The following is a 57,671-nucleotide window of genomic DNA, read 5'->3' on the forward strand; positions in this document are numbered from 1 at the left end:
ACAGTGAATCGACTTCCACAAATACCAGTAGAGGCTCAACTCAGCTCAATTTCCGGCTCCAGCGCATCTTTGCTAATTTTCGAATGCAGCTCATGAGCGCTAATTGGATTTTCTCCCACTAATTCAAGTAACAATCAAGATATTTCAGTATTAAGTGGAAAAAAGTAAACTAATCGAGCATATTTCGTCCTTTGGTGGGGAGAAACGCTGTTTTAATGATACTTTTTCCACCTATTTTCCCCCTGGAGACGGTGCTGGAGGAATTAGTGTACTTTTTTCCAACTATTTCTGCCGGCCGAGCCGCTTGCCCAGCGCCCTGCTCGTGCCACTCCCCATTATGCACCCCCTTTCGCCCCGATCCGCTACCCACGGTACTCCCCGCACCACTTACGCCCCGATCCGCTACCCACGGTACTCCCCGCACCACTTACGCCCCGATCCACTACCCACGGTACTCCCCGCACCACTTTCGCCCCGATCTGCTACCCAAGGTACTCCCCGCACCACTTACCACCACTCCCATTCCGCTGCGGCGATGAAACAGCTTTTCTATAGACATACACGGGAATACTAGATATGATTAAGAATATTAAAATTTTATAAGCTATTGAAAAAGGTGCGGGTTCTATTCGTGAAAACAATAGAATCAGCTTAAAAGGGAAGGCCGGTGCAAATCCGGCGCGGTCCCGCCACTGTAAATGCGGAGCGGCTCTTAGAGCGGCCACTGTCCGGGGAGAAGGATGGGAAGGCCAAGAGCAGCGATGAGGCATAAGCCAGGAGACCTGCCTTTTTCTTAACCGTTTCTATTCTTCGTGGGGTGAGAATGGGGAACATTGCAGATGGACTGCGTACGGAGCTTTGAGCACTGCAGCCTTAATTTGTATTCTTCCCGGGCCGCCCTTTACGAGGGCGGTCTTTTATGTTGCAGCAGTTGTTCTACTGCTGCGCGGTGCAATCCATTTTATAGAAAAGAGGTTGAAGATGAAGACAATTTTATCTGCCAAGTCCTTTACGCTTGGTCTGGTCTTATTGCTGGTGCTTTCGATTACAGGGAATGCTGTTGTTCCAGCGGGAGAGGCTTTTGCCGCAGCAGAGTCCTCCGCAACTACAGGAGTTAACAGTGTTACGGAAGCCGTATATGCGGCAGATGCTTCTGCAAATAAGGAATCCTTAGCCGTAGCCAATGCGGCGGCGGCATCCGGTGGAGAGGTTACGGTCTCGCAAGCTACATATACGGCTGCCGAGTATATTCTGGGCGGCGGTGTGGCATCCGAATGGCAGGCTATCGGTCTGGCCCAGGCGGGTTACCGTGTGCCGGAGAGCTATGCTCAGGCGCTCGCGCAGAAGGTGCAGACGGCGGGGGGCAGTTTCCCGAACGTTACGGACTATGCGCGGATAGTGCTCGCGGTGCGGGCGATTGGCGGTGACCCCACGAACTTTGCGGGCAGCGGCTCGGCAGCGGGCTATAATCTGCTGGAGCGCATCTATAATAGCGACAAAATCAGCGGCCAGACACTGAATGCTCCGGTATACGCGCTGCTTGCGCTGGATTCGGGCAGCTATACGCCTCCAGCCGATGCCAAATGGAATCAGGCAAAACTGCTGAGTGAAATTCTGTCCAAACAGAACAGCGACGGCGGCTTTGCGCTGTTGCCGGGAGCGAGCGACCCGGATATGACAGCGATTGTGCTGACGGCGCTGGCTGCGCATAAAAATGATCCCGCTGCAGGAGCAGCAGGGCAAAAAGCAGTAGCCTGGCTGTCTGCCAAGCAGGGCAGCAACGGCGGCTACGGAGATAGCAGCGAAAGTGTGGCCCAGGCCATTATCGGCCTGTCTTCTTACGGAGTGGACCCTGCCGGTGCAGAGTTCACCAAGAATGGAACGGAGCTTGTAGGCCGACTGCTAAGCTTCCGTCTCGCAAGCGGAGCTTTCGCCCATACGCAGGGCGGCAACGCTAATGTGCTGGCTACCGAGCAGGCTTTTCAGGCGCTGGTGGCTTATAACCTGTTCAGCGGCGGGGCAAACGGCAAGCTGTATGACTTTTCCAAACCGGTAGCGCAGAATCCGCTAGTCTATGTGCCGCTGGTGATCGAAGGACCGGAACAAACACTGGGCGAAGGCAAAGCCTATGCCAGCAATGCTCTCGACGCGCTTGAGAAGGTAGCTTTGGCGAAGGGGCTTAAGCTTACAAATCCTTCCGGCAGTTATGTTACAGGCATCGGCGGTATCTCAGCCGGAACCTACGGCGGCTATGACGGCTGGATGTACGCGGTATCCCGCGGCGGCGAATGGGTGAATCCTGATGTCGGAATGAAAGACTTCAAGCTGAAGGATTCAGACCGGCTGCTGGTCTACTATGCGGGAAGCGATACGCAGCTGGTAGATAAGGTTACCCTTTCCAAGGCGCAGCCAAGAGAAGGGGAAGCTTTTTCCGTCAATGTCACCAAAAAAACATGGGTATGGGACAATGCCACATCCACCCCCAGTCCGGTAACGGCAAATGCCGCCGGTGTGCAAGTGACGATTGGGAGTAAGACGGTAACTACGGACAAGGATGGCAAGGCTGTTTTTGCAGAGGGTCTTCCTGAGGGAGATTACACACTGAGCGTGACCGGCTACATTCCGGGGAATGCTCCGAGTGTCGCCAAATATTCGCAAGACTTAAAGGTTACCGCACGAAATGTAACAGCCACTCTGTCGGTTGAAGGACCGCAAGGTCCGGTTATTGACGGCACGCTGAAGGCGTATACTGCGCTGGAGGCACTGAAGAGTCTTACTGCGTCCGGCAATATTCCGCTGAAAATTACAGAGTCCTCTTTTGGCAGCTATGTTTCAGGGATTAATGGAATAGAGAGTGGAACGTATAAAGGTTATTGGAGCTTTGCAGTGCAGCGCGGCGGCGAATGGATCTACCCGTCTGTCGGGATGGGCGATTTTGTTCTGGAAGCCTCTGACCGGGTGCTGGTCTATTATGCCGGCGGGGATACCCAGGTGGTCAATACGGTGCAGGTTGCTCCAGCGCAGCCAAAGCCGGGAGAAGCTTTTACCGTTACAGTTACACAAAAGAAATGGGTATGGAATGATACCACATTGAGCAATGATCCGGTGACTTCCCCGGCAGCAGGGGTGCAGGTAACGATTGGCGGTACAACTGTAACTACGGATGGTCAAGGTACAGCTATCTTTAAGGATGGTCTGTCCGCCAAAATATACACGCTAGCGGTGACCGGCTACGTTGCGGACAGCACGCCGAAGATTGCCCGTCATACGCAATCCCTCAAAGTAGCCCAGGCCAATGTGACAGCTTATCTGTCCATTGAAGGTCCGCAGGGACCGGTCGCAAGTGGCACGCTGGAAGCTTACAATGCGTTTGACGCACTGCAGCAGCTAGCTACATCCGGTAATATTCCGCTGAAGATTACGGAATCTTCCTTCGGCATCTTTGTATGGGGCATTGACGGAATTGAGAATGGAACCTACGGCAAGCAAGCTTACTGGGGATTTGCAGTCTCGCGCGGCGGGGAGTGGATCTATCCCGAGGTAGGGCTGAATGATTTTGTATTACAGCAGTCCGACAAGGTGCTGGTCTACTATACCGGTGACAACACTCATGTTGTAAATTCACTCACGGTTTCTCCGGCACAGCCGAAGTCTGGTGAGAAGTTCACCGTTACGGTTGCGCAGAAGCAGTGGGTATGGAATAATACCACCTTTACCTCTGACCCGGTGGTTACACCGGCAGCAGGCGTGCAAGTAACGATTGGCGGTACAACCGCAACTACAGATAAGCAGGGTACTGCTACCTTTGAAAAAGGTCTGCCTGCGGGTGCATACACGCTCGCTGTAACCGGATATGTTGCGGACAGCACGCCGAGCATTGCCCGCTATACGCAGCCGCTTACAGTGACCGATCCGGTAGTGGTGCCTCAGCCGGCAGCGGCAACGATTTCGGTTATTGGCGACAGCGCCAAGGGAACGATTCTGCCCAGCACTCAAGTGGTTCTGAATGCTGGCGAGACGGCATACAGCCTGCTGGTCCGCCAATTGGGAAGCAGAGTGGCAAGCACAACCTCCGGAGGAAGTCCCTATGTCACTTCAATCGACGGCCTGAAGGAGTTCGACCGTGGGCCGAACAGTGGATGGAAGTACTCCGTAAATGGTACAGAGCCAGGCTACAGTGCCGGCGACTACAAATTAAGCAATGGCGATGCTCTGGTCTGGTTCTACACGACAGATTACACTGTTGACCCAGCTGCAGGCGGCCTTCCGGGAAGTATCGGAACCGTAGATATTACGGCAGACAATAATCTTCCGCTGAATCAGGTGGGACAGACTACAGCAGTTACGAATCAGAGCGCTCCAATGACGGCAGCTGAAGCAGCCGCTTTGGGTCAGAAATTAACCGCGAACACGGCGTCCTTCGAGCAGGAGGTAACTCCGGGTTCGGCAGCAGCCTTGAAGGACGGCGGCCGTGAAGTACAACTGCTCGTTCCGGCCGGGGCGGTATCCGGTACGGTGAAGATCAGCATGAAGGAGACAAACTCCAGCCGCAAGGAGCTGGTGTCTGGACTGTATACGTTCGGCCCGGATGGCACGAAATTTGTGAAGCCGGTTGATTTGTCCATTACTGTGCCAGTAGCCGTATACAACCCTGCTAATCTGGCTTTGGCTTGGCTGAATCCGGCTACAGGATACTGGATTCCGGTTCCATCCGTACTGGATGTCAAGACAGGAGTCATTACCGGCAAGGTCAGTCATTTCACGGATTATGCCGTGGTTGACCGCAGCAAATGGGAACCGCAGCAGGAGAAGCTGGGGACTGATATTGCAGCTACCGCCAAGGGAGTTGCAGCGACCGCAGAGCTTAGCGATTGGCAGGCGGTGGGCCTGGCCCGTTCGGGTCATACAGTGCCTGCTGCTTACCTTGCGGGAGTGAAGGCGCAGCTTGCTGACAGCAACGGACAGTTCCGCAAGGTTACAGACTATGAGCGCCTGGTGCTGGGCCTTGCGGCTGCGGGTGCAGATCCGCAGAAGTTCGGCGGCTATAATCTGATTGAGAAAATCTACAACAACAGCAATATGTTGAACCAGGGCAGCAACGGGCTAATTTTTGCGCTGATTGCGCTGGACAGCGGAAACTACAGTGTGCCGTCTGGTGCGCAGTGGACCAAAGAGCGGCTGATTGAGTCCCTTTTGGCTATGCAAAGCAAGGAAGGCGGCTTCCCGCTGACGGCAGGCGGAGCCACTGATCCGGATATTACTGCAATGGCGGTTACTGCGCTTTCGTCACACACGAATCAGACTGCGGCTGCAGCCGCAATGAACAAAGCGATCACCTGGCTGTCGCAGCAGCAGCAGGAAGACGGCGGCTACAAGCAGGCTGGTGTTGAGAACAGTGAGAGCACGGCGCAGGTTATCATTGCACTGGCCGCAGCGGGCATCGGTCCGAATGATTCCCGGTTTGTAAAAGCCAAAGGCGGACTGCTCAGCCATCTGGCTTCCTTCCGTCAGGCGGACGGCGGATATGCCCACACAGCGGGTCAACCCGCGAACAGTGTGGCTACGGAGCAGGCTTTGCTTGCACTGACCGCCTATGAGCGTTATTTAACGGGAGAAGCCAAGCTGTTCAGTATTTCACCGTCTGGTGTATCTGTTGGTGCAGTCTTTACCGATGAAAGCCAGATTTCAGCCTGGGCGTTGGACGCGGTGCGCAAGGCCTACGACAAGAAGCTGATGGAAGGCGTCAGCGTGAACAGCCTGATTTTTGCGCCGAAGCAGAAGATTACCCGTGCGGAATTTGCGGCCCTGCTGCTGAGACTTACCGGTAATGAACCGGCTGCGGCGGGAACAGCTTCGGTATTCAGCGACGTGAAGCCCGGCGCATGGTATTATGGAGTGGTGGCCAAAGCGAAGACGCTTGGTATTGTCGATGGGGTTACGGAGACAACATTTAATCCTAGCGGGATCATCTCCCGTCAGGATATGGCGGTTATGATATCAAGAGCGTTCAAGCTGGAGAGTGCAGCTTCAGGAGCAGCGGCTAAGGCCGGGAAATTCTCCGATGAAAGCCGGATCAGCAGCTATGCTGTATCTGCCGTCCGTTCCGTAACGGAGCTGGGTTATATGACCGGATTCGGCGGAGCCTTTGATCCCGCAGCGGCTGTGACCCGGGAAATGGCTGCGGTTGTAGCCGTAAGATTGCCTTAATTTGCAAGCCCGGCGCATAATATATTGTCAAAAGAAACGGAACGGGGGAGCAGTCTGACTGCCCTCGTTCCTTTCCCTTTTTTACCCGGAGGTGTCCAAATTCATGTCGAAGTCCATCCAGCAATGGCTAATCTATCCGCTGCTGCTTCTGGCCGCCGCGCTGCTGCTATTCGGCTGCGGCTCCGGCGGGGAGCAGAGCCCCGCCGCGGGATCGGCTGCGGTGCAGAGCCCGCAGCCCATAAGCACAGCGTCCCCGGTAACCGGGGACGCCGCAGGCAGCCCCGTGCCTTCCGCCACAGCGGACGGCACGGTGGCTTCACCGTCCGGCGCAGAATCCGCCGGGACGCCTGTTCGGGCGGCTGCTTCTGCGCCGCCCGCTTCCGCCGTAACGGAGCAGGCTCCCGTTACGGGCGGCACTGCCGCGCCGGAGGCATCTGGCGCGGCAAAACCCGGCGCGGCCTCCGCAAGCGCGGCGCCCGCCAAAGCTGCTGCGGCTAAGCCCGCAGCGCCTGCCAAGCCCGCCGCGTCCGCGAAGCCGTCCGCCGGCGCAAAGCCGAAGGCAACGTCCAAGGCCGCTGCCCCGGCAAGCCCTACAGCGGCTCCGAAGCCTTCGGCCGCTCCAACAGCAGCTCCGGCGAAGCCAGCCGAAGCTGTCAACACCGTCACGCTCTCCATTGTCGGAGACAGCGAGCATGGGACGATTTTGCCGGCAGCCGCCGTTGAAATCCGTAAAGGGGAGAGTGTGCTCGACCTGCTGAAGCGCATCACCCGCAGCCAAAAAATCCAAATGGAATACCAGGGAGCCAAAAGCTTCGCCTATGTAGAAGGCATTGATAATCTGTATGAATTTGATCACGGCCCGGAGAGCGGCTGGATATACAAGGTCAACGGAAAAGTTCCGGGCAAAGGCGCGGGCAGCTATACGCTGAACCCCGGTGATACTGTCGAGTGGCTGTACACGCTTGATCTCGGCAAGGATGTGGGGGCTGACGTGCAATGAACAGCGGCTTCCGCTCCATGCATCCTTTGGTAGCGCTGGTGTATTACGCAGGACTGCTGCTGTTCGCCGTTCTGGTGTTTCATCCGCTTTTCCTGGCAACGGAGATTGCCGGGCTGGCGGTCCTACTGCTATTGCAGGGACAGGGGCGTCAACTGCTGCGCGGCTTGCCTTTTTATCTGCTGATGGCCGGCTCTGTGACTGTGCTGAATCCGTTATTTTCACACCGGGGCGCGCATATCCTGTTTTATTTTATGGATCAGCCGGTTACACTGGAGGCCGTTTTGTACGGGCTGATGATGTCGGCTGTGCTGCTGACCCTTTTTGTTCTGTTTATCTCCTACAACTACACGGTGACGGCAGATAAATTCATGTACCTGTTCGCAGCGGCTGCGCCACGGACGACACTGCTGACGTTGATGGCGCTGCGTTTTGTACCCTTGTTTCAGCGGCGTCTGCGGCAGATCACCCTGATTCAGCGGACACGGGGAGTAGACATTCACACGGGCGGTCTGCGCAAAAGAATGAAAGACGGCATGACCCTGCTCAAAGTGCTGCTGACCTGGTCGCTGGAGGAGGCACTGCAAACGGCTGATTCCATGAAAGCGCGCGGCTATGGCGTTCGGAAACGCACTGTATATGGAGCTTACAGGCTGGACCTGCTGGATAAAGCCGTATTGCTGCTGCTGGCGGTCAGCGGACTAATTCCGCTGCTGTTCTGGACGCAGGGCTACGGAATGCTGGAAATTTATCCGCGCATGAAGCCGATGTTTTTTGGCTGGGGCGATGCCGCAATGTATGCAAGCTTCTGCTTGTTCGTGCTGACGCCGCTGGCGCTGGAAGGAAAGGAGAAATGGTTATGGAGATCCTCGCGGCGGAACGTTTATCCTTCAGCTATCCCGAGGAAGACAGAGACTCGCTTCATGAGCTCTCATTTACGGTAAAAGAGGGCGAGTTCGTCGTGCTCTGCGGCCCTTCCGGCTGCGGTAAAACGACGCTATTGCGCCATTTGAAGCGCGAGCTAACGCCAGTGGGCAAGGTTAGCGGGACTATCGCGTACAAGGGCCAGCCGTTGGCGGAACTGCCTGCCGACCTTGCTGCCGGAGAGATTGGAATGGTGTTCCAGAACCCTGACGCGCAGATCGTAATGGATACCGTGTGGCATGAGCTGGCTTTTTCGATGGAAAATATGGGCTTTCCGCCCGCCGTCATGCGCAGCAGACTTGCCGAGATCTGCGGCCTGTTCGGGATGGAGCCGCTGCTGTATCAGCCGGTGCATGAGCTTTCCGGCGGGCAAAAGCAGCTGCTGAACCTGGCCTCCGTCCTCCTGCTTCAGCCGAAGCTGCTGCTGCTGGACGAGCCGACCTCGCAGCTTGATCCGGTCGCCGCGCGGGAGTTCATCCAGACGCTGCACCGCCTGAATGAGGAAATGTCCGTGACGGTGATCATTAGCGAGCACCGTCTGGAGGAGGTGCTGCCGCTGGCAGACCGGGTGCTGCTGCTGGAAGATGGCGGGCTGCGCTTCCAGGGGCCGCCCAGGGATTTGGTGCGTGAAGCTGGCAAGGAGCCGCAGTCTGCGCACCAGGCGTATTTGCCAACCGCCTCGCGCCTGTACCTTGCGCTTGCGCCGGAAGCAGTGTCTGCAGCGCGGGAGTCCACTCCGCTGACCGTGCGGGAAGGGAAGCGCTGGCTGCATTCCCAGGCCGGGAAGACTGCGGTAAGCGCCGCTGGCTTCGTAGCCCAAGCCGACTCCGGCAGTGCTGCTGAGAGCGCCTCCGGTATACACGGCTTAGCGAGCACCGCCACTGCTGAGGACGGCTCCGGTATCCATGACTTAGCGGGTTCCGCCGCTGCTTCCGCTGTAACCTCACCGCAATCCCCTTTACCTGGCTCCACCCGAAAGCCGCAGCCTCCCGTTTCTTTGAACGCTGCGTCAGCAGCTTCACAGCCCGCCAGAGATTTTCACAGCTCCACTCCAGCCCCCTCATCCGAGCCGCTGCTGAGCTGCCGGGAGGTTACCTTCCGCTACGAGAAGGACGGAGCGGAAGTTTTGAAGAAGCTGTCGCTGTCGCTGTACCGGGGAGAGCTGCTGGCGGTTATGGGCGGGAACGGCGCAGGGAAATCAACCCTACTGCATGTTCTGAACGGGCTGCTTAAGCCCCAGCGCGGCAAAGTAACGCTGGCTAAAGGCATTACAACCGGATTCCTGGCCCAGAACCCGCTGCTCTATTTCAGCTACGACACGGCCCAGGAGGAGCTGCAGCACATGGCGGAGTATGCCGGATTGTCCAAGGAGGACGTCGGGCAGGAAATTGCCAAGCTGGTGGAGAGCTTTCAGCTGCAGGACATACTAGAGAGCCATCCGCAGGATATCAGCGGCGGACAGCAGCAGAAGCTGGCGCTTGCGATGGTAATGCTGCTGTCCCCAGGTATCCTGCTGCTGGATGAGCCGACCAAGGGCCTCGACCCCGGAGCCAAAGAAAGGCTGGCCGCCCTGCTCAAGCATTTGCGCGGGCAAGGGGTCAGCATCATTCTTGTAACCCATGATATCGAGTTTGCGGCGAGATATGCCACCCGCTGTGCTATGCTGTTTGACGGCGGCATTACGTCGGAGGGGACTCCGGCCGAATTTTTCAGCAGCAACTATTTCTATACGACAGTGGTCAACCGGATGGTACGGGACCTGCTGCCGCAAGCCTTGACGATAGAGGATGTGATGAGCACGTGGCCCGCTTTCGCTTCCCGCTCCTGATTGCTTTAGGTTTGTTTGTGGCTGGCCTGGCGCTCACGGCAGCGCTGAAAGACCGCCATTATATGCTGCTTAGCCTGGTGCTGCTGATCGTGACGCTGCTGCCGCTATTCATCCGTCTGGAGCGGCGTCCGCTTGAATCGCGGGAGCTGGTGCTGCTGGCGGTGCTGTCCGCTCTCGCGGCAGTCAGCCGGATTCCTTTTGCCGCATTACCCAGCGTGAAGCCTGTTTCAGCCATTGTGATTCTTTCGGCTTATGTCTTCGGGGCGGAGGCAGGCTTCATTATCGGAGCGGTAGCCGCCCTTGTGTCGAATATCTACTTCGGACAGGGGCCCTGGACGCCCTGGCAAATGTTCGCCTGGGGCATGGTGGGTCTGACTGCCGGCTGGCTGCGGAATACCTGGTGGATGAAAAAAAGAGGCGGAATGCTTGTGTTCGGCTTCGTTTGGGGCTTTCTGTTCGGCTGGATCATGAATATCTGGTATCTGATCAGCCTGCCTGATGCGTTCAGTTGGGGACTTGTGGCTGCTGCCTATGCTTCGAGCTTTTATCTGGATCTGGCGCATGCGCTGTCCAATGTCTTTTTCCTGGCAATTCTGGCCGGAGGCTGGACCAAAGTCCTGATGCGGTTCCGCAAAAAATACGGGCTGCTGCAGGAGTGAAATCAGTGCTTTACAGTATTCCTATCCTTTCGCTTCTACTTTTTTAGTCAATAAGTCACAAAAAATACTATTATCTTTGATTTTTCGACATTATTTTCACTCTACATATCATACTTTCGACCTTTTTCTCCGATGAATATAGGTACAGCAGGATATGAAAGAGGCGGGAACAGGGAATGAGAAATCTCAAGGTTAGATATAAAATGATATTGCTGGTGACGATTTTTGTGTGCATGCTGTTTGCTATCGGAGCGGCTGGCATTATCACTACCAGGCAAATGGCTGACAGATCCAAGGAAACCTATGACCAGAATCTGCAGCCGATTTATCTCGTTACGGAAATACGCGGGAACAACCGGGCGATTGAGTCTTTCCTCCTGGAGGATCTGATTACTAAGGATGAAGCCAAGAGCAAAGAGCTTACAGCGGCCATCAAGGACAATATCGAGAAAAACAATGATCTTCTGGCCCGGCTAAAGGCTATTCCATTCAGCGATAAAGCGATTGCGAACAAGATCAATGAATACTTGTCTTTGCTGCCGGACTATCGGTCGCAGCGTGACAGCATCATCCAGCTTGCGGATAAAAATCTCACCAGCGAAGGCTATCAGATTTTCTCAGCAAGCGGCTTCAGTGAAGCGCGGAATACGATGGTGAATCTGCTTGAGGATGCAGCCGCTTTGCTGGTTAAGGATGCCGAGAAGCATCACGAGGTTACGCTGGACAGCGTCAAAAGCTCCACCACCACAAGTGTTCTGCTCATTATTGCCGCCTGGCTGCTTTCGGTAGGGATTGGCTTCTACATCGCACGATTAATTGCAAAGCCGCTGAGGGATTTGCAGAAGCTTATGAAACGCGCAGAAGCAGGAGACCTTACTGCGATGGCATCCTATGAATCCAAAGACGAAATCGGTCAAATCAACAACTCCTTCAATACCATGCTGGGCAGCCTGAAGAGCATGATGCAGGGAGTATCGGAAAGCTCCGAGATGCTGTCGGCTTCCTCACAGGAAATGAGCGCCAGTGCAGAACAGACTGCACGCGCTTCGCAGATGATTGCCGACACCTCCGGCGAAATCACCGCCTCATTCGGTGTGCAGGCGGAGACCATTGACCGTACAGCCCAATCTGTGCAGGGGATGGCGGAGGATATTGCCGCTGTCGAGCGCAGCAGTAATGAAATGTCCGGGCTGATGGACCAGGCTGCGGCTTCAACAGATAACGGCGCTGGCGCTGTCGAGGTTATTCTTACCCAGATGCAGGAAATCAACTCCAGCGTGTTGTCCAGCCGGGAAATCGTAAGCAAGCTGGGCAGCTTATCGGGTGAGATCAATACAATTATTACAACGATTAACGAGATTGCTACCCAGACGAATCTTTTGTCGCTGAATGCTTCTATTGAAGCGGCCAGAGCCGGGGAGCACGGGCAGGGCTTTGCGGTTGTCGCTGAAGAAATCCGCAAGCTGGCGGAAGCGACGGGGAGAAGCTCGCTGCAGGTTACAGACATCATCACACATATTCAGCGGGAAACCGGAAGCGCGGTGCAGTCTATGGAGCTTGGGTCGGAGCTAGTTGCACACGGTGTGACCCAGAGTGAGGTTGTCGCCCGGGCTTTTTCGGAGATACAGGCCTCAATCCAAAACGCCGCGCGGCAGACGGAAGAGATCAGATTGGCTGTCCGCAATGTCTCGCTGGAGGCATTAAGTGTATCGCAGGCGATGGAGCAGGCAAGCGAAGTCTCGCGCAAGGGTGCGGAGGATGTGCAGAACACAAGCGCAGCCAGCGAGGAGCAATTGACCGCAATGGGAGAAATGTCACTGTCGGCACAGTACCTGGCGACCCTTGCCGAGAGCTTGCAGAAGGAGCTTGCCCGGTTCAAGCTCTAGCGCAGCAAGGAGAATAGCAGATTTATCTCAGTGGGAGATAGGGAAGTGCTCCATAAAATGGATGGTGTAATAATTCCTGGTTTTTTGCGCTGGAATGTTAGAGGGGAAACCTACCTACCTCTATCTTCCCGTATCCCTGCAACTCCTCCCGGCAGATTAGGTGGAAAAAAGTCACTTAATATGCCGCGAATTTTTGAATCTTGGCTGTTAGTGGGAATTTGTCCACTTAATTTTGCTAGATCTGCTGTTTTTGGGCTCTCGGCTCCAAATTAGTGGGACTAATTCCACTTAACACGTACACCGAGGCCGGGAGAGACTAATTAGTGGTACAAATTCCACTTCATTCGCAACTACATCACTGGTTATCTGCACAGGAGCAGAGTTAGCTGCAAAAAAACGCAAGATCAACCCAAAATCAACAACAAACAAGCCCCCGAAGCTCACTAAAGCTCCGGGGGCTTGTTTGTTGTAACTCTAGTCTTGCAGCTAAGCGCTTAGCTTGCGCTGGCGGAGGGCTCATTAATTCTGCAGCCAAGCTTTAGCTTGAGGTCAGCATACCGCCGCTAAGGCAGAGGCTTTGCCTTACAACCAACTGTCGCCGCTGACATTACCAGCATAAAATACAGCCATTCCCTCAGCTTGCCGAGTTCAGCATACCGCTGCTAAGGCAGTAGCTTTGCCTTACAACCAACTGCCGCCGCCGCTGACATTACCAGCATAAATTACAGCCAAGCCCTCAGCTTGCCGGGGTCAGCATACCGCCGCCGCTGAGGTAGATGGTTTTACCGTTCAACCAACTGTTAGCGCTGGCGGTGGCGTCATAATAGATGGTGTGGCCGTTGTCTGTGATGTTGCTGAATGTAGTGTTGCTGTCAGTGAAGGTGCTTAAGTAGGAGTCGCCGGTGACATTCCATGAGCTGCTGTCATCCAGGCTAAGCGATGCCGCCTTGGCTGTATTGGCATTATCTATAGCTCCGCTAAATGTGCTGCCATTGCTCAGGACAAGTGCAACGGAGCTGATAGCGTCAGCGGTCACATCTCCTCTCAGCACCTGGCCGTCGGCGTTCAGAGTTACGCTTGCGCCATTTGCCCCTGTCTTGCCCCACTTATCGGCGGAAGCTTGAAGCAGGATGCCAGAGGAGGCAGTTAATCCCGCTTCCTTCAGATTAATGACGGCATTCGTATTGGTGGAGTAGAACAGCGGACCGGCATAAGCGGTAAGCGCTCCGCCGTTCATCGTGAAGGTGCTGGTGCCGACCTCGGCGTCACCGGAGAAGCTCTGATAGAGCATCACACCGCTTTTAGCGGCGCCGGACAGGTAGGTGTCGTTCAAGGTGATGGAGTTTTTGCCTTCAATCACGGCAGCTTCAGAGCCGCTTGCGGTAAGGGTAGCTCCACTGACGAAAATACTTCCTGTCGAGTAGATTCCCGGCGAGTCGGTACCGGAGGTATTCATTGTGCCCCCGCTGACATTTACAGTTCCGTTGCCACGATCTGTAGCAATGCTGGCCGAATGTGTGCCTGCGGTTGTGATATTAACATTGGTCGCGTTCACAGTTCCTGTGTAGGTGGCATCCAGGCCGCGCGAGGAATTGGCGGTGGTGTTGATCGTAACGCCGGATACATTAATGGTTGAGCCTGCGCCAGTGGCAAAAACAGCGTTGGCGCCGTCCGCATCAGTCGTAACCGTCGAATCATTCAGCGTCACCGTACTGCCTGCTGTCGCTGCCAAAGCCGCGTTAAGGCCATAGAAGTTGCTGTTGTCCTCGGAGGAGGTATCGCCGGTTTTGCTGAGCGTTACGCCGGTAAGCGTAAGTGCGCCGCCATTCGTAACTTTTACTGCTGAAGCATCGGCTGCAATTGCAGTAAAAGTCTCCAGCGTTTTGCTGGCTGTGCCGCCGTTAAGCGAGTAGGTGGCGCTGCCGAGTGTGCTGGCATCCACGGTGCTATCCGTACCGCCGCCAGTGCCCTCTGGAGGGGTTCCGGTGGGCGGTGTGCCTTCAGGCGGTGTACCTGTTTTTCCATCATCCGCACTCGCTGTCCCTGCTGTCCCCGCTGCACCAGATGTGCTGTCCGCTGATGTCAGGCTGACGGTCTTTGTAGTTTTGTCGTAGCTTGCCGTCAGACCGACCGCTTCCGAGATGGCTCTTGCCGGGAGATAGACAGTGCCATTATAGATAAAGGGCTTTACCGTTGCTCCGGTGGCGTCCTTAAGCGCGGCTTCCTGTCCGTTCAGCTTCACAATAATGTTGTCATAGGTGACGGCGATTTGTTTTTGAATCGAGTCGGCATAAGCCGAGACGGACATTGCTACCGAAGCGGTTACGGCAACGCCGGCTACAAATCCCTTCATTCCATTTCTTTTGCCCATTGTCATCCTCATCCTTTGCCATTAGATTGATCCTGCATATGTAGAGCATGTTGCCCTGTGCTGCTGCATGTCTACATTGTAGGACCGCTAACTGAAAGCCATATGAGATTGCGCTGAATGTTTGTTGAAGGTGCGCTGAATGTTTGTTGAAAATCCTGGGCACGCAAAAAGCGGCCCGCCCCGGCAGAAAACCCGGAGAGGACCGCTTATCATGCAAATCCGAAGTATACAGTTGATCCGTTCCTTAAGCGTACCAGCCCCATACGAAGATGTACAAGGTACCGTAAATGGTAACCAGTCCGACAAACAGCGCGTAGGCGATATTGATGTACAGCTCTTTTTTGGTATCCGCCGATTCCCCGATATGCATGAACACGAACAATTGCAGGGAAGCTTGAATAATCGCTGTGACCAGCAATACAACCATATTGGCGCCCTTGGACAGATCACCATAGATCACGATTAACGCTGCGGCAGAAAGGACCAGAGAGGCCAGATAACCCATCACATGGCGAATTGGAAACAGTTGCTTCATCATGTCACATCAGTCCTTTCAGGTAGACGAAGCTGAAGATAAAGATCCAGACAACGTCCAGGAAGTGCCAGAACAGTGAGAAGATAAATGTTTTGTTGGCGGTAGCCGGGTTGATGCCTTGACGCCACAATTGAATCATAATGGCCGTTCCCCACAGGAAGCCGAAGCTGACGTGGGCACCGTGCGTTCCCAGCAGGACGAAGAGGCTGGAGAGGAAGCCGCTGGTCTGCAGCGTCGCTCCTTCATGCACATAGGTGAAGAACTCCGTAATTTCAATCCCGATAAAGCCAAGACCCATCAGCAGCGTGATGGCCATGAAGACCATCATCGCTTTCTTGTAGCCAAGACGCATAGCATGAACGGCAAGACCGATCGTGAACGAGCTGGTCAGCAGCAGGAAGGTTTCGATCAGCACCGGGCCGATTTCGAACAGCTCGCTTCCGCTAGGGCCGCTGGCAAAACGGTTCACCATTACAAAGTATACGGTGAACAAGGTGGCGAACAACGGAATTTCAGCTCCGAGAAACACCCAAAACCCGAAAATTTTGTTGCTGTTCTCTTCTGTAGAGTATTCCAGCGGCTTGGACGCATCTATTTTCATACAGTCTCACCCCGCATCAATTTCTTTTCTGTAGCAATAACCTCTTCAGCCGAAATATAGTAGCCGTGATCACGGTCAAAGGACATGGCTGCGAGCATAATCAGAACACCGGCTCCGGCGACAATGGCCGGAATCCACATGCTGAAGACCAGGAAGAAGCCGAGGAAAAAGAAGATAACACCCAGTATAAACGGCTTGCCGGTATTGCTTGGCATGTGAATTTTGGTGATTTTATCCTCGAACAGCGGCATTTTTTTGTTCTGCTTGGCTTCCCAGAAGGCATCCATAGTCTGAACCTTTGGCACAACCGCGAAGTTATAGACCGGCATTGGACTATGTGTAGCCCATTCCAATGTACGTCCATCCCAAGGATCGCTTGTAGTATCTCTAGGCATGTAGCGTGTGCTCCAGTAGATGTTGTAGACCAGAAGCACGAAGCCGATGGCCAGACCTATCGCGCCCACGAAGCTCAGCATATTGAGCGGACCAAAGCCTGTTTCCTTGGAATAGGTGTACATCCGCCGGGTCATCCCCATCAGACCGAGGAAGAACAGCGGGAAGAAGGTGACGTTAAAGGAAATCACGATCCACCAGAAGGAATGCTTACCCAGCCGCTCGTTCAGGCGGAAGCCGAATACTTTCGGGAACCAGTAGTGGAACCCGGCAATAACGGCGAAGACAGCACCCGGAATTAGCACGTAGTGGAAATGCGCGACCAGGAACATCGTGTTGTGGTACTGGTAGTCGGCACTGGCCATTGCCAGCATGACGCCGGTAACCCCGCCGATGGTGAAGATCGGGATAAAGGCCAGCGTGTAAAGCATCGGTGTAGTGAAGGTGATTCGCCCTTTGCGCAGGGTGAACAGCCAGTTGAATATTTTAACCCCTGTCGGTACGGCAATAGCCATCGTGGTAATCGAGAAGAAGCTGTTGACCATCGCGCCTTGACCCATCGTGTAGAAATGGTGAGCCCATACCAGGAAGGACAAGAGCGAGATAATCACCATACTGAATACCATTGATTTATAACCGTACAGGTTCTTTTTGGAGAAGGTGGCGATAATTTCGCTGTAAATACCGAAGGCCGGCAAAATAACGATATAGACCTCCGGATGGCCCCATACCCAGAACAGGTTGGCCCAGAGCATATCCATCCCGCCGTTGGCCATCGTGAAGAACTGCGAGCCGAACAGGCGGTCGAACATCATCAGCGCCAGCGCCACGGTCAGCACCGGGAAGGCGAAGACGATAATGATGTTAGTAATCAGCACGGACCAGGTGAACATCGGCATTTTCATGAGCTTCATGCCTGGTGCACGCATTTTCAGGATTGTTACGATAAAGTTGACCCCTGTGATCAGCGTTCCGAGACCGGCAATCTGCAGGGACAGAGAGTAGTAGTTGTTGCCGACCGTCGGACTGAACTCCAGACCCGCCAGCGGGAAGTAAGCTGACCATCCGGCATCCGGCGATCCGCCGATGACGAAGGAAATGTTCAGCAGCATGGCTCCGAAGAAGAAGAGCCAGAAGCTGACGGCGTTGAGGCGGGGGAAAGCCACGTCTCTGGCGCCGATCTGCAGCGGCACGATAACGTTCATCAGACCGATGATAAACGGCATAGCCATGAAGAGAATCATGATCAGGCCGTGGGTAGTGAATACCTCATTGTAGTGCTGTGCGTTGAGGAATTTCATTTCCGGCGCTGCCGTCTGCAGACGCATCATGATCGCGTCCACACCACCGCGGAACAGCATGAGCAGCGCGGCCAGGATATACATGACGCCGATCTTCTTATGGTCGACCGTGGTCAGCCATTCGCGCCAGAGGTAGCCCCATTTTTTAAAATAGGTTAGCCCGACGATAATCCCTATGGTAGCGAGTGCGATACTGGCCATGGCTCCATAGATTAAGGGTTCGCCTGGAACCTTAAATTTTTCTAAATCCATTAGGGTGGCTCCTTTCAGGTTGTTTCATCGAGCGGTTTACTACAAGCTGCTATTTGTGAGTATGTTCATCCACAGGTGAGCTAGGCACGGGCTGCTCCAGTTCCGGGTCCGTTTTGGTGTTGAACTCGGTTTCTTCAGTCGTTGCCGGTGAAGGATGAACGTCCTTGTTGTCCTGGTGCTCCATACTTCCGTTGTCCATATCCATCTCTTTTCCGTCACCGCTCATATGCTGGCCGTGATCTCCCGGAGGAGGACTGAACTCCAGATGGGTGGTGGAATAGGTTTTGCGTCCGATAAAGTCGGCGGCAAGCAGGCCCTTGAATTCCTTCTCCGTCAGCTTGGGAGCGGTTTCTTTAACCTCTTTAACCCATTTGTCGTAATCCTTGCTGCTCATAACGAGAGTTTCAAATTCCATTTGGGCAAAGCCCTTGCCGTTAAAGTTGGCATTTCTGCCGAGATATGAGCCTTCCGTATCAGCGGAAAGGTGGAGCGTTGTGAGCATGTCGCTCATGGCGTACTTTTGCCCGGCGAGCTGTGGAATCCACAGACTGGTGATGGGGCCAAAAGAGTACATCCGGAACTCTACCGCCCGGTGAACGGGGATATTAAGGTAGTTTACGGTTTCAATGCCTTCCTCCGGGTAGCTGAAATGCCATTTCCAGTTGGAAGAGGCCGCGTAGATGACCAGAGGCTTCTGATCTTTGTATTCTGTAGCGACATTTTCAACGGCATTGGTTGTCTTGACCGTCACGACGGACAGGAAGGCCACGATAATAATCGGGATGATAATCCAGATCGCTTCGAGTACCTTGTTGCCCTCCTCGTGCTCCGGAATGTAGCCTTCGTTGCTTTTTTTAGCCCGGTACTTCACCAGCACGAAGATATATAAGATGTAGACAACTGCCAGAACACCGAGCATCACTATAATAGAAAGGATGATGGTGTCAGATAAAGTTCGTGCAGAAGGCCCCTTAGGATTCAGAACGGTGAGTGAACTGCATCCCGGCAGGAGGAGGATGAGGCTGAGAAACAAAGCGTATAACGGTCCCTTTTTTGTCATATAGAACTCCTTCCTTCAATAGTTCTTATCATTCGCCGAACATTGCGGGCAAACATTAACCTGTATCTATAGTAAGAACTACTTACCCATAATGCAAAATACATATTCTGGATAAAAAGCTATAATCGTCCTCAAAAATGTCCATTTAGTTAAATATATGTGATCAAATTGTTACAACTATCTTTACGTATGATAAAGATCACTGTAACGGTGCGTCTTAAGGTTATTTTAAGGAAGTTCAAATTTTGTTCACAATTTCACAAATGTTACTATTTTCGTCACAATTGATTTAAGTGAAAACAGCGCTATTTTAGCGTTTTTTGCTTGATATGACAGCATTCAACGATTTTCGATTTCTTTCTGAAAAAGAATGCGATATGTCATTTGTCACAACAAAAGTGTTACAGTTTTTTCTGCTTCCGGTTACAATCTCTCAAATTACGTTATATATATCTATGATAAAGTAATAGATATATATACATAGATTGGAGACTGCATCTGGTGACTATTAAAAAAGCAATGCTGTTATTCTTTTCATTATTCCTGTGTCTTGGTGTCGTGCAGACGACGGCAAGCGCTGCTAGCGCGAACGCTGAGCTGAAGCTTGGAGTGAACGATAAACTGAGCGGCATTACAGCCGTTTCCGTAAAAGGCAGCTATTATGTCCCGCTCCGCGCTTTGGCGGAGGAATTGAAGTGGACGATTACCGGCCTTCCTGACGGAATTCAGGTTGATGGCGGAGGACGTAAGCTGCTGCTGCTCAAGGGTGATGGAGGTGCTCAGCTTCAAGACGGAAATGTTGCGCCGATGAACACGTTCGTGAAGAATGGAGCCTTGATGGTCCAACTGAAGATCAGCGCCTACCTTGGGTATATAATATCCTTTCAGCCGGATAAATATTTACTGAGAGTCCGGGATGCTTCGGCCGCGCTGGATGATGCGGGGTTCCTGAGCCAATATAAGAGTGAGTTGACCCCGCCGTCTGTTCCAGATAAACCTGCGCAGACACCTGCCGGCAAGCCGGGCAAGACCCTGTATATGACCTTCGACGACGGGCCTTCCGCCACGACCTCGGAGCTGCTGGATATTCTGAATAAGTATGAGGTAAAAGCTACATTCTTCATGCTCGGGCCGAATATGAACCGCTACCCTGCTGAGGTGAAGCGGATTATGAAAGAGGGGAACGGACTGGGGCTGCACGGCATGACGCACCGCAAGGACAAATTTTATGCTTCACCATCCGCCGCACTGGCGGAAATGAATGGAGATAACGCGGTGCTGCAAAAGATTGCCGGCACAGGCACAACGCTGATCCGTCCGCCTTATGGCAGCAAGCCTTATTTTACCAAAAGCTTCAGAGACAAGGTACTGGTTCAGGGCTACCATCTGTGGGACTGGAATGTGGACTCGGATGACTGGAAGTACAAGGAGAACAGTGCCAAAATCTATAACACGGTGATGAACCAGGTGCACGGGCTGCAAAAATCCAAAACCAACCCGGTTGTTCTGATGCATGATCAGAAAGCCACCCTCAAAGTTCTTCCACGCCTGCTTGAGTCGTTGAAGAAAGAGGGCTACACCTTCGAAATCATTACGAAGGATCTTCAGCCGCAGAACTTTTGGAAGGACCACCGCTGACGCTTGATCACCACCGGGCATCCTGTGGGGAATATGATTTGTATAAAAAAAGAGTAAGCTCCGAGGCTTTTGGCCTTGGAGCTTGCTCTTTTTTTGCTTGGTTGCGTGTCTGGCCCACGCAAGCTGCCTATGGGCGCGTTGCCGAGAGGGCCTGGTGCGAATAACGGCAGAACTGCCGTTAATTCGACGTCCTGGCGCGGGTTTAGCTCAAATAACGGCAAAAATGCCGTTGTTAGGTGCATCGTGGGCGTCCCCGGCCCGAATAACGGCAGAAATGCCGTTAATTCCGCGTCCTGGCGTGGGTTTAGCCTAAACAACGGCAGAAATACTGTTGTTAGGAGAATTATGGGCAGGACTGTTGGGAACAACGGCAAAACTGCCGTTGTTTCCGCGCCTCGACGCGGGATCGGCTCAAATAACGGTAAAAATGCCGTTGTTAGGTGCACCGTGGGCGTCCCCGGCCCCAACAACGGCAAAACTGCCGTTGTTTCCGCGCCTCGACGCGGGATCGGCTCAAATAACGGTAAAAATGCCGTTGTTAGGCGTATCGTAGGCGTCCCCGGTCCGAACAACGGCAGAAATGCCGTTAATTGAGCCCGGCGCAGCGTCCCCGGCCCCAACAACGGCAAAACTGCCGTTAATTCCGCGCCCCGGCGCAGCCCAAACGCGGCCTCGCCACGCTGGACTACGCCCTCCGGCCAGATCGGCCGCTTTTTACTATTCGCACTATTACTTGTACAGATAATTGATAACCATATCGACCAGCTCCGACTTCAGCCGCTCGGTGGAGATTCTCTGCGGGGAGAAGGAGATGACGTCAACGATGGCGCTCATCGCTTCGAATACGATAATGGAGGCAGCCTCCAGATCTTCGGTTTTAAGCTCATCCTGTCCCATCTGCAGATATTGCAGAGTTCTGCGCCGGCCCACTTCATACTGTGCATCCATCAGTTGTTTGATCTCTTCATCGCTATGATACATGACGGTCAGTTCTTTATGGTAGCCAATAAAGGCTTTATGGGAGATCAGCAGGGTGTCTACAAGATGTTCTATCAGTTCAGCCCGGTCGATGGTATTGAAGTTGATCTCTGACATCGAAGCGTCGATCCGTGCCATAAGCTGTTCGCCATAGACATGAAGAACATCAATGAATACGGCTCTTTTATCGGCAAAATAGGAATAGAAGCTGCCGGTCGATACCCCGGCTGCCGCCGCAATTTGTTTGGTATTGGTCTGATGGAAGCCTTTGTCCGAGAACAGCTTCATGGCCGCCTGGACGATGGCTTCTTTGGTTTTGATGCTGCGGTCCTGCCTTGGTGTTCTGATCTTGTCTCCAATGTCACTCATGTCCGAAGCTCCCCCTTGTATTACCGATTGTAGAGGAGCGGCTTGGGGCTGTCAACAAAACATGAACTAAAGTTCAATTATTTTCATTGACAAATATGAACTTTGGTTCATATAATCTGAACATGAACTGTAGTTCGCATTTTGAGGAGTGAGAGAGATGAGTATAAGAACGCGCAGAGCTTTATCTTTTACGGCAATTGTATTGGGATTTTTCATGGCGCTGCTGGATACGACGATTATTAATATTGCCCTGCCGGAGATGACGCGCCATTTCGGCGGAAGTGTATCGCAAATTTCATGGGTGATGAACGGGTATAACCTGGCTTTTGCCGTTTTTATTCTGACAGCTTCACGGCTGGCGGATCAGTTTGGCCGCAAGAAAGTATTTATAATCGGTGTTGCTTTGTTTACCTTAACTTCGCTGCTGGCCGGCTTTGCTACCTCACTTGGGATGCTGATCCTGCTGCGGGTTATCCAGGGCCTTGCGGGAGCGATCATTGTTCCGGTTACAATCCCGCTGACTACGACCACCTTTCCGAAAGAAATGCATGGCCTGATCATCGGCATATGGGGAGCTGTGTCGGGTGTGGCGGCAGCGAGTGGTCCGGCGTTGGGCGGAATTATTACGCAGAAGCTGAGCTGGGAGTGGATCTTTTTTGTCAATGTGCCGCTTGGTGTGCTCAGCATTGTGCTTACGGCCATCTTCATTAAGGAATCCCGGGACAACTCAGCAAGCAGGTCGATTGATTATGGCGGAACACTCACAATTACCGGTGCTATGTTCTGTATTACGTATGCGCTGATCAAGGTGCAGGACTATGGCTGGAATTCGGGGGTTGTGCTTGCGCTGCTGGGTACAGGTCTGGTACTCCTGGCGGTGTTCTTCTTGACACAGTGGAAAGGAAAAGAACCAATGCTGCCCCTATCTCTGCTGCGGATACGGACATTTAACGGTGCTTCCCTGACCCTGCTGTTCGTCGGTGCGGCGCTGATGAATCTCTCGCTGCTGACCTCCTTCTTCCTGACACGGATGATGGGGATGACCGAACTGAGGGCCGGGCTTGTGCTCTCGATGGTTGCGGTAGGCTCGATTATAAGCTCGGCGGTTTCCGGACCGCTGTCTGCAAAATATGGCAGCCACCTGTTCGCCGCCGCCGGCATTCTGGTAACGGGAGGAGCGATGTATTCCTTGAGCGGACTGCATGCTGACTCGGCGACTAGCGAAGTGGTGATTCGCCTGTTTGTGGCCGGTGTCGGTGTGGGGCTCACAATGGCGCCGGTGATTTCTTCCGCCGTCCGCAATGTGCCGGAGGACAAAGTGGGCATCTCTTCAGGGGTCACGAATATGGCTAAGGCGCTCGGGAGTGTCATCGGGGTGGCCATCATCGTGACTGTGCTGCAGCACAACACGGACAGTGAGCTGCGCAAGGCGGATAACCGTGTGGCCCAGGCCATTCAGACGGATACAGTGCTGCAGCCGTTCGTCAAAAATGTCCTTGCCGAAGCCGTAGGCTCGCTCGGCAAGGGAGCGGGTTCGCAAGCGGGTGGAAGCGCTGGAGGAGCGGACACTGCCGCCGCCGTGGTTCATGCGGTGGAGCTTGCCGCCGCCAAGCTGCCGCCGGCGGAGCAGAAGGCTTTTGCGGCGGATAGCGGCAACCAGTACCGCGAAGCGAAGCTGGTGCTGTCGGGGGCGGGAAGCGGCATGCGGGAAGCGGCGGTGCAGGCGTTCAGCCGCACCTTTGCTTTTGCCAGTCTGCTGCTGCTTCCCGGCTTGCTGTTCGCGCTGTTAAGCGATAAACGTCCGAAACCGCAAGACTCGGAGGTGCTTGCCGAGCCTGCTGCGCTGGAACAGTAACAAAGCGCTGCCTTGACGAAACCGCAGAGGTGAGACATGTTCTTGCCCCTGCAAGCTTCCCGTAGAAGCTTATTATATAAATGAAGCTCGGGGTGGTCCTGCAAAGGGCCGCTTTTTTACATTGACATCAATTTAGAACTGTATTAATAATAGTAGTACAGTTAATACACTTGTATGGAATCCTCAGATTACATCATCATCGTCAGAATGCAGCACGGGAAAGGAGGACGGTCATGTTCGAATTGGATGTCCGCAGCCGCAAGCCGATTTACGAGCAGTTGACCGATAAGGTCAAGGAGCTGATTATGCACGGGATTTTGCAGGCCGATGAGCAGCTTCCGTCAGTAAGAATCTTATCCTCTCAGCTCACAGTGAACCCTAATACGATTCAGAAAGCCTACCGGGAGCTGGAGCGGGAAGGCTATATTTATTCCTTGCAGGGCAAGGGAAGCTTTGTGGCTTCACTTCAGCAGGGGCAGAATGAGAGTCAAAGAGCGGAGCTTCGGGAGGAGCTGCTGCGCCTGATGGCGGAAGCGGTGTACCTTGGATTTACCGAGAGCGAAATAGGCGCACTGTACCGTCAGGTACTGGAGCAGAGAGAGAAGGGGGCGAAACCATGATTGAGATTCGCGGAGTCAGCAAAAGCTTTCAGGGCGAGAAGGCTGTAGACAGCCTGTCCCTCACGGTACATAAAGGGGCCATTTACGGTCTGCTGGGCTCAAATGGCGCAGGGAAAACGACACTGCTAAAGACACTCGCCGGCATTTACCGGCCCGAAGAAGGGACGGTTAAGGTTGGCGGGGAGTCCGTTTTCGAGAGTCCGGCGGTGAAGATGAGGCTTATTTTTATGCCCGACAGTCCTTACTTCTTCCCGCAGGCGACAATCAAAAGTATGGCGGCCTTCTATCGTTCGGTTTATCCGGGCTGGAGCGGGAAACGCTTTGAAGAGCTGGGTGCTATGTTTCGGCTGGATACAGGCCGCAAGCTGAGCCGCTTCTCCAAAGGGATGCAGCGCCAGGCAGCCTTCTGGCTTGCGCTCAGTTGTACGCCGGATGTGCTTATCATGGATGAGCCGATTGACGGGCTTGATCCGGTCATGCGGAAGCAGATCAAAAACCTGCTCTTCCAGGAGGTGGCGGAGCGTGGGCTTACCGTGCTTATTTCCTCGCATAACCTGCGGGAGATTGAGGATCTGTGCGATCATGTCGGCATTATGCACGGCGGCCGGATGCTGGTGGAGAAGGATCTGGATGATCTGAAGGCAGACACGCACAAAATTCAGGTGGCCTTCCGGGATGAACGGCATGCGTCAGCCTTGACGGCGAAGCTGCAGATTCTGCATCAGGAGCAGCGGGGGAGCGTGAATCTGTATATCGTAAAAGGTGACCGTGAGCGGATTTCGCAAGCTTTTCATGTCTATGAGCCGTATGTATTTGATCTGCTTCCCTTGACGCTGGAGGAAATCTTTATTTATGAAATGGGGGATGCCGGATATGATGCGCAGCCGATTCTTCTTTAACAGCGGCATTATCCGCCAGAATGTGCGCCAGCACGGCTGGATTGGAATCATATATACACTGGGCCTGTTGTTCTCGCTACCGCTGCAGTTGTTCATGAGCGGTTATCCCGGTGCGCAGCCCCAAAAAATCGAGAATCTGTTCCGTGTTGCCGGGGATATACAGATGCTGCTCATCATCGCGATTCCGGTCGCTGCCGGGCTGTTCCTGTTCCGTTATTTACAGTCCAAAATGCCCTCCGATCTGTGGCACAGTCTTCCGCTCCGCCGGGAGCATTTGCTTGCAGCCCATATGGTGAGCGGTATCGGCCTGCTGCTGATTCCGGTCTGGCTGACGGCGGGGGTTACCGCGATCGTAACGCCGCTTAGCGGCAATATGTATATTTACCCGGCAGCAGATATTTGGCAATGGGGACTTATCGTTAGTATTCTTACGCTGTTTTTATTTGTTTTCAGTGTGTTTGTCGGCATATGTACGGGACAAACAGTGCTTCAGGGAATTGTCATCTATATTCTCTTAATTCTGCCTGCTGCTCTGCTGCAGTTTGTTAATATGCACTTTAGCACGTATCTTTATGGATACCCTGAGTGGTACGGCTTGAGCAACCGCTCGCAAGGCTGGTCACCGCTGCTGCGTTTGATGGATTTTTCGGTTAATCCCTTTAGCAGGAGAGAGCTATGGGTTTACGCCGCTTTATCCGCGGTCTTTCTGGCGTTATCCTTTGTGCTGTACCGCAAACGTCAAAGTGAGAAGGCAGGACAGGCGATTGCCTTCACCTATTTCAACCCGCTGTTCAAAGCAGGAGTCATGCTCTGCGCCATGCTGCTATCGGGAACTTATTTTTCCTCGGTAAAGCCTAATCAGCTTGGCTGGATCATTTGCAGCCATATTGCCGGGGCGCTGTTTGGCTACATTGCAGCGGAGATGATCATCCGCAAAACCTGGCAGATTATAACCCGCAAAACGCCTCTGGAATTTGCCGTGTATGGAATACTTCTGGGTCTGCTGGTCTACATTCCGGTGTCGGGGCTAACAGGTTATGAGAGCCGTGTTCCGTCCGGCGACCGAATCAGCAGTGTGTATGCGGGAAGCAATTACCGGATGTATAACGATAATTCGTATCCCCAGGCTTACAACTCCGGCCTAAGCGGCTATTCGTCAGCCGCGGATCAGGGCGGCTCAGGCAATGACGAGATCTTTTCAAAGGATAAATCCTACATTGAGGCGGTCCGCAAGCTGCATCAGGCGCTTGTCATTGCACGTCCGGAGGAGACGCAGACTTCGTCCGGCCGCTATGTGAGCGGCAGCAAAAAGTTCACTATATTTTATCAGCTGGAGAATGGGCGGAAGCTGGTGCGCGAGTACATGATTCCGGCCCAAGGGTTCGAGCCTGAACTGAAGACTGTCATGGAGAATCCGGATTTCAAGCGCAGGGAGTATAATCTTCAGGGGCTGGATAAGGGAATTGAAAGCTTCAGATTAACCAGCCGGAATCGGGCGGTGAGCATTACGGAGCCGGAGGACGTACAGGAATTTAAAGCTATTCTGGTAAAAGAAATCCTGAACATGTCCTATGACGATCAGACTGGCGGTCAATTGCCGCGCGCGAATATCCAGCCTGTCCTCACACCGGATGAGACTAAGGAAGGGACCGTGTACTACATTCACAACTACGATTGGCTGCCCTCCTACAAGGAGCTGGGGAACTGGCTGGAGCAAAAAGGCTTTGCAGACAAGGTTGGGACCCGCCCCGAGGATGTTAAATCTGCCGAAATGATCAAAGATGATTACAAGGGCAAGCTGCCTCAGGAAGAAGTCTATAACCTGGAAAAGCATATGTCTCTGGCCCGCAGCGAAAACCGTTCAGTGGTTACCCGGGACAAGGCGCGGATTGCGGAAATTCTGAAATACCAGCGTGATTATACAGGGAAAAACGGAGCGTATGTAGTTAGGGTGGAGTATAAAGATGGAGACATAAATTATATTTCTCTCTATGAGCAAGACATGCCGCCAGCCCTGAAATCGCTGCTTCCGTAGCCCGGAGCAGATCGCTCAAATAGCAGATACAGGTTGACAGAACCTGGAATGGTGGCTTATGCTTTTGGAAATTAAATGAAGGAGGTCAGGACAGATGAAGGAACAAGGAAATAATCTGCGCTCGAATAATGTCTACATGCTTCCATTCCATCTGTCCGCCTCGTCCGGCAGGTCAGCCTTTGCAGCGGCTCATTTATTTCCGGCAGCAAGCAATGTTGTTTACTGGCAATAAATGTGCCTGAATTTGCATTAGGCGGCGGCCTGGCCATGGACGATGGAGTCCATGGCCTTTTTGTATTCTTTTTGGCTAAGAAAGGGGAATTAACCTATGACTGAAATACATGAATTGATAAGGCGCCAGCTCCGCGCCATTGAATCGGAGGAGAATGTCCGTATCCTCTATGCCTGCGAATCCGGCAGCCGGGCCTGGGGATTTCCGTCCAAAGACAGTGATTACGATGTCCGGTTCCTGTACGTGCGCCGCCCGGAAGCGTATCTGTCGATCTTCGAGCAGAGGGATGTTATCGAGCGGCCGATCAGCGAAATGCTGGATATTAACGGCTGGGATCTGAAGAAAGGGCTTCAGTTGTTCCTCAAATCTAACCCTCCGCTTTTGGAGTGGCTGCAATCACCGATCCGGTATGAAGAAAATTATACAGTGGCCGAGAGCATACGCAGCTTATCTCCGCTGGGCTTCTCACCCAAATCCTGTGTCTATCACTATCTTCATATGGCCCGGGGGAACTACCGCACTTATTTGCAGGGCAGCGAGGTGAAGATCAAGAAGTACTTTTACGTCCTCCGGCCCCTGCTGGCCTGCGCCTGGATTGAGAAATATCAGGAGGTGCCGCCGCTGGAATTCACCACGCTGGTAGCCGACCTGATTCCAGAGGGCACAGAGCTGAGAGAAACGGTCGAAAGGCTGCTGGTCCGCAAAATGTCAGGCGATGAGCTGAATCTGGAGCCGCGTCTTGAGGTCATTAACAGTTACCTGGAGCAGAGAATCAGCCATTATGAAACGATAGCCGCCCAGTTTGGACAGGGGAGCAGCGTAACGGTTGAAGCCCTGAATGAGCTGTTCCGCTCCGCACTGCTGGAGGTCTGGGGTGGAGACAGCCGCTGGACTTCGTAGGAGGACAATAGTTCACAGACTAATCTTATGTAAGTTTAGTTACGAAATTCAAAAAGTAATTGAGGTGTAAAAAATGTTGAATCAAGCTGCTGAGGTTTCACTCAGCAAATTTATGACCAAGCTGCTCCGGCATACCCCGGAGGCTTACGGCTTGATCCTGGACCCTGAGGACGGCTCTTGTCTGCTGGATGCTCTGCTGGATGTTATCCGCAAGACTCCAAGATGGTCGGGGATCACCGAGGCGGATATCCGTCAGGTTGTAGCCAATTGTGAGAAGCAGCGCTTCGCAATCGAAGGAAGCCGTATTAAAGCACGTTATGGGCATAGTCATGCCAAGCTTGAATATGAGCCGGGGACACCGCCGCTTGTACTGTATCATGGAACTCATCAAAATGCGCTGCCCGCTATTCTAAAGGAAGGGCTTCAGCCAATGGGACGGCAATATGTGCATTTGTCGGAAGGGCTTCATTTCGCCAGCATGGCCGGGAGCCGCAGAGGCAAGCTGGTGCTGCTGACAGTCGATACGGTTAAAGCTGCGCAGCACGGTGTAACCTTCTATTATGCGGGTAATGAAGTGTGGCTGGCGGAGCCGATTCCGCCTGCTTGTATTGCACGGCGGGAGGAGCCGTAGATCAGAACTGTCCCATTAGGAGGAATTCCCCATGAATGAAGTGCCGGATCATCTGGACCACGGCCTGCAGATTGTCTTCATCGGCTTCAACCCCAGCCTCCGCTCCGGGGAGCTGGGGCATCACTATGCGAATCCGCGCAATAATTTCTGGCGCATTCTGGAACGCTCCGGTCTGACGCCGCGCCTCTACGATGCTTCGGAGGATGGGGAGCTGCTCCGGCTTGGGCTGGGCTTCACGAATATCGTTGCCCGCCCGACACGCGGAGCAGAGGACATCACGCGGGAGGAATACGCCGAGGGGCGGGAGCTGCTTCGCGGCAAGTTGGCCCGCTACCGCCCGGAGATCGCCTGCTTTGTAGGCAAGGGAGTCTATACGGAATTCAGCCGCAGAGCCAAAGCGGACTGGGGCTTTCAGGACGGACAGGCTCCGGTTGTGGACGGTGTGCGTGAGTTCGTCGCTCCCTCATCCAGCGGCCTGGTCCGCATGCCGTTGCCGGAGATAGTGGGCATTTACCGCAAGCTCTACGAATACATTCAGGAAAGCCGTTAACGAACGTGCTTTCACGAACCTTGCGAACATGCCCTGCGACTGGATAATTGTATTTGCTGCAGTTAAAAGGTCGCGTTATACCGTATTTTTAGCGATAAATGTATTCGGTACAATTAAAAATGGCGGAATGCCTACTTTTCCTGAGATGACAACTATTTAATTGTACAGACTACAATTAAAGCTGTATTGACCTTCAAACGGCGCAGTTTAGTTGTACGAAATACAGTTACAGTTTGGAGCATAAGTGTGCAGCCGGAATGTTATGAGCAACGCTGCTCTCACCACAGGCTCAGACGCAGCAAAAAACACCCTTGAAAGAAGGGTGTTTTTTGCGCTGCCGAAGTTGTCAGCTGCCACGCTTCGCGTCAGATCTCGATCAGCAGCAGAATAATCGAGGACAGCGACAGGCAGATGCTGATTAGATAGAGGACAGCAACGACCTGCTTCTGGTTCAGACCGGCCTTGAGCAGGCGGTAGTGCACCTGGGTGGCGTCAGCCTGATAGATGGATTTGCCTTGAAGGAAACGTTTGGTAATGACAAACAGATTGTCGAAGATCGGCAGGCCGAGCGCCAGAATCGGGATGAATAGCGACAGCACTGTCGCCTGCTTGAAAGCACCATCCAGCGCGATCACGGCGAGAATATAACCAAGGAAGGTGGCGCCGGCATCGCCCATGAAGATTTTGGCCGGAGCTTTGTTGTAGCGCAGATAGGCAATGGTGACGCCCACTAGCGTTATAGCCATCATGGCAGAGATGGATTGTCCTTTGGCCAAAGCGACGACGAACAGCGTCATTGCAGAAATTGCCGTCAGCCCGCCGGCCAAGCCGTCCATACCGTCAGAGAAATTGATCACTGTGGTTACGCCGAAAATCCAAAGGATTGTAAGCACAAATTGCAGGATCACCGGCAGCGAGATATAATCGCCGGAGAAAGGATTAATGAACCCGGTGAAGGCATTGCCGGACAGAAAGACCAGAATTGCCGCGGCGATCTGAACGATAAACTTTGGCAGCGCCGGGAAGTCCTTGCCTTTGGTTTTGTACCAGTCATCAATGGTGCCTATGGTCAGCAGGAGCACGCCGCCAATGAACAGGGCGAGGGTCTCCAGCGAGAATTCATGGGTAAACAGCAGATATGTGATGAAAAATCCGATGAATATAGCATAACTGGCTGTCAGCGGAATGGGCTCCCTGTGTATTTTGCGTTCCACATCCTGCCTTGGCTTGTCCACAAAATCGAGCCGGAAAGCGAGCCTGCCAAGCGGAGGAATCAGCAAGTAGACGATGGAGAAGGAGACCAGAAACGCTAGAACGTAAAAAATGACAATCACCGCCGTAAGTTATTTTTAATAAGCCTGTCTGAATTATATCGCAGAAAGTAAGCTCTTGTCGACGAGACATGAAACTTGAGGGGGATTTTGGAGAATGAAATATGAGGTCATTTTATTCGATGCTGATGACACGCTGTTTGATTACGGGATGGCGGAGAGCAGAGCACTGTACAATGCTTTTGCTCATTTTGGACTGCCGACAGGCGCGGAGGAGTATGCGGCCAGCTATCAGGAAATCAACCGGGCGCTGTGGAAGGATCTGGAGCAAGGGCGGATTTCCTCGGCTGTCCTGCGGGTTGAACGGTTCAACCGGCTATTTGCCGCACACAAGCTTGAGCTGAGCCCCGAAGCATTTAGTGAAGCCTACTTGCGTTTTTTGGGCGAAGGGACGTTCCTGATTGAAGGGGCCGTGGAGCTGTGCGGAGAGCTGTCCGGCTGCAGGCTGGCTATCATCACCAATGGAATCAAGGATGTACAGCGGTCAAGAATTCAGGGTTCGCCGCTGAGCGATGTTTTTGAGCAGATCATTATTTCTGAGGAGGCGGGCTGTCAGAAGCCGGAGACGGGGATTTTTGATTATGCTTTTGCCAAACTGGGGATTTCCGATAAAAGCAAAGTGCTGATCGTAGGCGATTCGCTGACCTCCGATATCCAGGGCGGAATCAATTACGGTATCGACACCTGCTGGTTCAATCCGCTGGGAAAACCGGGCGATCCGGGTATCCGGCCGACCTATGAGATTCGGGCGCTGTCTGAGCTTCCGGCAATTGCCGGTCTAGGGCGCTGAGTTCGGGAATCGCTTATTTGGAGAATTGAAAGCAGCACCTCTTGCAGCATTCGCTCCGGTGTGCCCCTTCAGGCGGCCGGATGGAGTGCAAGAGGTGCTTTTTATTGAGAAAAATAACTTAGGAATTTAAAGAAATAAAAAGGAGAAAAATGTCGGTTTTTGTTGGAGATAATTAGTAGACGATCTAATAAATATGATTTAGAATGGGCATGTCTTTGGAGTAAAAATATAGAAAAATTGATTTATAGATTTTGGTGATTTTAAGGAGTTGAGAAAATGGTCCGGATTTTCAGCGTCAAAATTCCCGAAGCCTCCACTGTGAATGTTCAGGAAGTGCTGGATCTTTTATCGGAAGAACGGAGAGAGAGGACACTTCGGTACCGGAGAGAAGAGGACCGTATCCGAAGCGTACTTGCTGAAGCTCTGATTCGCACACTGCTTATCAAGGAGCATAACATGGACAACCGCTCTCTCCGATTCGCCGTTAACCAATACGGTAAGCCTTATCTTGCTGATTTGCCGGGATGCCAGTTCAATCTCTCCCATGCGGGGGACTACGTGCTGTGTGCTATCGACCAGAAGCCATTAGGTATTGATGTAGAAGAGATTAAGCCTATAGATTTGTCCATTGCCAGCCGCTTTTTCGCCCCCGGGGAGAGTCAAGAGATTGAGAGGATGCCAGAAGACAGGCGCTTGGATCATTTCTATCAATTCTGGACCGCCAAGGAAAGCTATATCAAATTCAGAGGGATCGGGTTGTCCATGCCGCTCAATTCTTTTTCCCTGCAAATTTCCGGCGGACGTATAGAGCTTGTTGAACAGGGAGGCTCTCCGGTAGCCCAGGTGGAGTGCTACTTCAAGCCATTCCATCTTTCCGCTGACTATAAAGTCACACTCTGCTCGGAAAGCCCCAATCATCCGAAGGAGATTCAGAGCATAGATTGCTACGAATTGCTCAGAGAGTTTAGGGAAAGGTCAGGAGAGAGTTATACAACACGTTAAGTCCCCCCCCCCGATCCGGCAAAAAAACCCTTCACGCTCTCCCTGGCCACATGATACTATGTGGCCTTTTTGAGTTTCGGCATGAAGGGGTTCTCTAAACTTACTCTTGCCAATACTGGCGGAAATCGTTAAGCTCAAGCCTGCTGGCGTGTATCCAGCGGCTTCAGATGAGCTTCGATCTGTTCGCGTTTTGCTTCGAGGAAAGGCGGCAGGGCCAGAGATTCGCCGAGATGATCCGTATGCTCGTCAGTGGCAAAGCCGGGACCGTCCGTCGCCAGCTCGAACAGGATTCCGTTCGGTTCACGGAAATACAGTGAACGGAAGTAGAAGCGGTCAACGAAACCCGAGTTGGGCCGCCCGGCACTGCGGATTTGCTCGATCCACAGCTTCAGCTCTTCTTCGTTATCGACACGGAAAGCCACATGATGCACACCGCCGCGTCCAAGCCGCTCCTGCGGCAGGTCCTTCCGTTCCTCCAGGTGAATCTCCGTGCCGGAGCCGCCTTCGCCGGTTTCGAACACGATGACATCCGGTTGTCCGGCAACCGGGGAGGGATAGCTGCCTTTGCGGCGGAAGCCAAGCAGATCCACAAGCACCTGTACGGTATGCTCTGCCGTCTCAACGGTTAAATGAACCGGCCCAAGTCCGACAATGCCGTATTCCGCCGGAACCGGGCTTTTGTCCCACGGCTTGCCGCCGGCGACCCCCTGATTATGCTCGTCGGAGACAAGAATCAGCCGTTGGCCCTCATGGTCCCGGAAGGCTAAGGTCTTACGTCCGCCGCGATCTGTAATCTCGTCATGCTCCACCTGGAATTCCGCAAAACGGTTGGCCCAGTAGTCCAGCGCCTTGTCATCCGGCACCCGCAGCGACAGTGCGGAAATGCTGTTATTGCCGTCACGGTTGCGCCCTGCGTTCGGAATCTCGAAGAAAGTAACCTCAGTTCCGGGGTTGCCCACCTCGTCGCCGTAGAACAGATGATAGACGGAGACATCATCCTGGTTCACAGTCTTTTTAATCAGCCGGAGTCCGAGCACCTGGGTATAGAATTTGAAATTTTCCGGGGCTTTGGCCGTTAAGGCGGATACATGGTGAAGTCCTTTTAATGTTAAACTCATGGTAGTCCCTCCTAATAGTGTGTGTATAATAAATGGATATTTCAATGAATATTTTTAAGTTACTTACATTTTAATAGTAAACCTCGAAATTTGCAAGTATGAACTTCATTTTCCACAAAGGAGAGCGATATGATACATACATCAGCAAGCTTAATGGAGCAGCTCAAAATTCTGGGGATTGATCCGCAGGGAACGCTGCTTGTCCATTCGTCGTTAAAAAGCATCGGTGAAGTTCAGGGAGGCGCGGATACGGTGCTGGATGTTCTGTCCGGGTATATGAAGGAGGGGCTGCTTGTTCTGCCTACGCATACCTGGTCGTATATTAACGCAGACAATCCGCGGTTCTCGGTGCTGGAGTCGCCTTCCTGTGTCGGGATTCTACCGGAATTGTTCCGAAAGCGCCCGGGTGTAATCCGCTCCTGGCATCCAACCCATTCCGTGGCTGCGCTGGGTGAAGATGCGGCGGAGTTCACTTCCGGCGATGAGCGGTGGGATACGCCTTGTGCCCGGGGATCGGTATATGGCAAGCTGCTGGACCGCAGGGCGGATATTATGCTGCTCGGGGTAGATTTGCGCCGGAACACATTCATTCACGGGATTGAGGAATGGCTGGACATTCCCGGCAGAATGACGGATGACCATGAACAGCTCTATACGGTAACGCCCGGAGGGGATGAGCTGCTAGTGCCTTCGCGCAGACACTCAGGACTCTCCTGGTCGCAGCATTTCTGGAAGGTTGAGAAGGTGCTTGAGGAGGGCGGTGCTTTGCGAAGGGGCAGCTTCGGGGATGCGGCTGTCATGCTCTGCGGGACAGTGGAAACTACAGAGATTCTAAGCCGGATGCTGTCCGCTGATCCTGATTTGTTCTCGGACAACGAGCCGCTGGACGGAGGAGAGAAGCCTGAGCCGCTGCCCAAGACGAAGCGGGGAATATAGCTTTATTTTGGTTCATGGAAGATGAGGGTGAAACTCAGGTTCCGTCCCTCAATCTGGCGGGCTCCTATCAATGTATGGTATATTATTCTCACAAAAAACAAAGTAAGGAGATTGGAAATGGAAAAAACTTTGATCTTTGGACACAAAAATCCGGATACGGATACCATCTGCTCGGCAATCGCTTATGCGGCGCTTAAGAAGGAACTGGGCTGGGATGCTGAGCCGGTCCGTCTGGGAGAAGTCAGCGGCGAAACACAGTATGCGCTTGATCACTTTGGGGTGCAGGCACCGCGCCTGGTTGAAAATGTAGCAGGCGAAGCTGGGCAGGTGATTCTGGTTGACCATAATGAACGCCAGCAAAGCGCGAATGATATTGATCAGGTTCGTGTTGTCGAGGTTATCGACCACCACCGGATCGCCAATTTTGAAACGGCTCATCCGCTGTACTATCGTGCTGAACCGGTGGGCTGCACAGCCACTATCCTCAACAAGCTGTACAAAGAAAACGGAGTTGCCGTTCCTAAGGAAATCGCCGGCCTGATGCTGTCCGCAATCATTTCCGACTCCCTGCTGTTCAAATCCCCGACCTGCACCGAGCAGGATGTGGCGGCTGCACGCGAGCTGGCGGCAATCGCCGGTGTGGATGCCGACAGCTACGGTCTTGCTATGCTCAAGGCAGGTGCCGATCTTAGCGATAAAACTATTGCCCAATTGATCTCCCTGGATGCCAAGGAATTCAAAATGGGTGAATACAAAGTGGAGATTGCCCAGGTTAACGCCGTGGATGTGAACGATGTACTCTCCAAGCAAGCTGAGCTGGAAGCAGCCCTTACCGCCATCATTAATGACAAGGGTCTCGATCTGTTCCTGTTCGTGGTAACGGACATCCTGAACAATGATTCCGTCGGACTGGCCCTGGGCCGTGTGGCAGGTGCAGTAGAGCAGGCTTATAACGTGAAGCTGGACGATAACAAAGCGCTTCTGAAGGGCGTCGTCTCCCGCAAATCGCAAATCGTGCCGGTGCTGACTGAAACCATCGCCAAGCTGTAAAAAGCGGCCCTGGTGCATGACAGTTATTCCGTTTGAAAAGCTATAAGAAGCCAACAATACCGGCTGTGCGCCGTCCTTTAACGGGAGGTGTACAGCCGTTTTTTTGTGTGTAAGAGCAACTTATTTCCATTTCGAAGGTATAATCAGCATGGCCAATCATGAGGGGGAGAACGGATGCGCAACTTGAAAAAGCTGATCTTTTCGACGGTGATCCTGATGATGATTACAGGAGGGACCTTGCTGTACGCCGCAGCGGGTAAATCGGACATTGCGGTTTATGTGAACAATGTGCTGCAGAAGCATTCAGGTCTGCTGTCGGAAGGGGACGCGTATCTCTCCATTGAACAGTTGCCGGAGAACCTGCACGCGGTATTGTCCTGGGATGAGTCCGGGAAAGAGGTTCGCATCTATAAGCCGAATGTAAACATGGTTTTGCTGGATGACCAGGGGAAAATCTTCGGCAAGGTGAGAAGCGCGGCCAGCAGTACTTTTTCGGTTCTAGTGCAGGTAGATCATTTGAAAACAGAAATTTCGGATCTGAAAATAACGATCACCAATCCCCTGGGCAAAATTGATACGGTCGATAATCAGCAAATTAAGGAGAAGAAGGATAGCTTTTGGTTCAAGTCGGCGGAATATACCTATACTTTTACTGAAAAAGGGAACTATTCAATCCAGGTATATATCAAGGACAGCACATCCAAAAGCTGGTTTATCGTTTCTGAAATGCAAATATCTACGATATAGATGTATTTTGCCAAAATAGGCACTGCGCTCTATACTTAATGATGTATACGTGCTGGAAGGAGCGGGAAACATGGCAAAAACACGAAACAGCGGGGCTCTCCAATATAAATCGTTTGCTCTGGTCTTGCAGGCTCTTGTGATCATGGCTCAAAAAGGCAATACCTGTTCCAGTTGTGAAATCGCCGTGCATTTATCTTCGGAGCCGACGGTGTTAAGAAAAGCTTTGGCTAAGCTGACCCGCGAGCAGATCCTTGTGACCCGGGAAGGGCGGGATGGCGGCTATATGCTCAACCGGTCGCCGGAGGAGCTGACACTGGCGGACATTTACCGGGCGATGGAGGTAGGCGAATCCCGCAGCAATGCGATTAACGATACGATGTGTACGAATCCGTTCGGAGCACAAATGAAGGATGTTTGCGCCGATATTCTGGAGGAAATGGAGCAAAGCGTGCTTGGGGTTCTGGAGAAGCACACCCTGGCTGATATCGTACGGAGAGCGGGCTGTTGACATAGGGCTTTTTTATGAATTATACTGTGCTTGTTAAGTCACAGTTAAAAAACACCAAATAATGGATAGGGAAGAGGAGGATTAAATTATGGCAGCAGAACTGAAAGTGGAACAGGAATTTAGCAAGGTGATCCGGGAACGGCGTTCGGTGCGGAAATACGATCCCTCCTGGAAAATTTCCGATGAGGAGATCAAGGAGCTTCTTACAGAAGCTACACTTGCGCCATCTTCCTCCAATCTTCAGCCGTGGCGGTTCATCGTCATTACGGATCAGGAAATAAAGGAGAAGCTGCTGCCTATCGCGTTCAATCAGGCGCAAGTTACGGAGGCCTCGGCGGTGATTGCTGTGCTGGGCGATACTGAAGCTTACAGCAATGCAGACACGATCTATGGGCATGCCAGCGCTACGGGGCTTATGCCTGAGGATGTTGCCACAGCAATGGCCAAACGGAGCCGTGAAGGCTATTCCAGCTTGCCGCTGGAGAAGCTGGAGGACATCGCCCTGGTTGACGGTGGACTGGTATCCATGCAGCTGATGCTGGCAGCCAAAGCGAGAGGTTATGACACAGTGCCAATGGGCGGTTTCGACCCTGCCGGGCTTAAGGAGCTGTTCCAGATTTCCGGGCGTTATGTGCCGGTGATGCTGATCGCACTGGGCAAGGCTGCGGTTGAAGGACGGCCAACAGGGCGTCTGCCGCTGGAAGCGGTCGTTCACTGGAATGGATTCCAGGCTTAATTCCATAACATATAAATAAGAGCTCCTGCCAAAGTCCTTTTTTGAGGATGGAGGCGGAGCTCTTTTTTTAATATACCGCTGCTTTTAGAGGACGCGAAGCCGTTTCTACTTGTTTTTTCGATTTTGACGCCATATAGAATAATCTAAAAACTCCTCAAGCTGTTCTATGCTGATCCCGGAATCAATCGCTTTTTTGATAAGATGATGCCATTCACTATCAGGAGTTTCGCTCGGAGCAGGATTTTTCTGCAGTAATGCATCTACAGTTATATTAAAAACTGATGCGATTTTCTCAAGAAATTCAATCGAGGGATTGGATTGAATCCCCCTTTCAATACGGCTTAAATAGGACTTAGCCACTTCAGCACATTCGGCCAGCTCGGATAACGAAAGGCCTTTTTCTATTCTAAGCTGGCGTATACGTGTTCCAATCATAAACAGCCACCTTTTTTGGAATGAATTCTATAGTTAATATGATCGAAAAACAAGATGACCGTACTCCTTTTGAATCAAGTTGTTTGTTCTAATGTACAAGTGTAAATACGACGAAAATCACTTTTTTCTCCGGAAAATGGAATTTTGTTTGGTTGAGAGACATGATTCATTATAAAGATAGATCAATAGTTATGCAGTGGGGTTGAAACAGAGGTAGTAGTTTATAACTTATTGAAGATGTTAGGAATATGGTAGAAATGAGCAAAGATGACTATATCATATATTGACGGTGCTGCCCTATAATTGATTTGCAACGTTGCCTAAAAGGAACGATAAGCATCTGCTCAAATTTATGCAGTTTGAATCAGTTATTCATTTTTATTCCCAATGACAGCTGGTTTGAATGTACAGCTCCGAAGCTGGTGTAACAGGGCCGAGAGACCACAAAACTCTAATGGGAGCGTCCCAAGTCTTCATCTTAACATTTTTAACACTATTTAGGAAGGACCTCCCGTGGTCTCCCTTTCTGCAGCAATCGGGGTGTTCTTTAAAAGGAACAAGGGGAGAAGGATTCAACAGATACTATGGAAGGAGAGTTCAATTTTGGTTGTCTATGTATCAACAGTCAGTGTGATTATCTGCACAATACTCACCATTATCTCGCTCTGTTTCGTATGCATTTTCATTCTTAAATCAAGGAAAATATGGATGGATAAAAAAACAGATAAGTACCTGATAAAGTTTGCTGATTATTTTACATATATACAGGTTCATATCGACAGTGATGATCAATTAATGATCCCTCATTCACGGTTAAATCATCATGAGCGGTATGTTATACAGAAAAAACTGATCGGGTGGATTGAACACTTCAAGGGAAGCCACCGGGAAAAATTAATAAAGCTATGTGAAGACCTGGAACTGATCGAACGTGATTTAGCACGTCTGCATAGCCCGCTGCCATGGATCAAACCGGGTGCCATCTACAATCTGGGTGCTATGAGGTCTGAACAAGCTATACCGAGGCTTTTGAAATTACTAAGGTCCGCCAAAAACGACGCGACAGTGTTTATTATCGCCCGTTCCATAGCTAAGTGTGCTTTGAATGCAGAACATCTGAGAGAAATGGTGCTGCTTCTCGTAAGGCATCGAAAAAATATTCATCATTTGGTCGTGGATATCATCAAAGAGTCCGAAATAGATTGCACCCCGCTTATGGTGGGATTTCTACATGAAGCTGACAACGATCTTATCAAAATAGGACTCCTAGGCCTGCCTGTTTATATGGTGCCAAATATTTTACCAACGTTATATCGTTTATTAGAATCCGAAGATGAGGAGATCAGAATGACAGCCGTGAAGCTGTTATCCGGCAATAACAGGTTTATACCACCGGGCTATGCCATGGCCGTATAACATCAAATGAAAGGGGAAGCCATGAGAGATTTTTTATTAGGCTATGGGATTTTTGCAACCTATTACGTGGTAGCCATTAATACTCTTTATTTTTCGATCATGTCGTTTTCATTTAAGAAAATTTTTTCGATTGTAAAAAACAGCACCTATTCGAGATTTCAGGCATTATCCGGCTCGGAATATGTTCCGTCCATATCCATTCTCGTTCCGGCCTACAACGAGGAGTTGACCATTATCGAGAATGTCAATTCGCTGCTTGCCCTTGATTATCCAAAGTATGAGGTCATTGTAATCAACGACGGATCAAAAGATGACACGGTAGGCACATTGATTAATGAGTTTGGGCTCAAGCCTTCACAGCGTGCAGCGAAAAACATTTTAGAGACAGAAGCGATCCGGGCGGTGTATCACAATCCGGAGTACCCGAATCTATATTTGATTGACAAGAATAATGGAGGAAAAGCGGATTCGCTTAATGCCGGCATCAATCTTTCCCACCATCCGCTCATCGCATCCATTGACGCTGACTCTCTGCTGGAGAAGGATGCACTGATTCGTATTGTAAAGGTGTACATGGAGAATCCGGAGGAGACTGTAGCGATTGGCGGGAATATTCGCATCGCGAATGGCTGCGAGATTGAAGACGGAATTGTTAAGAAAGTTCAGCTGCCCCAAAGTATTCTTCCTATGTTTCAGACGGTAGAGTATTTGAAGGCGTTTCTTGGAGGAAGAATCGGCTGGAGCGCCATCAATGGCTTAATTATTGTCTCAGGAGCCTTTGGCGTATTCCGCAAGGACTATGTTATTAAGGCAGGCGGCTACCGCGGAGGATATCCGGGTGAAGATATGAACATTATTATCAAGCTCCATAAGTATATGCTGGAACATAAATTACCTTATCGTGTTGCCTATTGTCCTGATGCCGTCTGCTGGACCCAAGCCCCTGACTCGCTTCGTATACTGGGCAGCCAGCGAAGGCGATGGGGGCGCGGGAACCTTAAGAATATGCTGGAGTATGGTGTATATATGGCATTCCGGCCAAAGTATAAGGTTATGGGGCTGTTAACCCTTCCTTATAACATTATCTTTGAAACCCTGAATCCGTACTTCAGATTTACCGGGTTTATGGCATTGGTAGGATATGTCCTTTTAGATTTAACCAATTGGCGTATTCTTGCGCTGTTTAGCTTATTGAACATTCTGTATGGAATATTGCTGGGAGTCGGCTCCCTTTTGCTGGAGGAAATTGCATTCAGGCGTTATCCGAGAATCAGAGATGTGTTCAAGATGCTGTTCTTTATTGTCATCATGTTCTTAGGGTATCAGCAGCTGGGGGTGATCTGGAGATTTCTCGGGCATATTGAGTTTTTCAGAAACAATAATACTTGGGGAACAATGACCAGAACCAGCTTTACTAAAGATAAGAAAACTACCGGCTAGGGGGTAAGCAAAATCAACATTATGGAAAGAAAGTCATCGGGAAAGCTGCAGGATGCGTTTGAATTTTTTCTTACCTACTATCAGGCGGGTCAAATCTCTTACGGGATCATTCTTGCTGAATCCCATGAGATCAATGAGAAGAATTTGCAGGATATGAAACTTTACTTCGGTAAGGAGGGGTCCCTATTTGCACAGTACTATTACGATAATGAAAGCAGTATTTTAGCTATCCTGATAGACGATCTGAACCTGAGCCATACCCATTATCATTCTCTTATGGTTAAGGATTATCTGCAGGAACGAAATTTGCTTGCCGGACAAATCCTGATCGCCAGCTTCCCGGAGAATGGGGAGTCGGCTGTACAGATATTAAGCGATATGCTGGAGGAGATGAGTAAAGGCTCAAGCGAGCTTGGAGAAATTCGTATTTTTAACTTCGAAGCTCTGAATAAAAGGCAAAAGATCAGCATCCTGGTAGTCAATGATGATAACACGGTAAATGAGTATTTGGGCATTTATTTGCATAAGAAGGGTTATGATGTTCACTTTGCAAATAACGGGAGGGAAGGTATAGAAAAATACCTGGAGCTGGGGCCTGATCTAGTGATTACAGAGTTGAACCTTCCGGTCATGGATGGTTACCAATTGATCAATAAGATCAAGAATAACGGGAATGCAAATAACTATAAAATCATGGTGTTAACTGATAAACGACTGGATGAAGACATCCAAAAATCGTTTGAAATGGGCGTCTCTGATTACATGATCAAACCATTTTCACCTATAGAGCTGGCTGTTCGAATCAAAAGACTATTTCAACAAAATGACGATGAAGGAGAAATCAAGTGATGAATAATTATTCAGATCTGCAACAGGCAATCGCATCGCAAACAGCAAAAATCGGGGTTATTGGACTTGGGTATGTGGGTCTTCCCCTGGCTATGGAAATGGTTAAGAGCGGGTTTACAGTCGTTGGCATAGATTTAGATGTCCGCAAAATTGAAAAATTGCAATCAGGCAAGTCCTATATTCAGGATGTGCCCGATGATGCCGTTCAATCGTCTCTGGGAAAATTCTTTCCGACAGTCGATTTTTCAGCGCTGGAAGAGTTGGATGCAATCAGTATTTGCGTGCCTACACCGCTCAGTGAGAATCAGGACCCGGATACTTCATATATCACCAGTGTAGTAAACATGATCAAGAAGTATATGAAGAAAAGAATGTTAATCACACTGGAGAGTACGACTTATCCTGGTACAACAGAAGAGCTGATTCAATGGGAATTTGAGAAAATGGGCTTAACCGTAGGAGAAGATTACTTCCTCTGCTTCTCTCCTGAGCGTGTAGACCCAGGTAATACTTCTTATAACACCTATAATACGCCAAAGGTAATTGGAGGAACCACTCCGAAGTGCTCAGAGCTTGGCTCGCTTTTATACGGGAATACTGTCAAAACAGTAATTACTGTCTCTTCCCCTAAGGTAGCAGAAATGTCTAAATTGCTTGAAAATACGTTCCGCAGCGTGAATATTGCGTTTGTAAATGAAATGGCCCTGATGTGCGACAAGATGGGGATCAATGTATGGGAGGTCATCAAAGCAGCCTCTTCGAAGCCCTTCGGATATATGCCGTTTTTTCCGGGTCCGGGAATTGGCGGGCACTGCATTCCGCTTGATCCGATGTATTTGTCCTGGAAGGCGAAAGGGTTCCGTTTCCACAGCCAATTCATTGAACTGGCTCAATCCATTAATGACAACATGCCTGATTATGTAATCAGTAAAACAGGCCAAGTTCTCAACGTATATGAAAAGTCTATTCGAAAATCCAATATCCTCATCCTGGGTATGGCCTACAAACCAGACATTGACGACTTGCGGGAGTCACCAGGGTTACATATCTATGAGCTATTTAAAGAAAATGGAGCGAGTGTCGATTACTACGACCCGCATGCCCAAAGCTTTGCCGATAAGCATGGGAACACGGTTCATTCGATCGCTTACGATTTGGAGAAAATGAGAAGCTATGATTGCTTTGTACTCGTTACGAACCACAGCAGTTTTGACTACCAGGAGTTTGCCGGTTTGGGTGTAGCCGTTATTGATACACGCAATGCTTTTCAAGGAATAGAAGCACCGCATATCTATCAGCTTGGAACAACCGTAAAGATACCGGCTGAGAAAGAATTGCTCTCCCTTTTAGCGTAGGCAAGGTTCCGGGCGGCTACTGGGAAATTCAATAAGATGAGGAGATAGTCAGATGTGTGGAATCGTTGGGTATATAGGAGCGGGTCAGGCGCAGCACATTTTAACGAATGGTTTGAAAAAACTCGAATACCGTGGATATGATTCCGCAGGAATAGCGGTTTATAACGGTGAGCGAGTAGAGGTGTGCAAATCTATGGGGCGCATAGCTGTTCTTGAAGAGCGGCTGGAGCATTCACCCATAGAGGGCTCCGTAGGGATAGGCCATACCCGCTGGGCTACGCACGGGCGTCCATCAGATGAGAATTCACATCCTCATACGGATGAGTCAGGGATGTTTTCGGTTGTTCATAACGGGATTATTGAAAATTATCTTGAGCTCAAAAAAGAGCTGCTGGACAAAGGTGTGGTCTTTACATCAGAGACAGATACGGAAGTCATCGTGCACCTGCTTGCTGATCTATACGATGGCGATATTGTTTCTACGATTCAAGCAGCGGCCTCAAAAATGCGTGGTGCATATTCTCTTGGTGTTGTCACTGAGTATGAGCCGGACAAGCTGATCGCTGTTCGTTTGGCTAGTCCGCTGGTTATTGGTGTGGGGGAAAGAGAGAACTTCATTGGCTCCGACATCTCAGCTGTACTTGAGTATACTCGTGATTTTTACATCCTGGAGGATGGAGAGATGGCGGTTATTACGAAGAGTGATGTCTCTCTGATCAAAATGGATACGAAAGAAGTGTTTCAACGCGATATTTTGCGGATCGACTGGGACTTGGTGCAAACGGAGAAAGACGGTTTTGATACTTATATGTTGAAGGAAATTTATGAACAGCCCAATGCTTTTCGGAAAACCATCTTGAACCGGATTGATGCCGCAGGAAAAAACATCGTCTTTGAAGGATTACACTTGAGTTCAGAACACATCAAGTCGGTGGACAAAATATTTATTATAGGATGCGGTACTGCCTACCACGCCGGACTGGTCGGGAAAACGGTGATCGAAGAGCTGACCCGGATTCCGGTGGAGGTAGAAGTCGCTTCCGAGTTTAGATACCGCCGTCCGATTATTACGGAGAAAACCCTGGTTATCGTAGTGAGTCAGTCCGGAGAGACGGCGGATACCTTGGCTGCCTTACGGGAGAGCCAGCGTCAAGGCGCAAAGGTCTTGGCCATTACCAACGTTCCGGGAAGCTCCATTGCCCGCGATGCCGATGATGTGATTGCAACCGTAGCAGGGCCGGAAATTGCCGTCGCCTCTACCAAAGCCTATACCTCTCAGTTAATTGTGTTCTATTTGCTTGGAATGTACCTTGGACAAATAAGAGAAGCGATCACAGAGGATGAGCGTAAGCTCATGATTGCAGCCCTGTGCAAATTGCCTGAACAAGCGGAAGGCGTACTTCAGCGTGCTGATGATATCCGTTTGTATGCAGAGTCCATTAAGAACCGCAGCAGTTTGTTTTTTATAGGCCGCGGTATAGATTATGCCGTTGCACTGGAAGGCTCTCTAAAGCTGAAGGAAATTTCCTATATCCACTCTGAGGCATACGCGGCAGGTGAACTCAAGCATGGGACGCTTGCTCTGATTGAGGAAGGAACGCCCGTTGTTGCCCTGACCACCCAAATGGATCTGTATGAAAAAATGGTCAGCAATATTAAAGAAGTAAAGGCCCGCGGGGCCCATGTACTCGGGATTACACTGGAAGAGAATATCGAGCTGCACAGAGTTGTGGATGACGTGTGTCTAATTCCTCATACGCTGTTTCTGTTTACACCGATCTTATCCGTACTTCCTTTACAGCTTATTGCCTATTATACTGCCGTATCTCTCGGTAATGACGTTGACAAACCACGCAACCTTGCCAAAAGCGTCACGGTGGAATAAGTGGGGAACATGACAAATCATTATGCGGTTGTGTTGGCGGCGGGAAAAGGAACCCGAATGAAATCGAGACAATATAAGGTGTTGCACCCGGTTTGCGGAAAGCCTATGGTTCAGCATGTTGTTGACCGGTTGAACAGCCTCGAGGTTGATGAGATCGTTGTTATTGTAGGGCATGGTGCTGAACAGGTAAAGGAACAGCTTGGAGCGTCTGTGAAGTACGCATTTCAGGAGGAACAGCTGGGGACAGCCCATGCCGTTATGCTGAGCAGGGATTTATTACAGGATAAGACGGGAACCACGCTTGTAGTCAGTGGAGATACTCCGTTAATAAGGGAGGAAACCCTGCAACAGCTCATAGAGCTGCATGAGAAAAGTCAGGCGGCGGCTACCGTCTTGACAGCAATATTGGATGACCCTGCCGGATACGGCAGGATCATCCGCTCCCCTGAAGGCCTGGTAGAGCGTATTGTGGAACACAAGGATGCCTCCGTGGAGGAGAGGGAGATTTCCGAGATTAGCACCGGGATCTTTTGCTTTGACAATCAAGTATTGTTTCAGGCTCTCAGGGAGGTCAAGAATGATAACGTTCAGGGAGAGTATTATTTGCCTGATGTCCTAGAAATCATGAAGAACCACAGCTATCGCATTGCTGCTTATATTACAGGTAATGCGGAGGATGGAATGGGCGTAAATGATAGAGTGCAGCTGGCTGCGGTCGAGAAGCTTCTCCGAAGTAGAATAAATGAGCAGCATATGCGAAACGGCGTTACCCTTATCGACCCTGATTCCACTTATATTGATGTGGACGTTGTGATTGGAGCGGATACGGTGATTCATCCGGGCTCTTTTCTCCGCGGGAATACCTCTATTGGTGAAAGCTGCACGATAGGACCCCATGCCGATCTAAGGGATTGTCAGGTTGATAATGAAGCTGAGGTTCAATACGCTCGTGTTACGGGTAGGAGGTTGCCTTATTAATACCATGAACACCACATCACGAAGGAAATCTAAGGGGAAATTCGTTATTTTCGGTACGTTGCTGCTGGCGGCAGCTGCCATTTGGATCTATTTCTATTTGTCTAGGCCCCCTATGATTAAAGCGACCTGGATATGGAATTCGGAAATTATTGCGAAAGAAGCAGACGACATTGTTGCGTATAGCAAGCAAAACGAAATTAATCTTATTTATTTACATATTGATCAAAAATCAATTACGCAGCAAGCGTATCGTTCGTTTATCAAGAAAGCGGGTGCAGCCGGTATCCGGGTAGATGCACTTGCCGGGGACCCATTGTGGTCATTGCCGGAAAACCGGCAAAGCATCCTAACCTTTGTGAACTGGGTACAGGATTATAATCAATCTGTAAATGAAGAAGAACGTTTTCATGGCATCCATGTCGATATTGAATTTTATACCTTGGCCCATTGGAATGACAATAAAGAAGAAATCATAAAGCAATGGATGACCAACATGGAGCTTTTGGTAAGCGAAACGAAAAAAGATCAAAACCTCGAAGTCAGCGCGGACGTCCCCTTCTGGATCAATGAGCTTATGAACCCGGGAACAACGGAAAGCCTCAGCAAGTGGCTCATCCATAGACTGGACCATATTACGTTAATGTCTTATCGGGATCGCGCTGAAGGAGAAAATTCAATTCTGGAGATCGTTACTCCTATTCTCAAAGAGGCTGGTTCTGAGGAGAACAAAGTAGTGGTAGGCGTGAACCTGCTCAAAAGCTCAGAAGGGAATGGCACAACGTTCCATGAAGAGGGTCTGGATGAAATGGAGCGGCAGCTGACCATTCTGAAAGATAAACTTAAGACGTATTCTCTCTATGCGGGAATTGCCATTCACGATTATGAGAGCTGGCGGGGGCTTGCGAAATACACCAGCTCATCTTCATCGTCAGACAAATCAACCAAAGCTATGCCTGTATTTGAAGCTGGTGGAATCAAACAAATCGCAAAGGTAGAGGGTGAACATCTAACCCTTTTTGATGGTACGTCATGGAAGCAGACCTTCTGGGCGGGGATGAACCTGGGGGCGACAACGCCGGGACACTTTCCCGGGGAGCTTACGCCCTCCCGCACAGATTACTTGCGCTGGTTCTCACAAATGCAGGAGATGAATGTAAAGGTGGTCCGTATCTATACGATCCTGCCGCCTGTGTTTTATGAAGCCCTGAATGAATTCAACGAAAGCGCCGAGGTGCCTTTGCTTATTATGCAGGGAATCTGGGCGCCGGACGAGGAGCTTGCCGGGGAGGATGCTAAAGGGCGGGATGCTTTTACACCGGAGATTACGAAGGATTTCACAAAAGAAATAGAGGATGCCGTGAGGGTCATTCATGGAGATGCTGATCTTCCCGAACGGTATGGTCATGCAAGCGGTGAGTACCGTACAGATGTATCACAGTATTTGTTAGGCTGGATTGTGGGGACGGAGTGGTTTCCTTATGCAGTTCAGGTTACCAATTCGCAGCACCCGGATATGACTCCGTTTAAAGGGGATTATTTCACAGCAAAGGAGAATGCTTCTCCATTTGAGAGCTGGCTGGCCTCCATGCTGGAGGTTTTAGCCCGTAAGGAAATCCAGTATGGCTGGCAGCACCCTGTTGCGTTTACGAATTGGCTGTCTACGGACCCGCTTATCCATCCGAATGAGCCGCTTAAGCAGGAGGATTTGGTGTCTGTAGATCCGATGCATGTGGCGGCAACTGCTGCCTGGACAGCCGGATACTTTGCTTCCTATCATGTGTATCCGTATTATCCTGATTTTTTGCGGTATGAGGAGAAGTATCAGAATTACCGTGATGCGGATGGCAAAGTCAACCCCTATGCAGGTTACTTGCATGATCTGCGTACCTATCATAAAGGCATTCCGGTATTTGTATCGGAATTTGGCGTTCCCAGCTCACGGGGAATTACGCATTATGGGGCAGCGGGTTTAAACCAGGGGATGCATACAGAACAAGAACAGGGACAGATGGATGCGGCTATGCTTAAAAGCATCTATGATGAACGCTACGATGGAGCGCTTCTATTTTCGTGGCAGGATGAGTGGTTTAAATATACCTGGAATACTCTCGATCTTGAGATTCCCTGGGAACGCCGGGCGATGTGGCGAAACCGCTTAACGAATGAAGAGAACTTTGGAGTCATTGCTGTAGAGCCGGGCAAGTCCGCATCAGACATGATCATTCTGGACGGGAAGACAACGGATTGGGAGAAGAGACCGCATAAAGTCAAACAATCGTACGATAAGTTTGATCTTACGGTATCCCATGATGAGGCCTACCTGTACCTTCTGTTAAAGAAGAAGGAAGGAAATTGGGATTTTTCAAAAGATATTGTGGATATCGGCTTTGATACCTTGAAAGGGGGCAGTCTGGTCGCTGATAAGGCACCTGGTATTACCTTTTCGGATGGAATTGAATTTTTACTCCGCATGCAAGGGGATAAGAATACCCGTCTCTTTGTAAATAGCGCGTATGATCAGCATACATGGCTGTATGCGTACATCAAGAACATGCTGCCGGGAGACCCCAGATACAGTCAGGATAAGCTGGGCCTCTTTTTACCTTGGAAGCTTGCGCTTAACAAACCGCTTTATCTGCCGGAAAGCAAGAAAACAGTTCCTTTTGAAGAGTATGAAGTAGGGGTTATGAAATCCGGAACTACAGATCCTGATGATCCTGCCTTTAATACGCTGGCCGATTGGTATGCCGCTCAGAATGTGCTGGAAATACGCATTCCTTGGATGATGCTTGGCTACACGGACCCGAGCAGCAAACAGGTGTGGCGTTATCCTTATGTGGCTAATGGAATTGTAGCTACAACCAGCGAAGGGGTAAGGGTAGAACCCTTTGTACAGTCGAAGGAGCAGTCTTCATTTACACCGTCTGAACCCGTGTTGTATCAATGGGATAAATGGGATGAACCTACGTCTCATGAACGGAAGAAGATGAGCTTTGAGATTCTTCGCAAGGCTTATGGCGAATATTGATAAACCTTTAAAAGGAAGAGAAGGCTTGAGGATTAACCTCGAGTCTTTTCTTTTTTTTACGTGCGTAAAAGAAGGGGAGAGGATGCTGCTTTTTTTGTTTTCCTGTGCTTTCTGCTACAATATTTTTAGGGTTGAGAGGTAACTATGACAAGGAGGGGATCACATGATTCAAGTATATCCGGCGGAATCCGCCCATCATTTTGACCACGGCTGGCTGAAAGGGACACATAGCTTTTCGTTTGGTGAGTACTATGATCCCGGCAATACGGCTTTTGGGCCGATGCGCGTCTGCAATGATGATATTATCGCTCCGGGGAGAGGTTTTGGCGCCCATCCGCACAGCGATATGGAGATTGTCTCCATCGTATTGTCCGGAAGGCTCCGTCATGAAGACAACCTGGGGAATGTGGCCGAGACGGACTTCGGCGGCATTCAGCGGATGTCGGCAGGGACAGGGGTCATTCATACTGAGCATAATCCTTCGGATACCGAGCCGGTGCGGCTGCTGCAGTTGTGGTTCATGCCGAGCACCCGCGGCACCTCGCCTTCATATAGTACAAGCCGGTTTGATCCGACGAAGCTTGATGGCGCATTGCTGCCTGTAGTTTCTGCCAATCGTGCGGATGAGGTTGTTGATATTGCCCAGGATATGACGATTTATCTTGGCCGCCTGCAAGCCGGTGAACAACTGAATTATCGGCAGCAGCCGGGACGGCGGATTTATATACATGTAATAGAGGGTCAGCTCAAGCTGAACGGAGACAAGCTGCTGCATCCGGGGGATTCCGCACGGATCGAAGACGTCAGCGAGCTGAAGCTTGCCGCTGGGGAAGACGTCTTCGTAATGCTGATTGATCTGCCATAAGGTCCATTCATACGTACAAGGAGGAAGATATCATGGCACAGGAGAGAGTACTGGTTAAGCATGCCGTAACAGGGCGCATGCTCCTCAGCAGCACGGACGGCCTGACCTATACCTTTGATCATGAGGGCGGTCTGACTTTGATAACCTTATGCGGCGTACCGGCAGATAAGGGGACGGCAGTGGTTGCGCTCAAGGCTGAGCTGAACGTTTTTCGTTTTGAGGAGCCGGCCGGCGGCCGGGTGGTCAAGCACTGGTATTATGTCGGCGACAACCCGGTGAACTACGACAGTTCTTCCGAATGTCTGACGATAGCGGTGCAGTCGGAAATTGAATACCGGCCGGATGAGTATTGGGAGTAGAATAGCAAGCTGTGCTCAAGCCTTACATGTGCATAACATCAAGAGTCAAGTTGATGTCGAATTCGAGCGGAATATAGAAAAAAATCCACCGTGTGCGGACAAATGGCATTGACAATACGCTCTGGAAGTACTAATTTTGTTATGAAACATAACGCAAAGAATAGCAGAGACAGGAGAAATGAGACCAATGGAATTGTTTGCAGCAATGGAGCGGGACGATTACGAAGAGCTGTTGTTTTGTCAGGATAAGGCATCAGGGTTAAAAGCTATTATCGCCATTCATGACACGACACTGGGTCCCGCACTAGGTGGAACAAGAATGTGGACGTATGCATCAGAGGAAGATGCGGTTGTGGATGCGCTCCGGCTCTCCAAAGGTATGACCTACAAGAATGCCGTTGCCGGGCTGAACCTGGGCGGCGGCAAGACAGTAATCATCGGGGACCCCAAAAAGGATAAAAACGAGGCGATGTTCCGTGCCTTCGGCAGATACATACAAGGTTTGAACGGCCGCTACATTACAGCCGAGGACGTAGGCACCACTGAAGCGGATATGGATATCATTCATCAGGAAACGGATTATGTTACCGGGATTTCGGCTACCTACGGCTCCTCGGGCAATCCTTCGCCAGCGACGGCCTTCGGGGTATATCAAGGTATGAAGGCGGCAGCTAAGGCGGCTTTTGGCAGCGACTCGCTGGAAGGCAAGACTGTTGCAGTTCAAGGTGTGGGTAATGTCTCCTTCACGCTCTGCAAATATCTTCATGAGGAAGGCGCGCAGCTTATCGTAACAGATATCAATAAGGAAGCGGTGAACCGGGCGGTAGAGGCTTACGGCGCCAAAGCGGTTGATCCTGCGGACATTATTTCTGTCAAAAGCGATATCTATGCTCCTTGCGCACTTGGCGCAACGATCAATGACAACTCGCTGCCGCTCCTACAGGCGAAGGTTGTCGCAGGTTCGGCCAACAATCAGCTCAAGGAGCCGCGCCACGGCGATGCCCTGCATGAAATGGGGATTGTATATGCTCCCGACTATGTTATCAATGCAGGCGGCGTAATCAATGTGGCCGATGAGCTGAACGGCTACAACAAGGAACGGGCGTTCAAGCAAATTGCCAAAATCTATGACAGCATCACCCGCGTGCTGGAAATCTCCCGCACAAGCGGAATTCCAACCTACGCTGCGGCAGATCATCTTGCGCAGGAGCGGATTTCCCTGCTGCGGAACAGCCGCAGCACTTTCCTGCGAGATAGCCACCACGTCCTGAGCAGAAGATAACTCTGCAGCGGTCAGCAGCTTGGTCATCGCTGCCGCCGCTGCATACAGTCCGGCCCCTTCACTTGCTTCAGCGGTGAAGGGGCCGGGTTATTTTGAAATATGATCTAACGATTACTGCACCTTTTGCGGTTCCGGGTAAGTAACGCCAAGCGTATCCACAGTAACCTTTTTCATAACCGGCGGCTGATCCGGCCGGTCGGAGCTGTCGCGCGGCAGGTTGACGATGGCGTCCACGACATCCTGTCCTTCCGTAACCTTGCCGAATGCGGCATATTGTCCGTCCAGGCTAGGAGAATCGGCGGCCATAATGAAGAACTGCGAGCCGGCGGAATTCATATCTTGGGTTCTGGCCATAGACAGCACACCCTGGGTATGCAGCAGGTTGTTGGTGAAGCCGTTCGCGGTGAATTCACCGGCGATGCTGTAGTCCGGTCCGCCTGAGCCTGTTCCGTCGGGATCACCGCCCTGAATCATGAAGCCGGGAATGACACGATGGAAAATCGTTCCGTCATAGAAGCCCTTTTGGATCAGGGAAATGAAGTTGTTCACGGTGTTGGGAGCGACCTCGGGGTACAGCTCGGCCTTGATAATGCCGCCGTTGTCCATTTCTATAGTAACAACCGGATGGCTGGCTGTTGCTGAAGGCACACCTTCAGTAGCTGCCGCAGCGCTCTCCTGCGGGGCCGGGCTGGCTTCGCTGCCTGCGGTATTTGCGGTGTTGCCCGCTGCGTTGTTGTTTGCCGGCTTGTTGCCGCAGCCTGCGGCGATGACCAGCAGGAGTGTCATCATCACCAGAAGGATGACCGGGGTTCTTCTTGTACGCTTCACGTTCTCAATCGCTCCTTTAATCTTTGAATATCGGTTGTCCACATCCATCATCATACAACCTTTCTCCTCTCCCTTGCAAAATATAAGAGGATCGCACGGGATTGGCACATTCCCTAAAGCGGAGTAGAATGAGTAGGTACTTCCAAGAATAAACAGACAGGAGTGTGCAGTATGCGCTTTTCATGGAAGCGGAACCTGATCGTGCTTTGGATAGGCGTGTTTTTTTGCAGCACCGCGTATTCGATCTCGATCCCGTTCCTTTCAATTTTTTTAAGTGACCAGCTAGGAGTTACCAATCATCTGGAAATCTGGTCAGGCGTCAGCTTCGGCATCACCTTTTTGGCCAGTGCGCTGATTTCCCCTTACTGGGGGTCGCTTGCCGATAAATACGGGCGCAAGCCCATGCTGATCCGTTCGGGATTCAGCCTGGCTGCGCTCTATCTGATCAATTACTTTGTGCATGATCCGTATGTTTTTATTATTGTGCGTATTTTTCAGGGGCTCTTGGCGGGTTTTGTTCCGGCGGCAATCGCTATGGTGGCTACCAACACTCCAGAGGACAAGACAGGCTATGCGCTCAGCATCATGTCCACAGCCGGAGCTACGGGGAGCATCCTCGGCCCGCTGATTGGCGGTGTAGTCAGCTATTATTCCAGCAACCGCAGCGCGTTTCTGTTCTCGGCGGGGATCGTGCTGGTGTCGGCGCTGATTGCCACCTTTTTCGCCAAGGAAGAAAATTATGACCGCTCGGCCCCAAGATCGCATGTCAGCGATGATATCCGTGAGGCCAGGAAAAACCGTGCCTTCATTACGCTGCTGCTGCTTGCGGGCCTGGCTACTTTTTCTGTAATGATTCTGGAGCCGCTGCTGCCCATCTATTTGCTGGATATGGGAATTTCGCGGAACAGTGCTTCACTTAGCTCAGGTATTGTGTTCTCCGCTGTAGGGATAGCCACGGTTATTATGGCTCCGCAGTGGGGGAGAATCGGCAGCCGTAAAGGCTTTGGAATCGTTCTTTTCATTGGCCTGCTGGGCGGAGGCATCGGGAATATCCTGCAGTTTTTTGTCTCCGGTTATGTAGAATTTGCGCTCCTGCGTTTTGCTTACGGCTTGTTCTATGCCGGAGTGCTGCCTTCGGTCAATGCGATGATTGTCCAAGTGATTGATCCGGGCTTTCGCGGGCGCGCGTTTGGTCTGAATCAGGCGGCTACCCAGCTCGCAACGATGGCCGGACCGATCATTGGCGGTATGCTCGGCGCGTTCTTACCTATTCGCTGGGTGTTCGTCATTAACGGGGCGATTCTGCTTATGGCAGCAGTGCTTGTGAAGACCCGGAAATTGGAGGCGAAAGTCGAAGCGGCCCACACCTCGGGACACGCCTCGGGACAAACGGCAATATTGGAAAAATAGTGCTCCAGAGCCGTTCAGCGGTCCGCCTCCGGTTTGATTTTGCGCCGCTGCTTGACGGTAGCGAGTGTTGTTCCTTCAGGGATATGAATCCACTGGCTCTTGGATATCCCGATCTGCTGGGACGTATAGATGCCTGTATGCCCTGAGAACAGGAAGCTGACCAGGCAGGCAATGAACATATAGACCGCTCCGCCGGAGCCGAACAGCTCAATGCCCATAATGAAGCAGGCGATAGGCGTGTTGGTGGCTCCGCAGAAGACGGCGATAAATCCAAGCGAAGCCAGAAATGGCGCATATAGATGAAGGATGCCGGCCAGACTGTTGCCCATAGTAGCCCCTATAGCAAATAAAGGGGTTACTTCTCCTCCCTGAAACCCGGTTCCCAAGGTGAACGAGGTGAAGATAAGCTTCCATAAGAAGGCGAAAGGCGCAACGCCGGTCGTGAAGGAATCCTGGATCAAAGGGATGCCCAGGCCCAGGTAATCTCTGGAATCGACAATATAGACCAAGGCTATAATGATGCAGCCGCCGAGCGCACTTTTGAGCATAGGATTTTTCACAAGTGCTGTGAAGGTTCTTTTCAGATAATGGGTAAGCTCACTGAACAGGATGCTGGCAAGCCCAAATAATATGGAGGCAAGGATCACCTTCAGCAGAACCACAACTCCCAGTGCAGGAAAAACATCAACCTGATAATGGATATGCTTCACGCCCCACACGCGGGTGGCGACTATATCACCGACAAAGCTGGCTGTAAAACAGGGAAGCAGCGCTTTATGGCTGATCAAGCCAATCGCAATGACCTCCAGGCCAAATATCGTTCCGGCCAAAGGGGTTCCGAAGATGGAGCCGAAGCCGCCGCTGATTCCGCACATGAGCAGAATTTTACGGTCGAGCGGGTTGATGCGGATCAGCTTGCCGAAACCTTCGGCCAGACTGCCGCCCATTTGCACCGCCGTTCCTTCCCGCCCCGCCGAGCCGCCGAATAAATGGGTAACGAGAGTTCCGAACAGCACAAGCGGCGCCATCCGCAGCGGAATCGTCTCATTGCCATCGTGGATTTGTTCAAGAATCAGGTTGTTTCCCTTGGAGCTGTTTTTGCCGTAACGCATGTACAGATAACTCACCAATGCTCCGCCCAGCGGAAGCAAGAACAGCAGCCAGGCATAACTCATACGTAGCTCCGTAACGGCATCAAGACTTTTTAGGAAAAAAGCCGAGGCTGTTCCCGACAGGATACCCACAACGCTGCCCAGCACAATCCATTTGATAAAGGTGCTCCAAAGCGCCAGATCACTTCTCCTTTCGACCCATTTCTGCCAGTGCGCATACATAGCTTTCATTCTTTTAGCCCCCGATTACATCATGATCTCCCCATAATAAAACAGACTCCTACCAGCAAAATGCCCACTGGTAGGAGTCATTAGTCACTAAGGGACGGTTATGGCGAACTCCATCGCCGTATTGAATTACACCCAATATTAAGGATGCAGCGTTAAAAAGTCAATGCGAAAAATAACAAAACTAATCTTCCTCTCCGGTCGAGCCGTTTAGGATGTCAATCCCCGGCATGACATCCACCGGCGGAGCAGCCGGATCGACAGAGGTTTCCGGCTGAAGCTCGTCGGCATCGGGAATATCCTCCAGCGGAGGCTCCTCTTCATCGGCCTCTGCCGCAGCCCCCTCCGCTTCAGCATAGCGAAGCGCGCTGCCGGTCAGCCCCGCCGCACCGGCGGCAAAGAGCGCATCGGATTCCAGCAGCTCATCCCGCCCGGGCGGAGGGGGAGAGGTCATGCTTATATTACGGTCTGCCCGCAGCTCCGGCATAGGTTCAGGCGCATTCAGGCCAATATCGGCGGCGAGTATATGATCGCCTACCAGGGCCGGATCGGCATCATCATCCACTACTCCGTCCAGATCAATAGGAGTTTCATGGATCCCGCCCATCTTTGTGTAGCGCTCATATTCAAAGTCGGCTTCAGTTTTATTAAACTCATTTCCCATCGCCGTTCAACTCCCTTTGCATAATGAATAGCAGGCCTGATCTTAATATATTCAATCTTCTGCCGGATTAACCGTCAGGCCAAGAAAACGGTGTTGACGCTTTAAAAGGACGGGCAGACGTTTCTTCTTGTTTCGAGGTTTTTTTGCAGGATCAGGCAGGGATGGTGCGAAGGCTGTCGAAAACAGGTATCATAAGAACTATATAAATCCAACTAATGATTCACTGAGGTGCATAATGAAGTTTCCATCAACAAAGGCAGCGGCAGCAATTGTCATGCTGCTGCTGCTGATTGCTATAGTACCTATAAGTATCGCTATGCAATGGGGAGGAAAGACAGGTCAGCCTTTACCGGAGTGGGAGCTGAAATGGGACTATGGAAATATTCATAGTCCCGGAGAAGCGGCTGGGGTTCCCGATGACGAATGGGTCAAGGTTGCTTCGGGGGCTGCCAGACCGCTGCCTCCGGCAGGTGTCACGGCTGCCTGGCTGCGGATTTCTCTGCCGCAGGCGGAAGGGAACTCAGCACTGCTGATTAATAAAATATACGGAAATACCGTCAAGGCTTATATGAACAACAAGCTTATCTACGATTCCCGGGAGATCATTAATTATAATGGAAGCAAGGCGCTGATTCCGCTGTCGGGTAAAGAGGGCAAGTCCCAGCTCTACCTGTGGAGCAGCGGGGGCGATAAGGGCTTTGGTGTAGAGGGAAGTATCACGGCGGGAAGCTACGGCAAGCTGCTGGCTTTTTATGTGAAACAGGATTTAGTGGATATTGTAATCGGGGCAGCCCTTCTGTTTATGGGAGTGGCACTGATGGTATGTCTGTTATTTCTTCGGCTGGATTTTTTCAAGGGCGGATTTTTGCTTGTGCTGGTAATTCTGTCCTTCGGAGTATTGCTGATCACCTATTCGCCGTTTCTGCCGCTAATTATGGGCAGCCGGGGCCGGCTGATTGAAATCTGCTTCGATTTGGCTCTATTTACGCTGCTGCCGGCTTTTACGTTTTATTTTGAGCAAATTTTCGGACCTGGCAAGCACGGCTGGATCATCCGGCTGCGTAAATTTCAGCTAGGTTTTTCGCTATTCTGTCTGGGATTTCTAATATTGAATGCTTTGCTGTCTTTCCGGCTGGACGGTGCGTACAGGTTTACAACTGTGGACATTCTGGGCGTAATGATGATTTTGCAGTTTCTATTTCTGATGTATGTGGCTATTCATGCTGCCCTCAAAGGCAACCGGGATGCGGTCATTTTCTCGATTGGATTCGTAGTGTTTGCGGTAATGTCACTCAGCGAGCTGATCCTGTATTATGCCTCCAATGAGAAATATCAACTCTTCTGCTGGAAGTGGGGCGTGGTGGTGTTCATTCTTTCACTGATCGTCATCCTGGGAAGAAGGTTTGCAAGCAACTACGAACAGGCTGTGAATTATTCCCAGGAGCTGGAGAAGTTCAATAATGATCTGCAGCGTTCGGAGAAAATGGAGATTATCAGTGAGCTTGCCGCTTCGGTGGCTCATGAGGTGCGCAATCCGCTTCAGGTTACCCGCGGTTTCCTGCAGATTCTTGGAGAACGCTCCGCCGAGAAGGAGAAAG

At 51.3% G+C, this 57,671-nt stretch carries 47 protein-coding genes and 2 riboswitches (1 of these 49 cut by a window edge); of the genes, 35 read left to right on the forward strand and 12 right to left on the reverse strand.

The window, feature by feature from the left end:
• Positions 1-597: 597 nt before the first annotated feature.
• A riboswitch (cobalamin riboswitch) is annotated at positions 598-804 on the forward strand.
• A 177-nt stretch (positions 805-981) separates the two neighbouring features.
• The 6 genes from AC0LWN_RS22955 (at position 982) to AC0LWN_RS22980 (ending at position 12,501) form a co-directional block, all read left to right on the forward strand.
• The gene (locus AC0LWN_RS22955) at positions 982-6,207 is read left to right on the forward strand and encodes a DUF4430 domain-containing protein (protein WP_474669426.1); all 5,226 of its coding nucleotides are present in this window, start codon (positions 982-984) and stop codon (positions 6,205-6,207) included.
• A gap of 103 nt (positions 6,208-6,310) precedes the next feature.
• Positions 6,311-7,207: a DUF4430 domain-containing protein gene (locus tag AC0LWN_RS22960; protein ID WP_474669428.1), complete on the forward strand. Its 897-nt coding sequence runs from the start codon at positions 6,311-6,313 to the stop codon at positions 7,205-7,207.
• Positions 7,204-8,148 (forward strand): energy-coupling factor transporter transmembrane component T, encoded by a 945-nt coding sequence (locus tag AC0LWN_RS22965; protein WP_474669430.1) that lies wholly within the window; start codon positions 7,204-7,206, stop codon positions 8,146-8,148. The genes AC0LWN_RS22960 and AC0LWN_RS22965 overlap by 4 nt, the downstream gene beginning before the upstream one ends.
• The gene (locus tag AC0LWN_RS22970) at positions 8,064-9,956 is read left to right on the forward strand and encodes an ABC transporter ATP-binding protein (protein WP_474669432.1); all 1,893 of its coding nucleotides are present in this window, start codon (positions 8,064-8,066) and stop codon (positions 9,954-9,956) included. The genes AC0LWN_RS22965 and AC0LWN_RS22970 overlap by 85 nt, the downstream gene beginning before the upstream one ends.
• The gene (locus AC0LWN_RS22975) at positions 9,929-10,615 is read left to right on the forward strand and encodes an ECF transporter S component (RefSeq protein ID WP_458966207.1); all 687 of its coding nucleotides are present in this window, start codon (positions 9,929-9,931) and stop codon (positions 10,613-10,615) included. The genes AC0LWN_RS22970 and AC0LWN_RS22975 overlap by 28 nt, the downstream gene beginning before the upstream one ends.
• 176 nt (positions 10,616-10,791) lie before the next feature.
• Entirely contained in the window at positions 10,792-12,501 is a 1,710-nt protein-coding gene (locus AC0LWN_RS22980) for a methyl-accepting chemotaxis protein (RefSeq protein ID WP_474669434.1), read from the forward strand.
• A gap of 736 nt (positions 12,502-13,237) precedes the next feature.
• Here the strand turns inward: AC0LWN_RS22980 and AC0LWN_RS22985 are convergent.
• The 5 genes from AC0LWN_RS22985 to qoxA all read right to left on the reverse strand — a co-directional run bounded on the left by AC0LWN_RS22985 (position 13,238) and on the right by qoxA (position 19,014).
• Complete coding sequence (locus AC0LWN_RS22985; protein ID WP_474669436.1) at positions 13,238-14,872, reverse strand: stalk domain-containing protein; 1,635 nt, start codon at positions 14,870-14,872, stop codon at positions 13,238-13,240.
• Between the two features lie 244 nt (positions 14,873-15,116).
• Positions 15,117-15,410: a cytochrome aa3 quinol oxidase subunit IV gene (gene qoxD / locus AC0LWN_RS22990; RefSeq protein WP_474669438.1), complete on the reverse strand. Its 294-nt coding sequence runs from the start codon at positions 15,408-15,410 to the stop codon at positions 15,117-15,119.
• A 1-nt stretch (position 15,411) separates the two neighbouring features.
• Positions 15,412-16,008, reverse strand: coding sequence for a cytochrome (ubi)quinol oxidase subunit III (locus AC0LWN_RS22995; protein WP_458966203.1), 597 nt, complete (start codon positions 16,006-16,008; stop codon positions 15,412-15,414).
• The gene (qoxB, locus tag AC0LWN_RS23000; protein WP_474669440.1) at positions 16,005-17,954 is read right to left on the reverse strand and encodes a cytochrome aa3 quinol oxidase subunit I; all 1,950 of its coding nucleotides are present in this window, start codon (positions 17,952-17,954) and stop codon (positions 16,005-16,007) included. The genes AC0LWN_RS22995 and qoxB overlap by 4 nt, the downstream gene beginning before the upstream one ends.
• A gap of 49 nt (positions 17,955-18,003) precedes the next feature.
• Positions 18,004-19,014 carry a cytochrome aa3 quinol oxidase subunit II gene (qoxA, locus tag AC0LWN_RS23005; RefSeq protein WP_458966201.1) on the reverse strand — a complete coding sequence of 337 codons (1,011 nt, stop codon included), beginning with the start codon at positions 19,012-19,014 and terminating at the stop codon, positions 18,004-18,006.
• 501 nt (positions 19,015-19,515) lie between these two features.
• On the opposite strand from qoxA, the gene AC0LWN_RS23010 reads away from it, so the two are divergent.
• Positions 19,516-20,652, forward strand: coding sequence for a polysaccharide deacetylase family protein (locus AC0LWN_RS23010; protein ID WP_474669442.1), 1,137 nt, complete (start codon positions 19,516-19,518; stop codon positions 20,650-20,652).
• Positions 20,653-20,997: 345 nt separating this feature from the next.
• Positions 20,998-21,246 (forward strand): hypothetical protein, encoded by a 249-nt coding sequence (locus tag AC0LWN_RS23015; protein ID WP_474669444.1) that lies wholly within the window; start codon positions 20,998-21,000, stop codon positions 21,244-21,246.
• Positions 21,247-21,381: 135 nt separating this feature from the next.
• On the opposite strand, the gene AC0LWN_RS23020 is transcribed toward AC0LWN_RS23015, so the two are convergent.
• Complete coding sequence (locus AC0LWN_RS23020) at positions 21,382-21,999, reverse strand: TetR/AcrR family transcriptional regulator (protein WP_474669446.1); 618 nt, start codon at positions 21,997-21,999, stop codon at positions 21,382-21,384.
• A gap of 157 nt (positions 22,000-22,156) precedes the next feature.
• Between AC0LWN_RS23020 and AC0LWN_RS23025 the strand changes: the two genes are divergently transcribed.
• The 8 genes from AC0LWN_RS23025 (at position 22,157) to AC0LWN_RS23060 (ending at position 29,721) form a co-directional block, all read left to right on the forward strand.
• Complete coding sequence (locus tag AC0LWN_RS23025) at positions 22,157-23,854, forward strand: MFS transporter (protein WP_474669448.1); 1,698 nt, start codon at positions 22,157-22,159, stop codon at positions 23,852-23,854.
• Between the two features lie 233 nt (positions 23,855-24,087).
• Positions 24,088-24,474, forward strand: a complete 387-nt coding sequence (locus AC0LWN_RS23030; protein WP_474669450.1) for a GntR family transcriptional regulator — start codon at positions 24,088-24,090, stop codon at positions 24,472-24,474.
• Positions 24,471-25,373, forward strand: coding sequence for an ABC transporter ATP-binding protein (locus AC0LWN_RS23035; protein ID WP_474669452.1), 903 nt, complete (start codon positions 24,471-24,473; stop codon positions 25,371-25,373). Before AC0LWN_RS23030 ends, AC0LWN_RS23035 begins: the two co-directional genes overlap by 4 nt.
• On the forward strand, positions 25,327-27,408 hold the full coding sequence (locus tag AC0LWN_RS23040; protein WP_474669454.1) for a hypothetical protein: 2,082 nt from the start codon (positions 25,327-25,329) through the stop codon (positions 27,406-27,408). The genes AC0LWN_RS23035 and AC0LWN_RS23040 overlap by 47 nt, the downstream gene beginning before the upstream one ends.
• 94 nt (positions 27,409-27,502) lie before the next feature.
• Positions 27,503-27,640: a hypothetical protein gene (locus AC0LWN_RS23045; RefSeq protein ID WP_474669456.1), complete on the forward strand. Its 138-nt coding sequence runs from the start codon at positions 27,503-27,505 to the stop codon at positions 27,638-27,640.
• Between the two features lie 96 nt (positions 27,641-27,736).
• The gene (locus AC0LWN_RS23050) at positions 27,737-28,540 is read left to right on the forward strand and encodes a nucleotidyltransferase domain-containing protein (protein ID WP_474669458.1); all 804 of its coding nucleotides are present in this window, start codon (positions 27,737-27,739) and stop codon (positions 28,538-28,540) included.
• 73 nt (positions 28,541-28,613) lie between these two features.
• A complete protein-coding gene (locus tag AC0LWN_RS23055; RefSeq protein WP_474669460.1) occupies positions 28,614-29,171 on the forward strand; it encodes an RNA 2'-phosphotransferase in 558 nt (185 codons plus the stop codon).
• Positions 29,172-29,202: 31 nt separating this feature from the next.
• Entirely contained in the window at positions 29,203-29,721 is a 519-nt protein-coding gene (locus AC0LWN_RS23060) for a mismatch-specific DNA-glycosylase (protein ID WP_474669462.1), read from the forward strand.
• A gap of 365 nt (positions 29,722-30,086) precedes the next feature.
• Here AC0LWN_RS23060 and AC0LWN_RS23065 read toward each other — a convergent pair whose 3' ends face one another.
• A complete protein-coding gene (locus AC0LWN_RS23065) occupies positions 30,087-31,046 on the reverse strand; it encodes an MraY family glycosyltransferase (RefSeq protein ID WP_458966250.1) in 960 nt (319 codons plus the stop codon).
• Positions 31,047-31,149: 103 nt separating this feature from the next.
• Here AC0LWN_RS23065 and AC0LWN_RS23070 point away from each other — a divergent pair, with 103 nt between their 5' ends.
• Both AC0LWN_RS23070 and AC0LWN_RS23075 read left to right on the forward strand, forming a co-directional pair.
• The gene (locus AC0LWN_RS23070) at positions 31,150-31,842 is read left to right on the forward strand and encodes a YjjG family noncanonical pyrimidine nucleotidase (RefSeq protein WP_474669464.1); all 693 of its coding nucleotides are present in this window, start codon (positions 31,150-31,152) and stop codon (positions 31,840-31,842) included.
• A gap of 276 nt (positions 31,843-32,118) precedes the next feature.
• Positions 32,119-32,844: a 4'-phosphopantetheinyl transferase family protein gene (locus AC0LWN_RS23075; RefSeq protein ID WP_474669466.1), complete on the forward strand. Its 726-nt coding sequence runs from the start codon at positions 32,119-32,121 to the stop codon at positions 32,842-32,844.
• A gap of 134 nt (positions 32,845-32,978) precedes the next feature.
• Here AC0LWN_RS23075 and AC0LWN_RS23080 read toward each other — a convergent pair whose 3' ends face one another.
• Positions 32,979-33,962 carry a ring-cleaving dioxygenase gene (locus AC0LWN_RS23080; RefSeq protein ID WP_474669468.1) on the reverse strand — a complete coding sequence of 328 codons (984 nt, stop codon included), beginning with the start codon at positions 33,960-33,962 and terminating at the stop codon, positions 32,979-32,981.
• 129 nt (positions 33,963-34,091) lie between these two features.
• On the opposite strand from AC0LWN_RS23080, the gene AC0LWN_RS23085 reads away from it, so the two are divergent.
• The 5 genes from AC0LWN_RS23085 to AC0LWN_RS23105 all read left to right on the forward strand — a co-directional run bounded on the left by AC0LWN_RS23085 (position 34,092) and on the right by AC0LWN_RS23105 (position 37,939).
• On the forward strand, positions 34,092-34,898 hold the full coding sequence (locus tag AC0LWN_RS23085; RefSeq protein WP_474669470.1) for an AAC(3) family N-acetyltransferase: 807 nt from the start codon (positions 34,092-34,094) through the stop codon (positions 34,896-34,898).
• A gap of 117 nt (positions 34,899-35,015) precedes the next feature.
• A complete protein-coding gene (locus AC0LWN_RS23090; RefSeq protein WP_474669472.1) occupies positions 35,016-35,948 on the forward strand; it encodes a manganese-dependent inorganic pyrophosphatase in 933 nt (310 codons plus the stop codon).
• A gap of 174 nt (positions 35,949-36,122) precedes the next feature.
• Positions 36,123-36,695 (forward strand): hypothetical protein, encoded by a 573-nt coding sequence (locus AC0LWN_RS23095; protein ID WP_458966186.1) that lies wholly within the window; start codon positions 36,123-36,125, stop codon positions 36,693-36,695.
• A gap of 70 nt (positions 36,696-36,765) precedes the next feature.
• Complete coding sequence (locus tag AC0LWN_RS23100; RefSeq protein WP_474669474.1) at positions 36,766-37,203, forward strand: RrF2 family transcriptional regulator; 438 nt, start codon at positions 36,766-36,768, stop codon at positions 37,201-37,203.
• Between the two features lie 88 nt (positions 37,204-37,291).
• On the forward strand, positions 37,292-37,939 hold the full coding sequence (locus AC0LWN_RS23105; RefSeq protein WP_474669476.1) for a nitroreductase family protein: 648 nt from the start codon (positions 37,292-37,294) through the stop codon (positions 37,937-37,939).
• A 105-nt stretch (positions 37,940-38,044) separates the two neighbouring features.
• Here AC0LWN_RS23105 and AC0LWN_RS23110 read toward each other — a convergent pair whose 3' ends face one another.
• On the reverse strand, positions 38,045-38,374 hold the full coding sequence (locus AC0LWN_RS23110; RefSeq protein WP_474669478.1) for a helix-turn-helix domain-containing protein: 330 nt from the start codon (positions 38,372-38,374) through the stop codon (positions 38,045-38,047).
• Between the two features lie 708 nt (positions 38,375-39,082).
• Between AC0LWN_RS23110 and AC0LWN_RS23115 the strand changes: the two genes are divergently transcribed.
• The 10 genes from AC0LWN_RS23115 to AC0LWN_RS23160 all read left to right on the forward strand — a co-directional run bounded on the left by AC0LWN_RS23115 (position 39,083) and on the right by AC0LWN_RS23160 (position 51,831).
• Entirely contained in the window at positions 39,083-39,790 is a 708-nt protein-coding gene (locus AC0LWN_RS23115; RefSeq protein ID WP_474669480.1) for a hypothetical protein, read from the forward strand.
• Between the two features lie 21 nt (positions 39,791-39,811).
• Positions 39,812-41,230 carry a glycosyltransferase family 2 protein gene (locus AC0LWN_RS23120; protein WP_474669482.1) on the forward strand — a complete coding sequence of 473 codons (1,419 nt, stop codon included), beginning with the start codon at positions 39,812-39,814 and terminating at the stop codon, positions 41,228-41,230.
• Positions 41,231-41,251: 21 nt separating this feature from the next.
• Complete coding sequence (locus AC0LWN_RS23125) at positions 41,252-42,079, forward strand: response regulator (protein ID WP_474669484.1); 828 nt, start codon at positions 41,252-41,254, stop codon at positions 42,077-42,079.
• Complete coding sequence (locus AC0LWN_RS23130) at positions 42,079-43,434, forward strand: nucleotide sugar dehydrogenase (RefSeq protein WP_474669486.1); 1,356 nt, start codon at positions 42,079-42,081, stop codon at positions 43,432-43,434. The genes AC0LWN_RS23125 and AC0LWN_RS23130 overlap by 1 nt, the downstream gene beginning before the upstream one ends.
• 52 nt (positions 43,435-43,486) lie before the next feature.
• Positions 43,487-45,319 (forward strand): glutamine--fructose-6-phosphate transaminase (isomerizing), encoded by a 1,833-nt coding sequence (gene glmS, locus AC0LWN_RS23135; protein ID WP_474669488.1) that lies wholly within the window; start codon positions 43,487-43,489, stop codon positions 45,317-45,319.
• Positions 45,320-45,328: 9 nt separating this feature from the next.
• Positions 45,329-46,297, forward strand: a complete 969-nt coding sequence (gene glmU, locus AC0LWN_RS23140; RefSeq protein WP_474669489.1) for a bifunctional UDP-N-acetylglucosamine diphosphorylase/glucosamine-1-phosphate N-acetyltransferase GlmU — start codon at positions 45,329-45,331, stop codon at positions 46,295-46,297.
• A gap of 4 nt (positions 46,298-46,301) precedes the next feature.
• Positions 46,302-49,325, forward strand: a complete 3,024-nt coding sequence (locus tag AC0LWN_RS23145) for a hypothetical protein (RefSeq protein WP_474669491.1) — start codon at positions 46,302-46,304, stop codon at positions 49,323-49,325.
• 163 nt (positions 49,326-49,488) lie between these two features.
• Positions 49,489-50,190, forward strand: a complete 702-nt coding sequence (locus tag AC0LWN_RS23150) for a pirin family protein (RefSeq protein ID WP_474669493.1) — start codon at positions 49,489-49,491, stop codon at positions 50,188-50,190.
• A 32-nt stretch (positions 50,191-50,222) separates the two neighbouring features.
• Positions 50,223-50,549, forward strand: a complete 327-nt coding sequence (locus AC0LWN_RS23155; RefSeq protein WP_474669495.1) for a hypothetical protein — start codon at positions 50,223-50,225, stop codon at positions 50,547-50,549.
• 187 nt (positions 50,550-50,736) lie between these two features.
• The gene (locus AC0LWN_RS23160; RefSeq protein ID WP_458966181.1) at positions 50,737-51,831 is read left to right on the forward strand and encodes a Leu/Phe/Val dehydrogenase; all 1,095 of its coding nucleotides are present in this window, start codon (positions 50,737-50,739) and stop codon (positions 51,829-51,831) included.
• Positions 51,832-51,942: 111 nt separating this feature from the next.
• Here the strand turns inward: AC0LWN_RS23160 and AC0LWN_RS23165 are convergent, their stop codons facing one another.
• The gene (locus AC0LWN_RS23165; RefSeq protein ID WP_474669497.1) at positions 51,943-52,713 is read right to left on the reverse strand and encodes a peptidylprolyl isomerase; all 771 of its coding nucleotides are present in this window, start codon (positions 52,711-52,713) and stop codon (positions 51,943-51,945) included.
• 117 nt (positions 52,714-52,830) lie between these two features.
• Here AC0LWN_RS23165 and AC0LWN_RS23170 point away from each other — a divergent pair, with 117 nt between their 5' ends.
• Positions 52,831-54,069: an MFS transporter gene (locus AC0LWN_RS23170; protein ID WP_474669499.1), complete on the forward strand. Its 1,239-nt coding sequence runs from the start codon at positions 52,831-52,833 to the stop codon at positions 54,067-54,069.
• Between the two features lie 14 nt (positions 54,070-54,083).
• Here the strand turns inward: AC0LWN_RS23170 and AC0LWN_RS23175 are convergent, their stop codons facing one another.
• Both AC0LWN_RS23175 and AC0LWN_RS23180 read right to left on the reverse strand, forming a co-directional pair.
• Complete coding sequence (locus AC0LWN_RS23175; protein ID WP_474669525.1) at positions 54,084-55,403, reverse strand: voltage-gated chloride channel family protein; 1,320 nt, start codon at positions 55,401-55,403, stop codon at positions 54,084-54,086.
• Between the two features lie 73 nt (positions 55,404-55,476).
• Positions 55,477-55,539, reverse strand: a riboswitch (Fluoride riboswitch).
• A 54-nt stretch (positions 55,540-55,593) separates the two neighbouring features.
• Complete coding sequence (locus tag AC0LWN_RS23180) at positions 55,594-56,073, reverse strand: hypothetical protein (protein WP_474669501.1); 480 nt, start codon at positions 56,071-56,073, stop codon at positions 55,594-55,596.
• A 235-nt stretch (positions 56,074-56,308) separates the two neighbouring features.
• Between AC0LWN_RS23180 and AC0LWN_RS23185 the strand changes: the two genes are divergently transcribed.
• A protein-coding gene (locus tag AC0LWN_RS23185) for an ATP-binding protein (RefSeq protein WP_474669503.1) crosses the window boundary here: on the forward strand, positions 56,309-57,671 show its 5' portion. The gene runs 536 nt beyond the window's last position; 1,363 of the gene's 1,899 nt are visible here — the first part of the coding sequence; the start codon lies at positions 56,309-56,311; the stop codon falls past the right edge of the window.

This window comes from Paenibacillus sp. sgz302115 (assembly GCF_056120445.1).

What these genes read in the sequence shown, in the direction of transcription:
- AC0LWN_RS22955 (WP_474669426.1), top strand. Translation starts at nt 982, where the DNA reads ATGAAGACAATTTTATCTGCCAAGTCCTTTACGCTTGGTCTGGTCTTA.
- AC0LWN_RS22960 (WP_474669428.1), top strand. Translation starts at nt 6,311, where the DNA reads ATGTCGAAGTCCATCCAGCAATGGCTAATCTATCCGCTGCTGCTTCTG.
- AC0LWN_RS22965 (WP_474669430.1), top strand. Translation starts at nt 7,204, where the DNA reads ATGAACAGCGGCTTCCGCTCCATGCATCCTTTGGTAGCGCTGGTGTAT.
- AC0LWN_RS22970 (WP_474669432.1), top strand. Translation starts at nt 8,064, where the DNA reads ATGGAGATCCTCGCGGCGGAACGTTTATCCTTCAGCTATCCCGAGGAA.
- AC0LWN_RS22980 (WP_474669434.1), top strand. Translation starts at nt 10,792, where the DNA reads ATGAGAAATCTCAAGGTTAGATATAAAATGATATTGCTGGTGACGATT.
- AC0LWN_RS22985 (WP_474669436.1), bottom strand. Translation starts at nt 14,872, where the DNA reads ATGGGCAAAAGAAATGGAATGAAGGGATTTGTAGCCGGCGTTGCCGTA.
- qoxD (WP_474669438.1), bottom strand. Translation starts at nt 15,410, where the DNA reads ATGATGAAGCAACTGTTTCCAATTCGCCATGTGATGGGTTATCTGGCC.
- AC0LWN_RS22995 (WP_458966203.1), bottom strand. Translation starts at nt 16,008, where the DNA reads ATGAAAATAGATGCGTCCAAGCCGCTGGAATACTCTACAGAAGAGAAC.
- qoxB (WP_474669440.1), bottom strand. Translation starts at nt 17,954, where the DNA reads ATGGATTTAGAAAAATTTAAGGTTCCAGGCGAACCCTTAATCTATGGA.
- qoxA (WP_458966201.1), bottom strand. Translation starts at nt 19,014, where the DNA reads ATGACAAAAAAGGGACCGTTATACGCTTTGTTTCTCAGCCTCATCCTC.
- AC0LWN_RS23015 (WP_474669444.1), top strand. Translation starts at nt 20,998, where the DNA reads ATGGGCAGGACTGTTGGGAACAACGGCAAAACTGCCGTTGTTTCCGCG.
- AC0LWN_RS23020 (WP_474669446.1), bottom strand. Translation starts at nt 21,999, where the DNA reads ATGAGTGACATTGGAGACAAGATCAGAACACCAAGGCAGGACCGCAGC.
- AC0LWN_RS23025 (WP_474669448.1), top strand. Translation starts at nt 22,157, where the DNA reads ATGAGTATAAGAACGCGCAGAGCTTTATCTTTTACGGCAATTGTATTG.
- AC0LWN_RS23030 (WP_474669450.1), top strand. Translation starts at nt 24,088, where the DNA reads ATGTTCGAATTGGATGTCCGCAGCCGCAAGCCGATTTACGAGCAGTTG.
- AC0LWN_RS23035 (WP_474669452.1), top strand. Translation starts at nt 24,471, where the DNA reads ATGATTGAGATTCGCGGAGTCAGCAAAAGCTTTCAGGGCGAGAAGGCT.
- AC0LWN_RS23040 (WP_474669454.1), top strand. Translation starts at nt 25,327, where the DNA reads ATGAAATGGGGGATGCCGGATATGATGCGCAGCCGATTCTTCTTTAAC.
- AC0LWN_RS23045 (WP_474669456.1), top strand. Translation starts at nt 27,503, where the DNA reads ATGAAGGAACAAGGAAATAATCTGCGCTCGAATAATGTCTACATGCTT.
- AC0LWN_RS23050 (WP_474669458.1), top strand. Translation starts at nt 27,737, where the DNA reads ATGACTGAAATACATGAATTGATAAGGCGCCAGCTCCGCGCCATTGAA.
- AC0LWN_RS23055 (WP_474669460.1), top strand. Translation starts at nt 28,614, where the DNA reads ATGTTGAATCAAGCTGCTGAGGTTTCACTCAGCAAATTTATGACCAAG.
- AC0LWN_RS23060 (WP_474669462.1), top strand. Translation starts at nt 29,203, where the DNA reads ATGAATGAAGTGCCGGATCATCTGGACCACGGCCTGCAGATTGTCTTC.
- AC0LWN_RS23070 (WP_474669464.1), top strand. Translation starts at nt 31,150, where the DNA reads ATGAAATATGAGGTCATTTTATTCGATGCTGATGACACGCTGTTTGAT.
- AC0LWN_RS23075 (WP_474669466.1), top strand. Translation starts at nt 32,119, where the DNA reads ATGGTCCGGATTTTCAGCGTCAAAATTCCCGAAGCCTCCACTGTGAAT.
- AC0LWN_RS23080 (WP_474669468.1), bottom strand. Translation starts at nt 33,962, where the DNA reads ATGAGTTTAACATTAAAAGGACTTCACCATGTATCCGCCTTAACGGCC.
- AC0LWN_RS23085 (WP_474669470.1), top strand. Translation starts at nt 34,092, where the DNA reads ATGATACATACATCAGCAAGCTTAATGGAGCAGCTCAAAATTCTGGGG.
- AC0LWN_RS23090 (WP_474669472.1), top strand. Translation starts at nt 35,016, where the DNA reads ATGGAAAAAACTTTGATCTTTGGACACAAAAATCCGGATACGGATACC.
- AC0LWN_RS23095 (WP_458966186.1), top strand. Translation starts at nt 36,123, where the DNA reads ATGCGCAACTTGAAAAAGCTGATCTTTTCGACGGTGATCCTGATGATG.
- AC0LWN_RS23100 (WP_474669474.1), top strand. Translation starts at nt 36,766, where the DNA reads ATGGCAAAAACACGAAACAGCGGGGCTCTCCAATATAAATCGTTTGCT.
- AC0LWN_RS23105 (WP_474669476.1), top strand. Translation starts at nt 37,292, where the DNA reads ATGGCAGCAGAACTGAAAGTGGAACAGGAATTTAGCAAGGTGATCCGG.
- AC0LWN_RS23110 (WP_474669478.1), bottom strand. Translation starts at nt 38,374, where the DNA reads ATGATTGGAACACGTATACGCCAGCTTAGAATAGAAAAAGGCCTTTCG.
- AC0LWN_RS23115 (WP_474669480.1), top strand. Translation starts at nt 39,083, where the DNA reads ATGGATAAAAAAACAGATAAGTACCTGATAAAGTTTGCTGATTATTTT.
- AC0LWN_RS23120 (WP_474669482.1), top strand. Translation starts at nt 39,812, where the DNA reads ATGAGAGATTTTTTATTAGGCTATGGGATTTTTGCAACCTATTACGTG.
- AC0LWN_RS23125 (WP_474669484.1), top strand. Translation starts at nt 41,252, where the DNA reads ATGGAAAGAAAGTCATCGGGAAAGCTGCAGGATGCGTTTGAATTTTTT.
- AC0LWN_RS23130 (WP_474669486.1), top strand. Translation starts at nt 42,079, where the DNA reads ATGAATAATTATTCAGATCTGCAACAGGCAATCGCATCGCAAACAGCA.
- glmS (WP_474669488.1), top strand. Translation starts at nt 43,487, where the DNA reads ATGTGTGGAATCGTTGGGTATATAGGAGCGGGTCAGGCGCAGCACATT.
- glmU (WP_474669489.1), top strand. Translation starts at nt 45,329, where the DNA reads ATGACAAATCATTATGCGGTTGTGTTGGCGGCGGGAAAAGGAACCCGA.
- AC0LWN_RS23145 (WP_474669491.1), top strand. Translation starts at nt 46,302, where the DNA reads ATGAACACCACATCACGAAGGAAATCTAAGGGGAAATTCGTTATTTTC.
- AC0LWN_RS23150 (WP_474669493.1), top strand. Translation starts at nt 49,489, where the DNA reads ATGATTCAAGTATATCCGGCGGAATCCGCCCATCATTTTGACCACGGC.
- AC0LWN_RS23155 (WP_474669495.1), top strand. Translation starts at nt 50,223, where the DNA reads ATGGCACAGGAGAGAGTACTGGTTAAGCATGCCGTAACAGGGCGCATG.
- AC0LWN_RS23160 (WP_458966181.1), top strand. Translation starts at nt 50,737, where the DNA reads ATGGAATTGTTTGCAGCAATGGAGCGGGACGATTACGAAGAGCTGTTG.
- AC0LWN_RS23165 (WP_474669497.1), bottom strand. Translation starts at nt 52,713, where the DNA reads ATGATGATGGATGTGGACAACCGATATTCAAAGATTAAAGGAGCGATT.
- AC0LWN_RS23170 (WP_474669499.1), top strand. Translation starts at nt 52,831, where the DNA reads ATGCGCTTTTCATGGAAGCGGAACCTGATCGTGCTTTGGATAGGCGTG.
- AC0LWN_RS23175 (WP_474669525.1), bottom strand. Translation starts at nt 55,403, where the DNA reads ATGTATGCGCACTGGCAGAAATGGGTCGAAAGGAGAAGTGATCTGGCG.
- AC0LWN_RS23180 (WP_474669501.1), bottom strand. Translation starts at nt 56,073, where the DNA reads ATGGGAAATGAGTTTAATAAAACTGAAGCCGACTTTGAATATGAGCGC.